Here is a 57671-nt window from a genome sequence, read left to right as displayed (position 1 = left end):
CTTTCACGAGATAAGAATAAGTTCTTTGCCAACTGCTGAGTTAATGTACTCCCCCCTTGAACCGTTCTACCTGCTTTGGCATTAACCACCATTGCACGAGCTATCGCTAGTGGAGATACGCCATCATGCTGATAAAAATCTCTGTCTTCCGTCGCTAATAATGCATCGACCATCACCTCTGGAAATTGTTCTCTACGTAAGAATAGGCGCTGCTGATCATCGTCTGCATCTAGCATCCCTAAAAATTGAGGTTCTATTTGCAAAAAGCCCATTTGTTTTTTTGCCGTACGATTTTCAATCTTCTGTAGTCCATCTGAATTAAAATAAAGCATGACATGGCGATCTGGCTCGGGGCCTTGTTGGAATTCAAATGGACGACGGATCAACTCTATTTTAGTTGATGATGAAGAGTACTCTCCTGAACGTTGGGGCTGACGAACTTTCTGGTACTTTAATAAATCCAGTTCTTTTTTAACTGTTTCCAAACTGATATTTTGCCCTGGAGCCAATGTCAGAACCCGGCTATATACTACGGTGGGCAAAGTAAATAATTGACCATCAAAGCGATTCTTAACCACGGTATCCAAATAAATCCCAGCAATAACAAGAATCGCTAATACAACAAGGCTTAGTTTAAAACCTAGTATCATTAACCCCTTCCAAAAAGAACGAGGCGACTGGGCTTTTTTCTTACTTGCCGATTTTCTTTTTGCTGGTGTTTTTTTCTTTGTCACCGTTTTTTTAGGTGCGGTTTTCACTGGTGCTTTTTTCTTTTCAGCCATGAGAGTTCTTTTCAAGTTAGAGAATTAATTAAAGTGACGCTTTGTTTTTTTCGTTGCTTGATGATTCGCAGGGTCATCCGGCCAAATATGTTTTGGGTAACGTCCTTTCATTTCTTTTTGTACATCTTTGTACGATCCTTTCCAAAAACCAGCTAAGTCACTGGTTGTTTGTAATGGCCTTTGAGCTGGGGATAATAATTCCATTACCAATTTTTTTGTTCCTTGCGCTAATAATGGCGTTTGCGCTTCACCATACACCTCTTGCATTCTTACTGAAATCTTAGGTTCCGATTGCAATTGATAATTGATCTTTGCTTTTGTGCCTGTTGGTAACAAATAATACGCTGGCAAATATTCATTAATAAGTTTCATCGCATCCCAACCCACATAGGCTTCTAATGCGTTAGTAAGGTTAATGCTCTTAAGTTGCTTATCATTTTTAATACCATTCATAAATGGCAATAACCACAGTTCTGCACTCTCAAGTAACTGCGCTTGACTCATCGCAGGAAGAGGTATCTCTGGTAACCATTCTTTACAGCACAACAAGCGAGAATGCAAAGCCTGTACTTCTTTATTCCAATCTAGGTTCTCTATTCCTTTTCGCTTGAGCATATTAAGCAATGCCAACGAAATTTTGTCAGGGTCTGGTGAACTCATTCGCTCTTTTTGCAGAATGACTCGCCCTAAATACGTACGTTTTTCAGCGATTATCCTTCCCGACTTCTCATCCCAATCCACATACTCTTTTTCTATAATTAAATGAGAAACAGCACTGAACAAAGATGATTTAGATAAGGATGCCGCAAGAAAAACATAACTGCGATTTTGACTGCCTTTTAGTAAGTCCACCACCACTAAATAATCGCTTTGTGCTATCGATTCAATTTCATCAACCTGTACACCATGGCCATTCGATAATTGAAATTGACCTAGAGTTCCTTTTGCTACCGCTAATCTATCAGGAAAACCTAATGCTAATACCTCACCAATAAAATCAATTGAAACCTGCGTTACGTCTGCCTTTACAGATAAAGTGCGAGCCAGTCGCTGAACTCTTTGTTGATACTCTGTCTGTTTTGGGTAGCGACCTTCAAGAAATAAGGAAAGATGAAAGCTAAGATCTTTTGATTGTACTGATTTAGCAGGCTCTTCTATGATTGGTAACATAAATAAGGCTGTTTGCAGATGTGAAGCTGATTGAGTGCTAGCTTGTAATAATGCAGCAGCAAGGCGAGGCTCTATATTCAATTGCTGTGATTTTTCCCCCAATATAGAAAGCTGACCTTGCTTATCAATCAAGTCTAATTGAGATAATAAAGACCGAGCTTGTTGAATATTGCCATCAGGTGGCGGGGTTAACCATTGCAGATCCAAAGGGTTGATAACTCCCCACTTTGTTAACTCCAAAACCAAAGATGAAAGATCAGAAGATTCTATCTCGGGTATTTGGACTTGGGGCTGCTGTTGATATTGAGCTTCAGTGTATAAACGAATACATACCCCGGGTTCCAATCGTCCTGCTCGTCCTTTTCTTTGCTCAGCAGATGATTGAGCTATTCGTTTTTTCTCTAGCTTAGTGATCCCTGTTTTTGCATCAAACGTTGCTTTTTGTTCATAGCCACTATCAATAACAATGCGGATCCCTTCAATAGTTAAACTGGTTTCAGCAACGTTGGTTGCGAGAACTATTTTTCGCTCGCCTTTCAATGCTGGTTTTAATGCTAATTGCTGCTTTTTTGCATCGAGCTGACCATATAAAGGCCTAATGACAATATCAGAAGAAAGATCATTTAATCTCTCTTCCAACTGTTTTATTTCACCTACTCCAGACAAAAATACCAGTATTGAACCTGTTTCATTTAATAATGTTTTGCGAATGGCTTGCTCAGTTGCCTCAACAATTCGTTGGTTTGTTTTAAGAGGGGTATAAGACGTTGTCACCGGAAACATTCGTCCATCTGACTCTACATACGCAGCTCTTGGCAATAACGTCTGTAATGCCAATTGATCTAAAGTGGCAGACATAATTAATAACTTAAGATCATCTCGTAGCGCCTCTTGCACTTCCAAGGCAAAAGCTAATGAAGTATCAGCATGAATACTTCGCTCGTGATATTCATCAAAAATCAATAATCCAACACCTGACAATTCAGGATCTGATTGGATCATTCGAGTCATCACACCTTCCGTCACAATTTCCAATCGAGTTTGAGGGCTAACTTTAGTTTCACCTTTGATTCGAAACCCAACTTGCTCACCGACTTTCTCACCTAATTGAGATGCTAAGTAACTCGCAATATTACGAGCTGCCAACCGTCTTGGCTCTAACATTATTATTTTGCCATTAATCACTTGTTCTTTTAGTAGCATTAAAGGCAGATGTGTCGACTTACCTGCGCCTGTCGATGCTTTTAAAATGAGTTGAGAATGGTTCTGTAATTTCTCAATCAGTGATGGGATCACTCTTTCAATCGGTAACTGTGACAATGGGTTCGCCCTATGGCATTATCTTGAATTAAACCATTGTACAAAAAAACAGTAGTTAAATGAAATTTGAACCTAAATTAGAATCTGGAATATTAATAAAACGCTATAAACGCTTTTTAACAGACATAGAATTACCAGATAAAAGTGAACGAACTATCCATTGCGCCAACACAGGAGCAATGACTGGTTGTGCAACGCCTGGCAATACGGTGTTTTTTTCAACATCTAGTAACCTAAAACGTAAGTACCCTAATAGTTGGGAGCTCAGCGTCACAGAAAGTAATCACATAATATGCGTTAATACTATTCGAGCAAATCAATTGGTGGTTGAAGCCATTAACAATAAAAGCATTGATGAGTTAAATGAGTACACTACACTTAAAACGGAAGTGAAATACGGCTCAGAAAATAGCCGAATTGATATCCTACTTAGTGAAGATTCACTGCCTGACTGCTATATTGAAGTAAAGAGCGTTACGTTATTGGGAGACCATGGCCAAGGATTCTTTCCTGATGCCGTCACAACCCGAGGTCAAAAACACTTACGAGAGCTGAGTGAAATAGCCCTAAATGGAAAAAAAGCAGTATTATTTTTCGCTGTTTTACATTCAGGCATTGAAAAAGTCTCAATCGCACACCATATAGACCATCAATATTATTCTTTATTATTAGATGCGATTGAAAGTGGGGTTACCGTTCTCTGCTACCAAGCAGAGATGTCATCAAAAGAGATGAAGATCGTACGCAAGCTACCTTTTTGTATTTAGCTGCTTTATTTAGCAATGCTTACATTCTTTTTAAAAAAAGTGCTACGTTCTTGCTACTGGATCTCAATTGATGAAATCAATATTTGATTGCCTCTTTTCTTTCTGTTATAGATAGCGCCCTCATTTGGCTAGTGAGAGTCAAAGACGTTTAGGAGAAGCTGTAATGCCAGAGAGCAATACAAAAAGAACGCTAGGTATTCTAGCTATCGCTGGTGTTGAACCTTACCAGGAAAAAGCAGGTGAAGAGTACATGGGCCCAGCCCAAATTGAACACTTTACGAAGATTCTAGAAGCTTGGCGCAATCAACTTAGAGAAGAAGTTGAACGCACAGTAAATCACATGAAAGACGAAGCTGCGAATTTCCCAGATCCTGTGGATCGCGCTGCTCAAGAAGAAGAATTTAGTTTAGAACTGCGTAACCGTGACCGTGAACGCCGTCTAATTAAAAAAATTGAAAAAACACTAAACAAGATTGAAGACGAAGATTTCGGATTCTGTGATTCTTGTGGTGTTGAAATCGGTATTCGTCGCTTAGAAGCGCGTCCAACCGCTGACCTTTGTATTGACTGTAAAACACTTGCAGAAATCAAAGAAAAGCAAATGGCTGGCTAATACCAATCAATATAATAAAAAGGGAGCGCAGGCTCCCTTTTTTACGTTTATACAGTGAATGTCTATGACTACTCAATACATAGGTCGCTTTGCTCCATCCCCATCTGGTCCACTGCATTTTGGTTCCCTTGTTGCAGCTTTAGGGAGCTACTTACAAGCGAAATCACAGCAAGGAAAATGGCTGGTTCGCATTGAGGATTTAGACCCACCGCGTGAGATACCTGGTGCCTCCTCTTTGATCATTCAAACCTTAGAAGATTACGGTTTTGAATGGGATGATGAGATTGTGTATCAAAGCCAACGTCACGCTATGTATCAATATCAAATTAACCAATGGATTGATAACGGTGATGCGTATTCTTGCCAGTGTACTCGAAAACAAATAAAAGAAGCTGGCGGATTTTATTTAGGCCACTGTAGATATAAACACCTTTCAGAAAATAACGCGTCTGTACGCTTAGTAATGCAGCATCCTGTTGAGTCATTTTATGATATAAAGCACGGGATGATTCAAATACCAGCACAATTGGCTCAAGAAGACTTTATTATTAAACGCAGAGATGGATTATTTGCCTATAATCTTGCAGTGGTCTTAGATGATATTGACCAAGGTGTGACTGAAGTGGTTCGTGGCGCTGATTTAATAGAGCCCACAGGACGCCAAATTTCGCTTTATCGCCAATTAGGAGTAAAAGAAGTTAGCTACCTTCACTTACCCCTTGCTGTTGATGAGCTAGGAAACAAATTATCAAAACAAAACTATGCTCCTGCAATTGATAACACAAATCCAATCCCAACCTTACTTGAAGCGTTGTGTTTTTTAGGGTTTGTCTTACCAAAGGACATAGAAACCGCCACATTGAATGAAATTTTTCAATGGGCAATCAAAAATTGGCAACTAAAACAGCTCCCAACTGGGCTCGAGATCACTACCCCATTCTCAAAACCCACAATTTAAGCTATGATGTGCGCCTATTTTTGACTGCTCACTTGAATATCGAGGTTATTATCTTTAATCAAGTTGCCCGTTTTTGCCGTAATTTACTCAAAAACAACAGTGATATTTGCTCTACAGAGGATTTGAAACTGAACGTTATCACACGCCAAGAACATAATATTTCACGTAAAGATCTTAGTGATAATGCACTAAAAGTTCTTTACCGCTTAAGTAATGCGGGATACGACGCTTATCTCGTAGGTGGAGGGGTGCGCGACATTCTTCTTGGTCAAGAGCCTAAAGACTTTGATATCGCCACTAACGCAACACCAGAGCAGATCAAAAAACTATTTCGTAATTGTCGCTTAATTGGTCGTCGATTCCGTCTCGCTCATATTCTATTTGGTAGAGATGTCATTGAAGTGGCAACCTTCCGTGGTCACCACAAAGAAGAAGAGTCCGAGAAGAAAAATATCTCAGCTCAGTCCAAAGAAGGCATGCTGCTGCGTGATAATGTTTATGGCACAGTAGAAGAAGACGCTCAACGCCGCGACTTCACCATTAATGCCATGTATTACAATATTGCCGATTATTCGATTCATGATTACGCCAATGGTATTGAAGATTTAAATAATAATCTGGTACGTTTAATTGGTGATCCTGAAACGCGTTATCGTGAAGACCCTGTTCGTATGCTTCGAGCTGTGCGTTTTGCTGCTAAGTTAGACATGGCTATTTGTGATAAAACGGTAGAGCCAATTGTAGAGTTATCTCCGCTTTTAAGAGATATTCCTGCCGCTCGACTGTTTGAAGAGTCATTAAAACTACTGCAAGCCGGTAAAGGATTAAATACTTACTATTTATTACGTGAATTGAATTTATTTCAACAATTGTTTCCAGCACTGACGCCTTTCTTAACAGAAGAAGGTAATAGCCCTACTGAGCAAATGATTGAATTAGTTCTGCACTCAACAGACAAACGTATTAATAGCGGTAAGCGTGTAAACCCAGCCTTTATGTTTGCGGCAATGCTTTGGTACCCTCTTACAGCTAAAGCACAAGAAATTCAGGATGAAAATCCAAAGTATGATCACTACGAATCCATTATGGAAGCGGCTAATATCATGCTTGATATTCAAGTTAAAAGTACCGCAATCCCTCGTCGATTAACGGCGACTATCCGTGATATTTGGCAACTTCAGCTTCGCTTACCTCGTCGAAATGGCAAGCGCGCGTTCGTACTTATCGAACAACAAAAATTCCGTGCTGCTTATGATTTCCTTGAAATGCGCGGAAAAGTAGAAGGTGGTGAAATAAAAACACTTTCGGATTGGTGGACAGAGTTCCAAGATGCACCTGCACCGCACCGTAATAATATGGTCCAAAACCTTCATGGTGGCCGCTCTACAGGGACTCGTAAGCGTCGTAGCCCATATCGTAAGAAAAAACGTGCGAATAACGATTCATGATCAAAGTAATTATTGCGATTGGGAGTAATCTTGGAGACCCCGTAGCTCAAGCTAAAGTGGCAATCAATGCATTGCATCAGCTTCCGGACTCCAACGTAACAGCCGTATCCTCACTTTACAGCAGTTCACCAATGGGCCCTCAAGATCAACCAGATTACATTAATGCGGTTGTTGAGATTGAGACCAACCTTGCTCCAATGGAATTATTGGAGCTCACTCAAAAGATTGAGCTTGAGCAAGGCCGTGTGCGTAAAGAAGAGCGCTGGGGACCAAGAACTTTAGATCTTGATATTATTTTATTTGGCGATCAAACGATCGACAATGAGCGATTAACTGTGCCTCACTATGGCATGAAAGAACGTGAATTTGTTCTTTATCCGCTCGCTGAACTTTATAATGATTTAACTTTACCTGATGGCACAACCCTCTCTCAGTTATTAAACACTGTAGATAGAAATGGTTTGTCCATTTGGGAAGATTAATCGCTTCTAGTAAGGATGTTTTATGAAAAAAATCTCTATTCATGACTTAATGAAGTGGAAGCAAGAAGGCAAAAAATTTGCCACTGTTACAGCATATGATGCTAGCTTCGCACAACTATTTGAACAGCAAGAAGTCCCTGTTCTATTAGTCGGTGATTCATTAGGTATGGTTTTACAAGGCAAGAGTGATACTTTGCCTGTAACAACTGAAGAGATCGCTTACCATACTCGTTGTGTGCGTGCAGGTAGTCCAAACAGTCTATTAATGGCTGACATGCCATTCATGAGCTACGCTACTCCTGAGCAAGCGTGTGAAAATGCAGGCAAGCTAATGCAAGCGGGCGCTAACATGGTGAAGATTGAAGGTGACGCTTGGATCGCTGAAACCATTCGTATCCTTGCTGAACGCGCAGTACCAGTTTGTGCACACCTTGGTTTAACTCCTCAATCGGTTAATATTTTTGGTGGGTTCCGCATTCAAGGCCGTGATGAAGCAAAAGCTGAACAAATGGTAAAAGACGCACTAACACTTGAAGCCGCTGGCGCTCAAATTATTCTACTAGAATGTGTTCCTGCTTCTCTTGCTGAACGCATTACAAAAGCATGTACTGTTCCTGTTATTGGTATTGGTGCAGGTAATGTTACGGATGGTCAAATCCTAGTAATGCACGACATGTTCGGTATTTCTGCTAACTATATGCCTAAATTCTCTAAAAACTTTTTAGCGGAAACCGGTGATATGCGTGAAGCGGTCACCAAGTATATTCAAGATGTTGAGCAAGGTGTCTTCCCTGCTGCTGAACATACATTTAATTAAGGAAACGTAATGGACATTTTTTCTGAAATTTCACCATTACGCGAGCAGATCAAAGCTTGGAAACGCGAAGGCAAGCGTATCGCTTTCGTTCCAACAATGGGAAACCTGCACGAAGGTCATTTAACACTGATCCGCACTGCTCGCGAGCATGCTGATATTGTTGTTGCTAGTATTTTTGTTAACCCGATGCAATTTAACAATGCAGATGATCTAACAAATTACCCAAGAACATTAGATGAAGACGTTGAAAAACTCACATCTGAAAAGGTTGATCTTGTCTTTACTCCAACGCCAGAGATCATGTACCCAGGAGGGTTAGATAAACAAACGACTGTTGATGTCCCGGTTATCTCTACCATTTTGGAAGGCGCTTCTCGCCCTGGTCACTTTAGAGGCGTATCAACGGTTGTTAATAAGCTATTCAACATTGTTCAACCTGATGTTGCTTGCTTTGGTGAGAAAGATTTCCAACAACTTGCGCTTATTCGTCAAATGGTCATTGATATGGCATTAGATATCGAGATTGTTGGTGTTGCAACAGTACGTGAAGCTGATAGCTTAGCAATGAGCTCTCGCAATAACCTGCTGACATTAAATGAGCGTCAGCGAGCGCCTGTTTTAGCTCGCACTATGCGTTGGATCAGCAGCCAAATGCGTGGTGGTCGTAATGATTATCTATCTCTAATTGAAGACGCTAGTGATCAACTACGTGCAGCAGATTTACAGCCTGATGAAATCTTCATTCGTGATGCAAGAACGCTGCAAGAGCCGACAGAAGAGACAACTCAAGCGGTTATCCTTATGGCAGCCTTCCTTGGTCAAGTCCGCTTGATTGATAACTTAGTGGTTGAACTTCATATTGCCGCAAGCGAAGAAGACACTGAAGAATAATACCAATGTAACGAATTAGATGTTCATTAATAGCATTAGTATGATTAACGACTAAACAAAAGGGCAGATGATCGCTGATCGTCTGCCCTTTTTTATTGTCCTGTCCTGACACTAATATTAGCTTCTAAGGCCAGTACCTTTAGAGATTAAGTGCAGAGCCACGGCATAAAGCACCACAATAAATGCTGTTAATACCGCAAATGCAGTACCAATACCGACATCAGATACACCTAAAAAACCATAACGAAATGCATTTACCATATAAACAATCGGATTTAATTTAGAAACCCCTTGCCAGAATTCAGGCAACAAACTAATCGAATAAAATACCCCACCTAAATACGTTAATGGCGTTAAAATAAACGTCGGAATAATACTGATATCATCAAAGGTTCTAGCAAAAACCGCATTAATCAATCCACCTAAAGAGAATACGATAGATGTCATTAATACTGTCAGTATAATCACACCAAAATGCGCAATTTGAATATCAACAAAAAACAGAGACACGCAAGTCACTAACGCACCAACCAATAAACCTCGAACAACACCACCACCAACAAAACCAGCGATAATAATGTAATTAGGTACAGGAGCGACAAGTAACTCCTCTATGTTTTTTTGGAACTTAGCACTAAAGAACGAAGAAGCTACATTCGAGTAAGAGTTAGTGATCACAGACATCATTATCAAACCTGGAACAATATATTCCATATAACTAAAGCCACTCATTTCACCAATACGTGAACCTATCAAATTACCAAAAATGATAAAATATAACGTCATGGTAATGGCAGGTGGAACCAGTGTTTGCACCCAAATACGTGTGAATCGATTTATCTCTTTAGATATAAGGCTTTTGAATGCTGTCCAATATAAGTTCATCATTATTTAGCTTCCCCTGAACGAACAATACTGACAAATAACTCTTCTAATCGATTCGCTTTATTTCGCATAGAAAGTACATTTACCCCTTGATGGTTTAATTGCTCAAAAAGGTAATTAAGCCCTTGTGATTTATCTATTTCAACCTCAATATAACCTTCTTTACTGCTTGTCATTTTAGCGCCTTCCAACTGAGGCGTAGGGCTATTTTCTGCCAAATCTAAGATAAAAGTTTCAACCTGAAGTTTATTTAATAATCGTTTCATCGATGTATTTTCGATGACTTCACCTTTATTAATAATTCCAATATTTCGACACAGCATCTCCGCTTCTTCAAGATAATGTGTAGTAAGAATAATCGTTACGCCTTGCTCATTAATTTGCTTTAAGAACTCCCACATTGAGCGGCGTAGTTCAATATCAACACCAGCTGTAGGTTCATCAAGGATCAATAACTTAGGTTCATGCATTAAGGCTCTAGCGATCATCAAACGGCGTTTCATACCACCTGATAAATTACGTGCGCGATCATGTCTCTTTTCCCACAGATCTAACTGAGTTAGGTATTTTTGTGCTCTTTCTTTTGCTAATGAACGAGAAACACCATAATAGCCTGCTTGTTGTATTACTATCTGCTGCACGGTTTCAAATGGGTTAAAATTAAACTCTTGAGGAACTAAGCCGATTTGCTGTTTAGCCTGAACAAGATGAGTATCGATATCATAACCAAACACTTTCACTCGGCCAGAGGTTTTATTAACAAGTGAACTAATTACTCCAATGGTTGTTGATTTACCGGCCCCATTAGGTCCCAATAGTGCGTAAAAATCACCTTGCTCTACGGTTAAATCCACGCCTTTGAGCGCTTCAAAACCACCGGCATATGTTTTTCGTAATTGTTCTATCTCTAATGCGTACATATGTTTATTCATCACCTAGATTAAGCATCTATTATTCAAGTTAGCTTATCGTTGAATGACGATGAATGCAAATTTGAAAACGATTAGATAATAAAAAGCCGCAGAGAAAACCACTCTACGGCTTGATTAAAAATAACTAAATTAATCACTTAGATTTCATCAGGTGAAACGTATCTAACCGCTGACTTAAGTGCCTCATAACGAAATTTAAACGTATTTTCATCAGGAACTAAATCTGTTACATGAAACTTCTCTAATTGCTCTCTGGTTTTTTCATTGGGACACAATAAATACACTTTGCAATTTGCATCTAACGCATCATTAATCGCATTCTCTAACGCTAAACCAACGGTTACATCGATCATCGGAACATCGGTTAAATCTAAAATCATCACTTCATAATCAGAAATACTGGAGTGTTGACGTGCAATCGCTTTAGAGACGCTGAAAATCATTGGCCCAGATAAATAAAAGAACAACACCTTTCCATTCGCTTTATCCAATAAACGTCTTTCGCTATCAGTGAGAGGGACATCATCTTCATCGGCATCACTAATTGCTTTTACTTGGCGAGCTTGCTCACGGCTTAAGCGTTCAATGATAATGATATTAGAAATAAAAACACCAAGACCAACGGCGACAATTAAATCGACAAATACCGTCAGTAGCATTACACCGTACATAATGGCCATGCCAGCAAAACTGACTTTATGTGCTCGCTGGATAAAGCTCCAATCAAGAATATTAAAGCCGACATAAACGGCAATACCCGCAAGAACAGCCATTGGGATCGGCTCTGTTAATCCACCCGCAACCAATACCACTAAAGCAAGCACCGCAGCCCTAAACACCCCAGATAGTGGTGAACGAGCACCTACTTGAATATTAGTAACCGTCCCCATTGTTGCACCAGCGCCAGGCAGCGCACCAAATAAGCCAGAGATCATATTTGCTAAGCCTTGGCCTCGTAACTCTTTATCTGAGTCATGCTCTTTACGTGTTAATGAATCACCAATAACAGCGGTTAATAGCGTATCAATACACCCTAATGTACCTAGCACTAAAGCATCAATGACCATGGTCATAAACATATCACTGTTAATGGTAGGAATGACAATGGAAGGCAAACCTGCGGGGATCTCTCCAATTCGACGAATAGAATCTGTATCAAAAATAATGACTGAAATAAGTGTAACAGCAACTAAAGCAACTAATTGAGCAGGAACATATTTACGATACTGTTGAGGAAAAAGGAACAAAACACCAAGCGTCAATACACCAAGAAAGAGTTCTTTAATATCTAAATGCGCCAATGTATCAGGTAAAGCTTTCAGCGTTCCTATAACACCACCCGTTGGTGCTGCATGACCAAGCAAAGGGGAAAGCTGTAAGATAATGAGAATTACGCCTATGCCTGACATAAAGCCTGAAATAACACTGTATGGCATTAAAGTGATGTATTTACCGAGTTTTAATGTCCCAAGAAGGATCTGAAATGCACCGGCCATCATCACAACGGTAAACGTCATTGCAATTCCAGTCTCAGGGTATTTAGCGACCATACTGGTTAAGACCGCGGTCATAATGACGGTCATTGGTCCCGTTGGTTCTGAGATTAATGTTGAAGAACCACCAAATAGAGAAGCAAAAAGCCCCACCATGATAGCTCCCCACAGCCCTGCTTCAGCCCCTGCTCCTGAAGCAACACCAAAGGCCAATGCCAAAGGCAGTGATATGATGGCTGTCGTTACCCCACCAAATAAATCACCTTTAAAGTTTACACTCTCAAATCGTTGCCCAAACACCGTTAGCTCCCTGTTTATAAACTCGTATGGCCATTAATTTAACAAAAGTTATTCATCTCTCATAACTATTAATTAGAACTAATGACTTCCGCTTATGTCCTATTTATCTAATTAATACTCCAGCCGCTTCTTTTAACGCCTCTACTCGTCAGATGAGTACTTTTCATGCAAGTTTTTAGCAGATTGAAATTGTAACATTGTGTATAGTAAATAGACCTGTTGACGTTTTTAACAGAAAGAAGTGTAAGGAACCCCCTTGCTTCTTATGTATTTAAGGGATGAGAGATTTAAATGCCAGAAATTAAAGAGCTTTTTGAAAATAATTCTAAATGGGCAAAATCAATTAAAGCGGGACGCCCTGAATACTTTACTCAGCTTGAAGAAGGACAGAGCCCTGGTTTTTTATGGATTGGTTGCTCTGACAGTCGAGTTCCTGCTGAACGTTTAACTGGACTTCATTCAGGCGAACTATTTGTTCACCGTAATGTAGCCAACCAAGTAATTCATACTGATTTAAATTGCCTGTCTGTTTTGCAATATGCCGTCGATGTTTTAAAAATTAAACACATCATTGTTTGTGGGCATTATGGATGTGGTGGTGTGAATGCAGCTATTGATAACCCCCCACTAGGCCTTATTAATAACTGGCTACTTCATATTAGAGATCTTTATCTAAAACACAGAACTGTATTTGGCAGTTTACCTCGTGAGAAATGGGGAGATAAGTTGTGTGAGATAAATGTCGCAGAACAAGTTTATAACGTTGGCAATTCAACCGTAATGCAAACCGCTTGGGAACGAGGACAAGACGTTCAAGTTCACGGCGTTGTTTATGGTATGGGAGATGGCGTTTTGAATGATCTGGGTGTAAAAGGCCACAGTCGAGAATCATTAGAAATATCCTACCAAGCAGCCATGTCTGTGATAACACAGACTAGTGGTGAAAAATAAAAGGGCAACAACTCCCCTTTTATTACATTAGACAATAGCCAGAGAAAACATCACCTTAACTTCTCTGGCTTTATTTTACGTTGCTATTCTCAAACGCACGAGTCGACGAAGATGGCGGATTTGGCGTTCAGTTTTTATTGCTGGAACCTCAAGATCACTGATTGTTCGACCATCAATATGCAAACCAATATCTCTTAATAGATATTCATTTCCCCAAGGGATCTCATATTGAACTTTACGAACTTTTCGTTTCCATTCACGCTCTTCTCGAGCAAGATCGGCTTTAATTAATAAAGTAGCTAAACGTAGATATAGTGAATGACGCATAATATTTCTCCAATAGATTAAGCTGAGAAATAGAGCGACTAATAGTATAAAGATAGGGAGTTCCCTTCTTAGGTAGCCGCAATATTCGCAGCCAAAGAAGGTTACGAATTAATTAATCGTTTCGATCGTTAATGGGTGTAAACGACATAGTGATGGCGCAACACATTTTGTATGAATGAATAACTGTCATGTTGACCTCCTAAAACTTAAAATTAATTCTTTAAATGGGTAAGTTGTAAAATTTATTTACGGTTAAATTGTAACCACTACAGGTTAATAATCAAGCACAAATATGCAACATAAAAAAAACAAAATAAAAACCCAATAACACTCGAACTAGATCGCCATACACTACGTAGATATATTAGATTTATAATATAACACCGAACTTTAAGCTATATTATATAAGTGATAGATATAACAATAATAAAAAAGCCGAAGGCACAAATGCATCTTCGACTTTTTATATTTAAAATAACCTAGTTACTTTAAATTACTGTAATTCAATATTGATATTACTCTTGTGGTACCACTTTACCAATATAAGGTAAATTACGGTATTTTTGAGCGTAATCAATACCGACACCAACAACAAATTCATCAGGGATTGAAAAACCAATCCAATCAACTTTTACTTCAACTTCCCGGCGAGAAGGTTTATCAAGCAACGTACAAATAGTGATTGAGTTAGGCTCACGAATAGACAATATCTCGCATACCTTACTTAACGTATTACCTGTATCAATAATATCTTCAACGAGCAGAATATCTTTGCCTTTAATGTCATCATCAAGATCTTTTAGGATGCGTACATCACGTGTACTCTCCATGCTATTGCCATAGCTTGATGCTGTCATAAAATCCACCGTCATTGGCGTATCAATTGCTCGTGCTAAATCAGCCATGAAAACAAATGAACCACGTAACAAACCAATCATCACCAGTCCTTCAGACTCTTTATAGTGTTCAGATATTTGTTGACCTAATTCTTTAACACGTTGAGCAACCTCTTTTTCAGAGATCATCACTTCTACTGTATGTTTCATACTATCTCACTTAATTCGTTGAACTTACCTAAGGCAAGATTTAGACCTCTACAGTTTACAATAAAACGGCCGTTGACGTAGATCCAATTACAAAAGTTTTTTATGTCTCTTAATATTAACCTTCCCACTTTATGAGGAAAATTCAACAAAAATAGATTTATACGGTAAATCGCTGCAACTTAAAAAAATAACCTTTAACTTCGTCATATTTTTAATTGATAAGCTGAATAATTGTTGAATATATAATCAGCCTTATGTAAAGTTATTGAGCATAATAATAATAAAACCTATATAAAATAATAATTTGTTGGCAAGGATATATTAAAATGGATACGATTCAAAAAAGGCCTAGAACAAGGCTATCCCCAGAAAAACGCAAAGAACAGCTACTAGATATAGCTATCGAGGTATTTTCACAACGTGGTATTGGCCGTGGCGGCCATGCTGATGTTGCTGAAATCGCGCAAGTATCTGTCGCTACCGTTTTCAACTATTTCCCAACGAGAGAAGATCTTGTTGATGATGTATTGAATAAAGTAGAAGAACAGTTCCATCAATTTGTGCAAAACTCCATTTCTCTTGAGCTTGATGTTCGAACAAACCTTAACGCCCTTTTAATGAACATTATTGATTCAGTTCACTCTGACAATAAATGGATTAAAGTTTGGTTTGAATGGAGCACATCAACACGCGAAGAAGTGTGGCCTTTATTCTTAAGCACTCATGTGAATAATCAAAAGATCATCCGCACAATGTTTGAGGAAGGTATTGAGCGTAACGAAGTGTGTAGCGATCATACGCCTGAAAACTTAGCTAAAATGCTGCATGGCATTTGCTACTCTGTTTTCATTCAAGCGAACCGTAGTTCTTCAATTGAAGAGCTTGAAGATACGGGTAACTGTTTCTTAAATATGCTGTGTATTTATAAATAAATTCAGGATTCAGGATTCAGGATTCAGGATTCAGGATTCAGGATTCAGGAAATGATAATAAAAAACCGCTGATTTCTCAGCGGTTTTTTTATGTCTTAACAAACGCGTTGCTAATCAGAATTATTTTTTCTTTTTAACTGCTTTTTTGTTTGGAAGGTCAGTGATTGAACCTTCAAATACTTCTGCAGCTAGACCAACAGACTCATGTAGAGTTGGGTGAGCGTGGATAGTAAGAGCGATATCTTCTGCATCACAACCCATTTCGATTGCAAGGCCGATTTCACCAAGTAGTTCACCACCGTTTGTACCAACGATAGCACCACCAATAACACGGTGAGTTTCTTTATCAAAGATAAGCTTAGTTAGACCATCAGCACAATCAGATGCGATTGCACGGCCTGATGCAGCCCATGGGAAAGTAGCAACTTCAAAGTTCAGACCTTCTTCTTTTGCTTCTTTCTCTGTTTTACCAACCCAAGCAACTTCTGGCTCAGTGTAAGCAATTGAAGGAATTACTTTAGGGTCGAAGTAGTGCTTCTTACCAGAAATAACTTCAGCAGCTACGTGACCTTCATGCACACCTTTGTGAGCAAGCATTGGTTGGCCAACAACATCACCGATTGCATGAATGTGAGCAATATTGGTGCGCATTTGCTTATCAACATTGATGAAACCGCGCTCATCAACTTCGATACCTGCTTTTTCAGCATCGATAAGTTTGCCATTTGGTACACGACCAATAGCAACAAGAACCGCATCGTAACGCTCAGCTTCTGAAGGTGCTTTTTTACCTTCCATTGAAACGTAGATACCATCTTCTTTTGCTTCAACAGCCGTTACTTTAGTCTCAAGCATTAGCTTGAACTTATCTTTAATACGTTTTGTGAACACTTTAACGATGTCTTTATCCGCAGCAGGGATAACTTGATCAAACATCTCAACCACTTCAACTTTAGAACCTAAAGAGTGGTAAACCGTACCCATTTCAAGACCGATGATACCACCGCCCATGATCAATAGTTTTTCAGGAACTTCTTTTAGTTCTAGCGCGTCAGTTGAATCCCAAATTCGTGGGTCTTCATGCGGGATGAACGGAAGTTTAATCGGACGAGAACCCGCAGCAATAATAGCGTTATCAAACGTAACTGTTGTGTTTTCTTCGCCTTCAACTTCAATCGTATTAGGGCCAGTAAACTTACCAAAACCGTTAATAACTTTAACGTCACGCATTTTAGCCATGCCGCCAAGACCGCCAGTTAACTGAGTAACTACTTTATCTTTCCAGATACGGATCTTATTAATGTCTGTTTGTGGAGCACCAAAAACAACGCCGTGATCTGCCATTGCTTTTGCTTCTTCGATAACTTTAGATACGTGAAGAAGTGCTTTTGATGGGATACAACCCACGTTCAAACATACACCACCAAGCGTGTTATAACGCTCGATTAATACTGTTTCTAGACCTAAATCCGCGCAACGGAAAGCAGCAGAGTAACCAGCAGGACCTGAACCAAGTACAACGACTTGGGCTTTAACTTGTTTGCTCATTTTGACCTCGTTATAGTCATTTCCCTAACAGGCTGACAAATGTTCTATTATTGTTTTCAGACTGCGTCTATTTTACATAGATGTTAACAGTGTGAAAGCAAGATTAAGTTAGCCTGTGAGCTAGACAACAATTCACGTTTGTATGTTCAAAGATAGGAACATTGAAATCACCGCAAATTGCTTTAATAAATTCAAATTAAGAGGTTAATCCCTTAATTTATTAAGCAATAAGGTGGCTTATTAGCCACCTTATTGTTTGTTTCAATAACCGCTAATTACAGTACTAGGCGACGAATGTCAGATAATGCACTGTTTAAGAACGTAATGAAACGAGCACCTTCTGCGCCATCAATAACACGGTGGTCATAAGATAGAGACAGTGGAAGCAGTAGGCGTGGAGCGAACTCTTTGCCATTCCATACAGGTTTAATCTCAGACTTAGACACCCCTAGGATACCTACTTCTGGTGCATTTACGATTGGTGTAAATGCTGTGCCACCGATACCACCAAGGCTTGAAATTGTGAAACAACCACCCTGCATATCAGACGCCGTTAGCTTACCCGCACGCGCTTTCTTCGAAATAGCCATAAGCTCTTCAGATAGCTCGTAAATGCCTTTTTTGTTCACGTCTTTAAATACAGGAACAACAAGACCGTTTGGCGTATCAACTGCGATACCTACGTTTACGTACTTCTTAAGAATGATGCTTTCGCCATCTTCAGATAAAGAAGAGTTAAACGATGGGAACGCTTCAAGTGCTTTCGCAACCGCTTTCATGATAAACACAAGTGGCGTGATCTTCATGCCTGTGTCGTTTTTCGCTTCGATTGCATTCTGCTCTTTACGGAATGCTTCTAGCTCAGTGATGTCTGCGTTATCCCACTGTGTAACGTGAGGGATCATTACCCAGTTACGGTGTAGGTTTGCACCAGAAATCTTCTTGATCTTAGAAAGCTTCTGAACTTCAGTTTCACCAAACTTGCTGAAATCAACTTTTGGCCATGGTAGTAGACCAAGCGCTGAACCGTCACCGCCTTTACCTGATGCCGCTGCACCAGATTCAAGACGCTTAAGTGCATCTTTAACGAAACCTTGAACATCTTCTTTAAGGATACGGTTCTTACGACCTGTACCTTTCACTTTCGCAAGGTTTACGCCAAATTCACGAGCAAGACGACGTACAACTGGAGACGCATGAGCGTAATCGTTGTTCGCTTCAAATTCGCTCGTAGTTGCAGGAGCAGAAGCCGCAGCTACTGGTGCTGGTGCTGCTTGTGCAACAGGAGCAGCCGCCGCTTGAGGTGCAGCAGGTACTGCGCCTTCAACAACAAATGTCATGATTAGAGAGCCAGTCGATACTTTATCGCCTGCAGCAATCTTAATCTCTTTAATAGTACCAGCGAACGGAGCTGGAACTTCCATTGATGCTTTGTCGCCTTCAACAGTAATTAGAGATTGCTCTTCTTCTACTGTATCGCCAACAGCAACCATGATTTCCGTTACTTCAACTTCATCACCGCCGATATCAGGCACGTTTACTTCTTTCTCAGCAGAGACTGCTGGAGCCGCTGCAACGGGTGCTGCTGCCGCTTGAGGAGCCGCAGCAGGTGCTGAACCTGCAACTTCAAAGATCATCACTAGAGAACCAGTAGATACTGAATCACCAGAAGCGATTTTGATTTCTTTAACTGTACCAGCGAATGGTGCAGGAACTTCCATTGAAGCTTTGTCGCCTTCAACAGTTAAAAGAGATTGCTCTTCTTCTACTGTATCGCCAACAGCAACCATGATTTCCGTTACTTCAACTTCATCACCGCCGATATCTGGAACGTGAACTTCTTTAAGTTCAGCAACAGATGCCGCAGCAGGAGCAGCGACTGGTGCCGCTTCAACTACTGGAGCAGCAGGTGCCGCAGCACCCTCTGCTTCAAAGATCATGATAAGAGAACCTGTTGTAACTGAATCGCCTTCAGAGATTTTGATCTCTTTAACGATACCCGCTTGAGACGCAGGAACTTCCATTGAAGCCTTATCGCCTTCAACAGTGATCAGTGACTGCTCTTCTTCAACTCGGTCACCGACCTTAACTAGAATCTCAGTTACTTCAACCTCATCTGCACCGATGTCAGGTACATTAATTTCGATTGTCATTGTTTGTTTCCTTAATTAATGGAAGTCTTATGCGTATTGCGGGTTAGTTTTTTCTGTGTCGATATTGAATTTAGCAATGGCTTCTGTAACAACAGATTTCTCAATATCACCACGTTTCACAAGTTCAGTTAGAGCAGCAACAACTACGTAGCCTGCGTTAACTTCGAAGTGACGACGTAGGTTCTCACGGCTGTCTGAACGACCAAAACCATCAGTACCAAGTACTTTGTATGATTCAGTTGGCATGAATGCACGTACTTGTTCAGCGTAGTTCTTCATGTAATCTGTCGCAGCGATTGCGGGTTCGTTACCAAGAACCGTTGTGATGTACGGTACTTTCGCTTCTGCTTCAGGGTGTAGCATGTTGTAACGCTCTACATCTTGACCGTCACGAGTTAGTTCGTTGAACGATGTTACAGAGAAGATATCAGACGCTACGCCATAGTCTTCACTTAAGATTTGTGCCGCTTTACGTACTTCGTTCATGATAGTACCAGAGCTCATTAACTGAACTTTAGCTTTAGCACCAGCGTGAGATTCAAGCTTGTAGATACCTTTACGGATGCCTTCTTCAGCGCCTTCTGGCATTGCTGGCATTGCGTAGTTTTCATTCATTACTGTTAGGTAGTAGTAAATGTTTTCTTGGTTCTCACCATACATACGACGGATACCGTCTTGCATGATTACCGCTAGCTCGTAAGCAAACGTTGGGTCATAAGAAATACAGTTAGGAACTGTGTTTGCCATGATGTGTGAGTGACCATCTTCGTGTTGTAGACCTTCACCGTTTAGCGTTGTACGACCAGCAGTAGCACCTAATAGGAAACCACGTGCTTGTTGGTCACCCGCTAACCATGCCATGTCACCAATACGTTGGAAACCGAACATTGAGTAGTAGATGTAGAATGGGATCATTGGAAGATCGTTAGTGCTGTATGATGTTGCAGCAGCAACCCAAGACGCCATTGAACCTAATTCATTGATACCTTCTTGAAGAACTTGGCCTGATGTTGCTTCTTTGTAGTAAGAAACAATGCCTTTATCTTCAGGAGTGTATGACTGACCGTGTGGGTTGTAGATACCAATCTGACGGAACAGACCTTCCATACCGAATGTACGCGCTTCATCACAGATGATAGGAACAATGTTTTTACCGATGTTCTTATTTTTCAGTAGGATATTTAACGTACGAACGTAAGCCATCGTTGTAGAGATGTCACGCTTTTGCTCACCTAGTAGAGGAGCAAATTCTTCAAGTTCAGGCACTTTAAATTCTTGAGTGAACTTAGGTAGACGCTTAGGCGTGTACCCTTGTAGTGCTTTACGACGAGCGTGTAGGTATTCGTATTCAGCAGAACCTTCTTCCAGTGTCAAGTAAGGAAGTTCAGCTACTTTCTCATCAGAAAGAACATCTTGTAGACCTAGACGATCACGTAGGTATTGTACGTGAGTCATGTCCATTTTCTTAACACCGTGTGCGATGTTTTTGCCTTCTGCAGCATCACCCATGCCGTAACCTTTAACGGTTTTAGCTAGGATTACTGTTGGTTTACCACCTGTTTCTTTTGCATTATTAAATGCAGCAAACAGTTTAGAAGAATCATGACCACCACGCTTCAATTCGAAGATTTGATCGTCAGTCATGTCAGCGACTAATGCAGCTGTTTCTGGGTACTTACCAAAGAAGTGCTCACGTACGTATGCGCCATCTTTAGATTTAAATGTTTGGTAGTCACCATCGATAGTTTCATTCATTAGTTGAAGAAGCTTACCAGTCGTGTCTTTAGCTAGTAGAGAATCCCAGTTGCTACCCCAGATAACTTTAACAACGTTCCAACCTGCGCCTTTGAATAGACCTTCAAGTTCTTGGATGATGCTACCGTTACCCATTACTGGGCCGTCTAGACGCTGTAGGTTACAGTTGATTAGGAAACATAGGTTGTCCAGTTTCTCACGTGCAGCAAAAGAAATCGCACCACGAGATTCTGGCTCATCCATCTCACCGTCACCTAGGAAAGCGTATACACGTTGAGCTGAAGTGTCTTTAAGACCACGACCATCAAGGTACTTAAGGAAACGCGCTTGATAGATAGCAGAAATTGGACCAAGACCCATAGATACCGTAGGGAACTGCCAGAACTCAGGCATTAGTTTAGGGTGTGGGTATGAAGGAATACCTTTACCATCAACTTCTTGACGGAAGTTATCCAGTTGCTCTTCAGTTAAACGGCCTTCAACGAAAGCACGAGAGTAGATACCTGGAGAGATATGACCTTGGTAATAAACTAAATCACCACCGTCCGTCTCATTTGGAGCACGGAAGAAATGGTTGAAACATACTTCGTAGAATGCAGCAGCTGATTGGTAAGATGCCATGTGGCCACCTAGATCCAAATCTTTCTTAGAAGCACGTAGAACGATCATGATAGCGTTCCAACGAATAATTGAACGGATACGACGCTCAAGAGTAACATCACCTGGGTACGCAGGTTCTTGCGTTGCAGGGATGGTATTGATGTAGTTAGTATTGATACCTGTAGCCATATCAACACCATCTAAACGAGCTTTATCAAGAACTTGCTCTAATAGATACTGGGCGCGTTCAACACCCTCTTCACGTACAACTGACTCAAGTGCTTCTAACCAATCTTGAGTTTCTAGTGCATCAACGTCATGCTTCATGTCAGACATGCGAGCTATCCTTTTATTTGTTGGTTCAAATAGGGTGACAATGAAATGGACCGAATTAATCCATATCATTACTTTGTTGAATTCGACGAAGCGAGCACTCTCTACGGCTCTCCTCTTTTGTCAATTCCAACAATGTTTCTTCAATATAAGCAAGATGTGAGTGCGACGCCAAACGAGCCTCTTCAGGCTTCCCTGACACTATCGCTTCTACAATCTCCGCTCTATGCTCTCTTACCTTTTCTACCACCGATTCACGACGATTTAATAGGGTAAAATTTTGTAATACATTTTGTTCAAGCAAAGGCTCCAGGCTACGTACCATGTGAAGTAATACCACATTGTGCGCTGATTCTGTCACCGTTATAAGATAGTTCATAACAGCGGAAGCTTCCGCTTTAATATCCCCATCTTGTTGTGCTTGTTGGATTAAATAATGTGACTCTTTAATCCGCTTAAAATCTTCGTCATTACCACGTAAAGCAGCGTAATAAGCTGAAATACCTTCCAGCGCATGGCGCGATTCGAGTAAATCAAATTGTGTTTCAGGATGCGTCGCTAATAAATCTAACAACGGCTCTGAAAAACTTTGCCATAAGCCCTTATTAACAAAAGTGCCACCACCTTGGCGACGAGTTAATAAATGCTTCGCTTCTAAACGTTGTATCGCCTCCCTAACTGAGGGGCGAGAGACATCAAACTGTTTCGCTAACTCTCTTTCTGCTGGTAATTTCTGACCTGGGGAAAGAGTTCCTTCTAAAATCAGCCGTTCAAGCTCTTGCTCGATTACATCAGACAGCTTTGGCTGACGTATCCTTTGATATGTCATCGTAGCTCGACCTAATTTAAGTTGATTACTTCTCACATTACCATGAGTCATTCGTCACTTTAAATAATTGGTATTACCAATTTAATTTGAGAGGCAATTTATCATTAAAAAAGGGAATTTGTCTAGATAAAAGTTGATTTGAATCATGGAACAGAGTTGATTTACACCTTTAATTAACATTATGAAAACATGGTATTTATAATTGGTATGACCAATTGGATTTTCACAATAAATAAAACCGCTTCAAAATTAAGAAAAAACAATAAAAAATCATACCGCTAACTCCTTCTATTTCCTTAACTTATGGTATTTATCCCAATTAAATGAAAGGCCAGGATCACTCTTTCTAAACGGGGCAATATACTGGTGACCTGTAATTCTTTTATCTCTTATCAATGGGTAAGCGCCTTGTAGCACGTTTGTTACGGCTGCCAGGTTTTCATATTGTTCTTGCGTGTATGCCGTAAAATCAGTGCCTTCTAACTCAATACCAATACTAAAATCATTACAACGTGAACGACCTGCAAATGAAGATGCCCCTGCATGCCAAGCCCTTGCATTAAATGGGACAAATTGAATGACGCTACCATCACGTCTAATTAGGCAATGAGCTGATACTCTAAACTGATGAATAACGTTAAAGAAGGGGTGTTCATTAGGATCTAACGTTCCGGTAAATAACTGCTCTATGTACGGGCCACCAAATTGCCCTGGCGGCAAACTGATATTATGGACAACCAATAATGAAATATCTTTATCATCAGGACGCTCGTCATAAAATGGTGAGACGACATGATTTGCTTCATTAAGCCAATGATCTGTTGATAAAGTGAATATCATCATTTATTCCCGTTCAAATTAAACTAATCTTTGTATCTTATGATGAAATTCTGCTCTAGCGCGAGTATTATTGTCGCCATAATCCTATTTCACACATTCAATGGACCTTACCATGATCAAAACCCATGATAGCGCCTCTCGCCTTGAGTATTTAAAACAACAGCTTCCCGCAGAAATCACTCGTGCGGTTTCTGACACATTACGTGAGGATTTAGGCGGTACATTAGAGGTAAGTACAGATATCACAGCAAGTTTAATCGCTGAAGATACGCAGTCTGTAGCAACCATCATCACTCGTGAACATGGTGTGTTTTGTGGAAAAATGTGGGCCGATGAAGTCTTTAAACAACTGGGCGGTACCGTTTCTATTGAATGGCATGTAGAAGATGGTGATAACGTAGAGCCAAACCAAACGCTTTGTACGTTAACAGGCCCAGCTCGCACACTATTAACCGGTGAGCGTAATGCAATGAACTTTATTCAAACCCTATCTGGGTGCTCAACCGTAACAGCAACCTACGCTGAAAAAATTGCACACACCAAATGTCGCCTGCTTGATACTCGTAAAACCATTCCGGGTTTACGCAGTGCATTAAAATATGCTGTCGCTTGTGGCGGTGGTTTCAATCACCGTATTGGCGTATTTGATGCCTACTTAATTAAAGAGAATCACATTATCGCGTGTGGCGGAATTGAAAAAGCCATCACAACAGCAAAAGAGCTTAACCCTGGTAAGCCAGTAGAAGTTGAAACGGAAAGTTTAGAAGAGCTGCAACAAGCGATTGATGCAGGGGCTGACATTATCATGCTCGATAACTTCACCACTGACATGATGCGTGAAGCCGTAAAAATTAACGCTGGTCGTGCCGCACTAGAAAACTCTGGTAATGTCACTTTAGATACGATTGCTGAGTTTGCAGAAACGGGGGTTGATTACATCTCTGTTGGCGCACTAACAAAACATCTTAAAGCCATGGATTTATCGATGCGCTTTAAGTAAATCGTCACATTATCAATAAACAAAAAGTCAGCAACTTGCTGGCTTTTTTTATTACACAATTTCCCTCTTATATCTTTGATATTATTCACATAATTAACAGCTTACCTAATAAGTTAAATGAATGTATTTAAATTAAGACTTGCGATCGGAAGCAAGGTTTAATTTATGACTTTTTGAAGTGAATCGTATTTGATTTTTTACGCTTACATTCATCACATTACAAACTTACTACTCACTCGAAAGCCTCTCTTTTCTTTCTATCATATCTCTATTCGTTTTACTATTTTACCCATTAAATAAAATATGAATCATCCCTGATTCATCTTGGAGAGAAATATGAAAAAGCGTCAAGGACAGAAAGGCTTTACCTTAATTGAATTAATGATTGTAGTTGCCGTCATTGGTGTGTTAACCGCTGTGGCTGTACCTCAATACCAAAACTACGTAAAAAAAGCAGAGCTTGGCGTCGGCCTAGCAAATATTGCCGCGTTAAAAACAAATATTGAAGATTATATTGCAACAGAGGGGGTGTTTCCTAATGCTAGCGAGGACGAAGAGGATTTCACTCGCCTTGGTACATTCAAGGATTTAGGTACAGGGGATATCGCTATAGCACAATCTGGTGCTGTTAGCGCTGCAGGTAGCATTACATTTAAACTAAATGACGATAACAGCGCCACAGGTAAGGCTGTGACACTAACAAGAGATGGTAATGGAAAGTGGAAATGTACAACGACTGGGGAGGCTGCCATTGCCCCTGCAAAATGTACTCCACCTGATACAGAAGAAAATGACAGCTAGATATAAATGCATACCAATCTAGCTTCAATCTTGCGTCAAGCTGAGTTAATCAGCGCGACGCAAGAAAGCAGCATCATAGAGTCAGTTCAAGCAGAAACGCACACCGTGCCTTCTGCTCTGTTAGCTCAGGGGATCTTTACGCCTGATGAACTGGTCAGTCACCTTGCTCAAATCTTTGGGCTTGAGGTGATCAATGTGACCCAATTTGATTACGCTGCCACTTGTCAAAAGTTGGGGCTTCGCGATCTCATTACTCGTTACCAAGCCCTTCCTGTCAGTTATGACAATTGCACCATTCGTCTTGCTGTTGCCGATCCCAGTATTGCGCAAATAGAAGATGATTTTCGCTTTAGCAGCGGAAAGCAAATTGAATTAATGCTTGCCGATCAAGGGCAGATCCAAGCAGCCATTCGCCGTGTCTACGGTGTAGGATTATCAGCAAGCAATAGCCAACATAAAGAGATAACTCAAGATGAGTTAGCCTCACTGGTTGATGTGTCACTTGATGAGATAAGCGCCACAGAAGATCTCAGCCAAGACGATGCCCCTGTCACTCGTTTTATTAACCAAATTTTATTAGAAGCGGTCCGAAAAGGGGTTTCAGATATTCATTTTGAGCCCTATGAAGAAAGCTACCGTGTTCGTTTTCGTTGCGATGGGATCTTAGTAGAGAACAGTTCACCCTCTTCACATTTAAGTCGCCGTCTTTCTGCTCGCTTAAAGATCATGGCTAAACTTGATATTGCAGAGCGCCGCTTACCACAAGATGGCCGTATAAAGCTCAAATTGAATAATGACATATCCATCGATATGCGTGTCTCTTCACTTCCCACGCTATGGGGAGAAAAAATTGTTTTACGTCTGCTAGATAGCAGCGCAGCAAGTTTGGATATTGATAAATTAGGCTACAGCGACAAACAAAAAGAACTTTATCTTAACGCATTAAAACGTCCTCAAGGGATGATATTAATGACGGGTCCTACAGGCAGCGGCAAAACCGTCTCTCTCTACTCTGGTTTAAACATTTTAAATACCACCGAAAAAAACATATCCACCGCTGAAGATCCGGTTGAGATTAATCTTAATGGAGTAAACCAAGTACAAGTCGCACCTAAAATCGGTTTTACTTTTGCCCATGCCTTACGCTCTTTTTTACGACAAGATCCAGACATCGTCATGGTAGGGGAAATTCGAGATCTTGAAACAGCAGAAATCGCAGTAAAAGCCGCTCAAACAGGGCACTTAGTGCTGTCTACCTTGCACACTAATTCCGCAGCAGAAACCGTCGTTCGCTTAGGCAATATGGGAATAGAAAACTTCAACCTTGCCTCTTCTCTTAGCTTAATTATCGCCCAACGCTTAGCAAGAAGACTTTGTCCTCACTGTAAAGACATTGACAACCTCAGTTCAGAAACAAGAGAAAAGTACGGCATCGATTTATTAAGCACTGTTTTTAAAGCTCGACTTGAGGGCTGTAATGAATGTACTCATGGGTACTCAGGCCGTATTGGTATTTATGAAGTTATGCCTTTCACTCGAGAACTGTCCACTGCGATCCTTAAAGGGGCAACGGTAAGACAAATAGAACAAATCGCGGTTAACCAAGGCATGGATAATCTCGCTGCCTCAGGCATAAAACGTCTTGAAGATGGCACGACAAGCTTGCAAGAGCTTACGCGTGTTCTTTACTTTTAATTCTTATGTAAGTCACTTCTCATGCTAAAACAAAAAACAAAAATAAAAACGCTGACCCTACATAATTTCCAATGGCGTGGCATTAATAACACGGGGAAAAAAGTATCAGGGAAATTACTTGCCCTTACCGAAATAGAAGTCAGGGCAAAACTCAATGAGCAAAACATTCAAATAAAGAAAATTAAAAAACGCAGAATTTCTAGCGTAGAAAAAATGAAGCACGCCGTTAAACGAAAAGACATCACTCTATTCACTCGCCAGTTAGCGACAATGCTTAGTGCGGGTGTTCCTATTGTTCAATCATTACAACTCATCGCTGAAAACAATATTAAAGCTGAAATGAAATCCATACTCAATCAAGTCTGTTTATCAATAGAGGCGGGAACTCAACTTTCAAAAGCACTCTCTACTAGCTGCTCTCATTTTGATTCTTTTTATATTGATTTAGTCGCGACAGGAGAAGAGACAGGCAGTTTATCGCACGCCTTTTCTCGTTTAGCAGAATACCGAGAAAAGAGTGAAGCATTACGAGCAAAAGTCGTCAAAGCGATGATATACCCGACCATGGTTTTTGTTATCGCGATTGCGGTTACTGTTTTAATGCTGGTGTTTGTGATTCCAGAATTTGAAGCCATTTTTAAAGGGTTTGGCGCCGTACTGCCCTGGTTTACCCAGCAAGTTGTCAATGCTTCTCATTTTTTGCAAAATTATGGTTTTTGGATTCTCTTAACCTTACTATTACTGACTGCCTCACTGCGTTTATTAAGCAAAAAATCTTATGCCTTTCGCCGGTTTCTCAATCGCCATTGTTTACAGTTCCCAATCATCGGACCGGTACTGTCTAAAGCCGCTATCGCTAAATTTAGTCGAACATTGGCCACCAGTTTTAGTTCAGGATTGCCTATTTTACATAGCCTAAAAACCACCAGTAAAACCGCTGGAAACCTTTATTATCAAGAAGCCATAAATTCAGTACAGCAGAATACCGCCGCAGGAATGCCTCTCTATTTAGCCATGCGCCACACCCAAGCCTTTCCTGAAATGGTATTACAAATGGTCATGATTGGTGAAGAATCGGGAAAATTAGACGATATGTTGAATAAAGTGGCATTTGTATATGAAGATGATGTTGATAACACCGTTGATAATTTAGGGAAAATCCTTGAGCCCTTTATTATTCTCTTCTTAGGGATAATGATCGGTGGTTTAGTTGTATCAATGTACTTGCCTATCTTTAATCTAATGAGTGTGATTGGTTAAAAAATAGGAGTAGAACCGTAAATAAAGACTCTTCACTACTTCATTTTTGGGAATTCTGATACCATCAACCCTATATACTTAATCTCATTTTGGACGTCCTTTCATGGCTGTTTTTGATTACTACCCTTGGCTTTTTCCTCTCTTTGCTACCCTGTTTGGTTTATTGATTGGTAGTTTTCTCAATGTGGTGGTTTATCGCCTCCCTATTATGATGGAGAGAGAGTGGAAAAAAGAGTGTATTGAATGCTTTCCAGACTTAACGCCACAGAATAAGCCAGAGAAAACGGAAGAAACATTTAACTTAAGTGTTCCTCGTTCTCGTTGCCCTAAATGCAATACTCCAATTAAATTTTATGACAACATCCCTGTCATTAGCTGGTTATTATTAAGGGGTAAGTGCCGTCAATGCAGTAATCCGATCAGTTTTCGTTATCCTGCAATTGAATTACTCTCAGGAGCAATGTGCTTTACGGTTTCTTATCTATTTCCTTTTTCTTACTTTGCCATTGCCGCGGTTATATTTACCTTGGTGCTTATCGCCCTAACTTTTATCGATATAGACACCATGCTACTGCCGGATCAAATCACTCTACCTTTATTATGGTCAGGTCTTTATTTAGCCTTAGTGGGTTGGAGTCCGGTAAGCTTAACCGATGCAGTAATTGGTGCGATGGCTGGTTACCTTATTTTATGGTCAATTTATTGGGGCTTTAAATTACTGACTGGCAAGGAAGGCATGGGGTATGGTGACTTTAAATTACTCGCTGCACTTGGCGCTTGGCTCGGTTGGCAGCAATTGCCTTTAGTTGTTTTACTTTCGTCTGTTGTTGGTGCGATCATTGGTATTGCAATGTTAAGTGCTCAGAAAAAAGGGCTAGATAAAGCAATTCCATTTGGCCCTTACTTAGCCATTGCTGGTTGGATTTGCTTACTGTGGGGACAACAAATTGGACAATGGTATTTCACTTCAATCTTAGGCTTTCCATTATGAGTTATGTTGTTGCTATTACCGGTGGAATTGGCAGTGGAAAAACCACTGTCGCCAATGCTTTTCAAAACAATCACGGGATTTCTATTGTTGATGCCGACATCATTGCTCGTGAAGTCGTAGAACCAAATACCAAAGGCTTAATGTCGATCACAGAGCATTTTGGGCCGTCCATTTTATTACCAAACGGACAGTTAAATCGAGCAGAGCTAAGACAGCGTATTTTTTCAAATCCAACCGAGAAAGAATGGCTGAATAATTTACTTCATCCGCTGATAAGAGAGCAAATGCAGCATCAGCTCTCATTATCAACCTCCTGCTACACCTTATTGGTTGTTCCGCTATTGGTTGAAAATCAATTGCAATATTTAGCAAATCGCGTGCTTGTTGTTGATGTTTTGGAGCAAACTCAAATTAATCGAACGGCAAATCGTGATAAAGTAAATATAGAGCAAATTAAAGCGGTTCTTGCTTCACAGGCCTCACGAGAAGAGCGATTAGCAATTGCTGATGATGTAATAAAGAATGATCACACTATTTACAATTTAGACAGTGAAATAGCTCTGCTACATAATAAATATCTGCTATTGTCTCAAGTATTTATAAATAAAGAACATTAATAACAACTATGAATGGATCGGCTATGCAAAGGTTTGAACACCCTTTAAATGAAAGGACTCGAATTTATTTACGAATTGAATCTCTATTTCGTAAGCTTGGGCATTCAGCTGATCTAACTCAGCCATTTGAGTATCAAGTTTTCTTTAGTTCTCTTTTTAATATGCTTGATATTTTGGAGCAGGTGCAAGTCAAAGCTGAACTGGGTAAAGATTTAGAAAAACTTCGTCTGCAATATCGCGCTTGGATGGATCTTGAAGGCGTTGACCAATCAGCTTTACTTTCTGTTTTAGATAAAATTAGTCAGGTTCATTATAACTTAATGCAAACGACTCGACCTGGCCACTCTTTAAGAGAAGATCGCTTTCTATCTGCATTAAAACAACGATTTTTTATTCCTGGTGGCGATTGCTGCTTTGATTTACCCGCACTTCACCATTGGTTACACCTTCCTTTAGAAGTTCGTTGCCGAAATACGCATAATTGGATGTCTCAATTACTTTCTCTCTCTGATGCGTTGTCATTATGGCTACGATTAACACGAGAAACCGCGCGTTTTGAGCCACAAATTGCACGTAATGGCTTTATGCAAAGTGAAATGGAAAATGCAAACTTACTGCGCTTAGAAATACCTATTGAACAAGGGGTTTATCCAATGATTTCTGGGCATAAGAGCCGTTTTGCGTTACGATTTATGTCTTTTGAAACCAATAAGAATTGCGAAAAAGACATTGAGTTTACGCTTGCTGTCTGTTGAGGAACCCATGTCAGAATCAAACAACATTCAACCAACTATTGTTAAATGCCCAACATGCCAAGCCGCTGTTACTTGGAACGAAGAAAGTCAATTTCGTCCTTTCTGTAGTAAAAAATGCCAAATGATTGATTTTGGTGAATGGGCTGATGAAGAAAAATCGATTCCTGGTGCTCCAGACATGTCAGATTCTGATGGTTGGTCTGAAGACCAATACTAAGATTAATTCCAATAAAAAAGCGATCATCAGGATCGCTTTTTTTATATCGACTTAAACGATATGGCTTATGATTAACTAAACAGCTCAATAACTTTATTTACTACGGGTACATTCGCTTCAGGAAAATCATAGCCTTTAAGCTCTGAAATGGATACCCATAACCCTTCTTGCCCTTCTTTTCCATAAGGCAGATCCTCAAACTGGGTCACAGTGAAAAAATCAAAGTAGAGAGATTTATCTGGGTAATCGTGATTTAGCGATTCAAATAAATCGAGTTTTGTTGAGTTAATACCAATCTCTTCATACAACTCTCTGATAAGCGCCTGCTCTGCACTTTCACCAACTTCAACCTTACCGCCAGGAAACTCCCAAAAGCCTCCTTTATGTGCTATATCTGGGCGTTTAGTAATAAAGACTTGGTTCTTTTCTGCATTTAAAATGATTGCTGCAACTATATGTAATCGTTTCATGTATAGCCTTTCCTATCTCTATATCACGCTTATAAAAAAGCCGCTAAATGATAGCGGCTTTTATTTTTCAATGAATATCAATAACAGTAAGTATTAACTAGATCTTACCGTGACATTGTTTGTATTTCTTACCAGAGCCGCATGGGCAAGGCTCATTTCGACCCACTTTTCGCTCATCTCGAACTACTGGAGTGTGGTTTTCATCTGACGATTCACCATCATCTAGTTGGTTTTCAGCATTCTGGTGTTGAAGTTGCTGGCGACGAGCTGCTGCTTCTGCTTGTTGACGACGCTGCTCTTCCATACGCTCTACATCTTCTTGTTGCTGCACGCGTACTTTACTTAAAATAGAGACAACATCATATTTTAACGTATCTAGCAGGCCTTCAAACAACTCAAACGACTCGCGCTTGTACTCTTGTTTCGGGTTTTTCTGAGCGTAACCACGTAAATGAATACCTTGGCGTAGATGATCCATCGCAGCTAAGTGCTCTTTCCATAACCCATCAAGTGTTTGTAACATAACTGCTTTTTCAAAGTTACGCAGAACCGATTCGCCTACTGACTCTTCTTTCTCTTTGTAAACTTGAATTGAAGCTTCAATGATCTTCTCACGTAAGTTATCTTCGTGAAGTTTATCATCGCTATCCAACCACTCTTGCAATGGAAGATCTAAATCAAAATCAGCACGTAGACGAGTCGTTAAACCTTCTACGTCCCACATTTCTTCAAGAGATTGAGGTGGAATATATTGACCAAATAACCCTTCAAGAACTTCTTGACGGTTATAACCGATCATTTCACTGATATCATCAACGTTCATTAACTCATCACGCAGTTCGTAAACGACTTTACGTTGATCGTTAGCAACATCATCGTATTCAAGTAATTGCTTACGGATGTCGAAGTTACGGCCTTCAACTTTACGCTGCGCGTTCTCAATTGCTTTTGTTACCCATGGATGCTCAATCGCTTCACCTTCTTCCATACCTAGCTTTTTCATCATGCTAGATACGCGATCCGATGCAAAGATACGCATTAAAGCATCTTCCATTGATAGGTAAAAACGTGAAGAACCCGCATCACCTTGACGGCCAGCACGGCCACGTAATTGGTTATCAATACGGCGAGATTCATGACGCTCTGTACCAATAATATGAAGACCGCCAGCAGCAAGAACAGCGTCATGCGCTTCTTTCCATGTAGCCTTTAATGCTTTGATTTGCTCTTCTGTTGGATCAGACAGTTTTGCAACCTCTGCCTGCCAGCTGCCACCTAAAACAATATCTGTACCACGACCAGCCATGTTAGTTGCAATAGTTACCGCACTTGATGTACCTGCATTTGCAACGATGTCTGCTTCTTTTTCATGGAATTTAGCATTAAGTACATTATGCTTAATTTTTGCTTTTTTCAGTGCATTTGAAAGCAGTTCTGATTTCTCGATTGAAACGGTACCAACAAGTACAGGTTGACCACGCTCAGAACAACCTTTGATATCTTCAATGATTGCAGCAAATTTCTCGGCTTCAGTCATGTAGACTAAATCACCCATATCATTACGTGCCATCGGACGGTTTGTTGGTATAACCACCGTATCTAGGCCGTAAATAGATTGGAATTCAAATGCTTCGGTATCAGCAGTACCTGTCATACCTGACAGTTTATCGTACAGACGGAAGAAGTTTTGGAACGTAATAGAAGCCAATGTTTGGTTTTCGTTCTGAATTTTCACCCCTTCTTTTGCTTCAACAGCTTGGTGTAAACCTTCAGACCAACGACGACCCGGCATTGTACGGCCAGTATGTTCATCTACAATGATAACTTCATCGTCTTTTACGATGTAATCAACGTCTTTTTCAAATAACACATGCGCGCGTAAAGCGGCATTAATATGATGAAGTAGGCTAATGTTTGCTGGAGAGTACAGAGTATCTTCTTGCTCCATCAAGCCTGCATCTTTTAGAAGTTGCTCAACAAATTCTTGACCATTTTCTGTTAGGTGCGTTTGTTTTCCCTTTTCATCTAGCGTGTAGTGGCCTTCACCACGATATTCTTCGCTATCTTCTTCATCTTGTTTTACAAGTTGAGGAATTAGGGTGTTGATTCGTGTATATAATTCAGAGCTATCTTCAGCAGGACCTGAAATGATAAGAGGAGTACGAGCTTCATCGATTAAGATTGAATCCACTTCATCGACTACTGCAAAATAGCGCTCACGTTGAACACGGTCTTCGGCACGGAAAGCCATATTGTCACGTAGATAATCGAAACCAAACTCGTTATTTGTGCCATATAAAATATCACATAAATACGCTTGTTTTTTCTCAGGTGGAGCCATGTTTGGTACGTTAACACCAACCGTCATTCCTAAGAATTCAAAAAGCTCACGGTTGGTTTCAGCATCACGCTTTGCAAGATAATCATTTACAGTAACAACATGAACACCTTTTCCTGTCAGTGCGTTCAAATAACAGGGTAGTGTTGCTGTTAATGTTTTACCTTCACCAGTACGCATCTCTGCGATTTGGCTATTGTTTAGCACCATGCCACCAATCATTTGAACATCAAAATGGCGCATGCCATACAAACGTTTTGATGCTTCACGAACCGTTGCAAATGCTTCTGGTAGTAAATTGTCTAATTCTTCGCCTTGCTCTAGACGTGCACGGAACTCGATTGTTTTCGCTTTTAATTCTTCGTCTTGTAATGATTCGAATTGCGGCTCAAGCTTATTAATTTGATCTACGATTTTACGTAGTTTGCGTAATGTTCGATCATTACGGCTACCGATAACTTTTGTTAGAATTTTAGAAAACATGATTCCGTTGCTTCTCTTTATCTCTTGATCATTACTGATCGGTTTATTCTGAAATGTGAATCAATCGCCTAGAGAATGTACTCTAAGAAAAATACTTCTTTATATACTTATCTTATGGGGATCAGCCCTTGATTTTTCAAGGTCTGCTCTGATTCTTGTGTTGCTAGTCATCATAAGTAATAATTAACAAAGTATAAGCGATATCGTTAAGCAATCCTAAGTTAAATCCGTAGAGTTTGATTTCAATTCTGAAAAATTCAGATCTAATTGGCATTTATGACTTTTTCTTTAATAAAACCCTATTAAATAACGCCCTTGTTGTGAGAATTCCTGATGATGCGAGACCACAGACCCCAACCTGCAAATGATTTTTTTAATAATACCCGCTTTAAAGATCTGCAAGAAAAAGCGATTATTTTATCTAAGCTGTCGCATGTACTAAAAGATGCGCTACCTAAAGGGTGTGAAGATCATTGCCGTGTGGCAAATTATCGCCAAGGATCTTTAGTGATCGAGGTATCGAGCAGCGTTTGGGCAACTCGGATTAATTATGAAAGAATCTCTATTTTATCGACTTTTCGAAAACATGGTTTACCTGGGCTTTCTAACTTAGAAGTAAAGATCAATCCTGATCTTGCTCGATCTTTTGTCAGTGAAAAACCGGCCGTTTATAAATCAGAGAAACAAGCAAAACGCGAGTTATCTGCAGCGGCGGCAAGCGCATTAGAAATGGTCGCAGAAACTGCCTCACCTAAATTAAAAAAACGTTTAGAAAGCCTAGCTGCATTAGCGAATAAGAAGTAAGAAGTAAGAAGTAAGAAGTAAGAAGTAAGAAGTAAGAATATATTAGATATAAAAAAGCCAAGCAAACTGCTTGGCTTTCTTAATTTGATGATGGTCTAGGCAAGTACCATTCCTGGCTGCATAAATGCAACTGGTGACTCTTGCTCATCTTCAATGGTTGTCCACTCCCATGCTTCTTGATCAGCAAGAACAGCACGAAGTAACTGATTATTCAGAGCATGACCTGATTTATAAGCGCTTAATTCACCCAAGATACTATGGCCACACATATATAGGTCGCCTACAGCATCTAGAACTTTATGCGTTACAAATTCATTATCAAAACGTAACCCGTCTTCATTTAGAATACGGTAATCATCTAGTACGATTGCACAATCAAAACTACCACCTAAACATAGGTTTTGTGATTGCAAGTACTCAATATCGCGCATAAACCCGAAAGTTCGAGCTCGAGAGATATCTTTGATGAACGATTGGCTTGAAAAATCAAACACTAACTTTTGGTCATCAGAATCAATCGCAGGATGATTGAAGTCAATAGTGAAATCTAAACGGAAGCCGTTATATGGACGAATTTCCGCCCACTTATCACCATCTTCAATGCGAACAGGTTTCTTAATACGAATGAATTTCTTCGCTGTATTAAGTTCTTCAATACCCGCAGATTGTAAAAGATAAACAAAAGGACTTGCACTGCCATCCATAATAGGAATTTCAGGAGCATCAACTTCAATAACAACGTTATCAATGCCCATGCCTGCTAGTGCAGCATTTAAGTGCTCAACCGTTGAGATTCTTACGCCTTCATCATTAACTAACGCTGTACATAACATAGTATCGCGTACTGACTCTGGGTCCGCAGGGAAATCTACTGGTGGATTAAGGTCGGTACGACGATAAATAACACCTGTATTTGCAGCTGCTGGACGAAGAGTAAGCGTAACTTTACGGCCTGAGTGTAAACCCACGCCTGTCATTTGTACGATACTTTTCAGTGTACGTTGTCTGATCATATGCTCATCTCAACTATAAATATGCTTGATTTCAAACCAATTCTAAGAATTGGTCTGGCATTTTAGCACACAAATTTCTATAAAACCAAATCGTTTGGTGATTAATTAGTCAGCTTGACGTCGTAGAAACGCAGGAATATCCAAATAATCTTCTTTTTGATCTGGTTTAGCTTGTGCTGCACCCGCATTTTGTACACCAGCTGCTGGTGATGTTGACGATGCAGCAGGTTTAGTCGCTTGCACATTTTGTGCCGCTTTCTCTACTGCTGGTTCAACAACTGCGGCTTTTGGCTGTACAGGTGCTTGAGCTGCAGGCTGTGCTGGTGTTGCCACTGGCTGAGCCGGTGCTGCTGCTTTATTTGTCACTAGCGTGATTTCAGGTTTTTTTTCAGTGCCTATACCTGTAGCAACAACGGTAACACGGATCTCATCAGTCATGTCAGGGTCAAGAGACGTACCAATAACTACCGTTGCGTTATCTGATGCGAATGCTTTAACTGTATTACCAACAGTTTCAAATTCATCAAGACGCATATCTAGACCAGCAGTGATGTTTACAAGAACGCCACGCGCACCAGCAAGATCGATATCTTCAAGTAATGGACTTGAAATCGCTTCTTCCGCTGCTTGCTCTGCACGGTCTTCACCCACTGCGATACCGCTACCCATCATTGCATGTCCCATTTCAGACATAACAGTACGAACATCGGCGAAATCTACGTTGATCATACCAGGGCGTGTAATTAGTTCAGCAATACCTTGAACCGCATTACGAAGAACATCATTTGCTTTTGCAAATGCTTCTAATAATGTAATACCACGACCAAGTACTTTTAACAGCTTCTCGTTTGGAATCGTAATTAATGAGTCAACGTGTTTTGATAACTCTTCAATACCTTGCTCAGCAAAAGCAAGACGCTTACGACCTTCAAAACTAAACGGTTTTGTAACAACAGCAACCGTTAGAATATTTAGCTCTTTCGCGATTTCAGCAATAATTGGTGCAGCACCTGTACCAGTACCACCACCCATACCAGCAGCGATAAATACCATATCGGCACCAGCCAGTACTTCTTTAATCGCTTCACGATCTTCTAGCGCAGCATCACGACCAACTTGCGGGTTTGCACCTGCACCTAAGCCTTTTGTGATGTCTCCACCAATTTGAATCACTGTATTTACACTAGTCTTACGAAGAGCTTGCGCATCAGTATTTACACTAATGAATTCAACACCTTCAATTGACTCACGTACCATGTGCTCGATAGCATTACCGCCACCGCCACCTACACCAACTACTTTAATTACTGCTTCGTCGGACATTTCCATCATCGGCTCAAACATTTGTTCTCTCCGTTTCTTCCTGTTCGCTTCAGGTTAAAACTCTTTTAGTATCCAATTTTTAAATTTCTTTATTACGGTAGTGAAAGATTGGTGTTTACTTGGCACATAATCTTCATCGTCATGCAATTGACTTTCTTTACCGTAATGTAAAAGTCCTACTGCTGTTGCTTGATAAGGTTCTTTTACATAATCAGTTAGGCCCGTAACCTCTAAAGGTTGACCTATCCTAATCTGAGTCTGGAAAACACGCTCAGCGCAATCTACCAAACCTTCAATCTGTGACCCACCACCAGTTAATACGATACCAGCAGCAAGGTGATGCTTTGTTCCTTCAGCGCGTAATTTATCTTGAATTGCAAGAATACGCTGGTTTACAAGGCCTAGCAGTTCAGAATACCTCGGTTCGATAACTTCCGCTAGCATTCTTCGCTGTAAACTTCTTGATGGTCGACCACCAACACTTGGAACATTGACCGTTTCATCACGATTAATGTGTTCACTTATAGCACAACCGTATTTAACTTTTAATTTTTCAGCATCGTTAAAGGGCGTACCAAAAGCATAAGCAATATCACTGGTTACTGCATTGCCCGCATAAGGAAGCACCTCAGCATGACGTAATGAACCATCAGTCCAAATGGCGATATCCATCGTCCCGGCGCCAATATCGACAACACAAACTCCAAGATCACGCTCATCTTCGGTAATAACGGCATTACTTGATGCTAATCCTGAGAATATAACATGCTCAACTTTCAAGCCACAGCGCTCTACTGCTTTTACGATGTTACGCGCCATATCATTATGGCATGTAATAAGGTGAACACTTACTTCCATTCTCATTCCCGATAATCCAATAGGATTTCGAATGCCTTTTTGCACATCAATGGAGAACTCTTGAGGTATAACATGCAAGGTGCGTTGTTCATCACCAATCTTTACTGATTTTGCTGTATGAATAACACTGTCCATGTCATCTTGGGTTACTTCTTCTTCAGAAATAGACCCCATTCCTTTCTCTATTTGGCTAGCTATATGCTTACCAGATAAAGAAATAAACACGGAGGTAATGGTACATTCAGCCATCAATTCGGCTTGATCAATCGCTCTTTGAACCGATTTGACTACCGATTCAAGATCGTTCACACCACCTTTATCCATTCCTCTTGAGGGACATGAACCAGAGCCAATAACGCTCACTTGGCCATCAGGTAAAACTTCACCAACTAACGCTGATACTTTGTTTGTACCGATATCTAAACCAACAATAATACTGCCTTCTGGCGTTTTACTCATGTCAATTCTCTTCTTTAATCTTCAACATCATCAGGCTTCCACCCAACGGCGGCACCTGTATCGTAACGAAGATCTATATAATCTATCGAATTCTTTTTATTTGTTAATTGCTTATATAGAGCAACAAAACGATTGACTCTTTCTTCTCTGGCATCACGGCCAAGCTCTAGTCGTATGCCATTATCTAAAACAACTTGCCAAGACAATCTGTCTGTCAATGCGACGCTACGAACCGTAATATTTAACGGAGCAAATTGCTTTTGTAACTGATGCCAAAAGGCAAGTACTTCTTTACTGCTCGTTTCTGGTCCAAATAAAGCAGGTTTTGGCTCTAGTAAATCGCTCATTGGCGCATGAAATACAACACCTTCAGGATTAACAATAACGCTGTTATTCCAAGTTGCTTCAGGTTGGTGCTCAACAACGAACACTTTGATCGTTTCAGGCCACTGCTTACGAACAGAAACTTGGGAGATCCAAGGCAAAGACAATAAGGCATCTTGCAATTTATTCACATCTTGGGTCATAAACGTCCCAATAGAATCCATTGAATCAATAGCTTCTCGAATATCATCTGCCGTAATGTGTTTTAATTGACCTTTAATAATCATATGAGATAAAGGCAATCTGTCTTCATCTGTCATCCAACTCACGGTTGAGATAACAAGCCATAATGAAATAATTACGACTAAAGAAAGAAAGAGCCCACCAGGAAGGTGTTTTCTTAATTTTTCTTTATCAAATGAAGTCTTCATTTTGACCGTCTTAATCATATTCTTTCACAACAGAGCCAATATATAACGTCATCTACAATAAACTAAACCAAGTTATTATACTTTAATGGTGATAAAACAAAGTTCATCTAATAAGTATAGGACTCAAAAGCCCTTTATCCCAACGCCTAATAGGATATTATTAATACAATAAGGATTCTATCTCATTATTCGTATTTTTATTAGAAGTTCTAACTAATTAAACAATAATCACCCAAACTCACGCATAGTTTCAATATTTAATTTCATTGAAGCTAATTGCTTTGCTAACTTACCGACATCTCCAGCACCTTGAGTAAGCACGAGATCACCTTCTTGGATCACATTTGCCAACACTGGAGGTAGTGCATCAATATTTGGTACAAAGATAGGATCAATTTTTCCTCGACCACGAATGGTTCGACATAATGCTCTTCCATCTGCCCCTGCGATTGGGGTTTCACCAGCAGAATACACATCAAGCATGATTAATACGTCAACATTATCCAATACATTGGCAAAATCATCATATAAATCACGAGTTCGGCTATAACGATGCGGTTGAAAAATCATAACAAGGCGCTTTTCAGCCCAGCCAGCCCGTGCTGCTTTAATGGTTACATCAACCTCTGTCGGATGGTGACCATAATCATCCACTAACATTGCCGAGCCATTACCTGTTTCAAACTCCCCAAGTTGGTCAAAACGACGCCCTGCACCTTCGAAGTTTAAAAGTGCAGATAGAATCGCTTCATCTTCTACTTCTTCTTCTGTTGCTACGGCAATAGCTGCGGTTGCATTCAACGCATTATGCTTACCTGGAATATTTAAAATAATATCTAAATCAGTGCGATCTTTTCTCTGTACCGTAAAGAAGCTCTGCTGACCGACTTGGCGATAATTAATTAAACGCACATCAGCATCTTCTGAAAAGCCATAGGTAATCACTTGACGACTGACTCGTGGTAATAACTCTCTAACCACATTATCGTCAATGCACATTACCGCTTGACCATAGAATGGTAAGTTATGAAGAAAATCAATAAACGTTTGTTTTAATACTTCAAAGTCACCACCATAAGTATCCATGTGGTCAGCTTCAATATTGGTAACAATACTTACCATAGGTTGTAAGTGTAAGAATGACGCGTCACTCTCATCCGCTTCTGCAATTAAAAATCGACTAGAACCTAAGCGTGCATTTGTACCTGCATTTTTCACCAAGCCACCATTGACAAAAGTTGGATCTAACCCCGCTTCTGAATAAATCTGCGTGGTTAATGCTGTTGTTGTCGTTTTTCCGTGTGTACCTGCAACCGCAATACCGTGACGGTAGCGCATGAGTTCAGCTAACATTTCAGCACGACGGATAACAGGGATACGATGTTCTTTTGCTGCAACAATTTCTGGATTCGTTGGCTCAATTGCAGTAGATACAACCACTACACTGGCTTTTTCTACATTACTTGCTTGATGTCCAAAAAAGATCGTCGCGCCTTTTTGAGCTAGACGAACCGTAACTGTATTCTCGGCCATATCTGAACCGCTAATATTATAGCCTTCGTTTAGAAGTACTTCAGCAATACCACTCATGCCCGCACCGCCAATACCGACAAAGTGAATGCATTCAACTCGGCGCATTTCAGGGATCATGGTTCTAATTTCAGCTAATTGCAGTTTCTGATCTTTTATCATTCTAAATCTCAATTCTTTTTATTTTGCGAGGTCTTTAATCGCGTTGGCAACACGTACATCGGCGTCAATAATCGCAGCCTTACGTGCATTACATGCCATTTCTACTAATTCTTTTCGTTCTAAACCATTCAGTGTATCAACCAAACCTTGAACTGTTAAATCTTGTTGTTCAATCATTTGCGCTGCGCCACACTGTACGAGATGATCTGCGTTTAATGCTTGTTGGCGATCTTTATGCATAAAAGGAATAAATACAGAACCAACCCCAGCTGCCGAAACTTCAGATACCGTTAATGCCCCCGAACGACAAACTAATACATCAGCCCATGCGTAAGCTGCTGCTACATCATCAATGAACTCCGTCACTTTAGCATCTGCAATACCGCTATCCTTATAAGCTTGATTTACCGTTTCTTGATTACCTTTACCTGCTTGATGCCAAATTTCAATAGCATGATTTAGCTGGGGTAACGCTTCTGGTAAGGTTGTATTTAGAATGCGAGCACCTTGACTACCCCCCATCACTAACAAACGAATAGGGCCAGATCGCTCTGCAAATCTTTCTTTTGGGTGAGGCAATTGGCACACATCTTCACGTACAGGATTTCCGACGATCTCAGCATTTGGGAATGCTCCTGGAAACGCCTGAAAAACCCGTTTTGCAATTTTAGATAACCATTGATTGGTTAATCCTGCAACGGCATTTTGTTCATGCAATACCACTGGAATGCCAGATAGCCATGCGGCAATACCACCGGGCCCACTTACATAGCCACCCATGCCAAGAACAACATCAGGCTGCCACGCTTTAATGTGTTTTTTTGCTTGAGAAACTGCACCTAAAATCTGAAAAGGCGCGGCAAGCAATTTTTTTATGCCTTGCCCACGCAACCCTTTTACTTTAATAAAGTCGATGTCAATACCATGTTTTGGTACTAAATCCGCCTCCATTCTGTCTTCTGTTCCTAGCCAACGAATTTCCCAACCTTCACTTTGAAGTTGCTTCGCTACGGCTAAACCAGGAAACACGTGCCCACCAGTACCACCAGCCATCACTAATAAACGTTTATTTTTGTTCTTCATTTTCGCTCCGTGGAGGCTCGTTTTCTAAAAAGACCCGACATTCATGATCAATTCGAATAAGCAGTGAAACCGCTATCGACATAATAATTAAACTGGAACCACCATAACTGATAAGTGGCAACGTTAACCCTTTGGTTGGAACGATACCCGCCGCTGCACCTACGTTTACCAAAGTCTGGAAAGCAAACCAAATACCAATACCAAAAGCTAAGAACCCACCAAAACGCTGGTCATGCTGCAAGCATTTACGTCCAATAAGTAACGCTTTTAGTACTAACGCAAAAATTAATACTAAAACAAGAGTAACACCTACAAACCCTAATTCTTCTGCAATAACCGCAAAAACAAAGTCAGTATGCGCTTCTGGTAAGTATTCTAGTTTCTGAATTGAGTTACCTAGACCTTCACCAAACCAACTTCCTCGACCAAAAGCCATCAGCGATTGAGTAAGTTGATAACCACTACCAAATGGATCTTGCCATGGGTCTAAAAAAGAGGTGACACGACGCATACGATAAGGTTCTGCAATGATCAGAACAATCACTAACGAAATGCCACTCATTACTAGTGCGATAAATTGCCATAACTTAGCTCCGGCAATAAATAACATACCGATAGTGGTTACAAACATTACAATGGTTGTTCCTAAATCAGGTTGCAGTAGTAAGAAAAAAGCAAGACCAATAAGAACAACTAAAGGCTTTACAAAGCCTTTAAAACTATCACGAACTTCACCGTGACGACGTACTAAGTAGCCAGAGATAAAGACAAATAAAGAAAGCTTTGCAACCTCAGCGGGTTGTAAGTTAAAAATGCCTAAAGGTAGCCAACGAGCGGCACCATTTACAGATTTACCCACCACTAAAACAGCAGCTAATAATATAAAAGAGAGCAACAATAAATAGCTGCTGTATTTTAACCAAGTATCCAATTTAATACGTAATACAACCGATGAGGCGCCAAGCGCTAAACATACAAATAGCATATGTCGCATCATGAAATGAAATGGCTGATCCGTTAAACGAGTACTAATAGGAAAAGAGGCTGAACCCACCATTACCAATCCAGTAAGCATCAAACCAAGTGCAATCCAAACCAACTGACGATCAAACATGACTTTAGGTGATGGCGTTAAACACCAGTCTTGAACTGGAGATACCCATTGTTTAATACGATCAATTATCAAAATTAACTCTCAGCTGAATACTGTTTTGCTAGCTTAGTGAAAGCATCACCTCTAGCCATGAAATTTGCGTACTGATCAAAACTTGCACACGCAGGAGAAAGCATCACCATATCGCCTGCATTTAGTGTTGGAAAAAGGAATGCTAATGCTTCATCCATAGTTTGGAATAAGCCAGAGCGTGGATCTAATGGAATAAATTGGGGACCATCTTCTCCAAAACAATACATCATTAAATCAAGCGCTTTTAATGCAGGAGAGAGATCTGAAAAATCAGCACCTTTACCAACACCACCAACCAATAGGTGCAGCTTTCCATCGATGTTTAAACCAGATAATGCGGCTAACGTACTTGCCACATTGGTCGCCTTTGAATCATTAACCCAGCGAATACCGCCATTATCAGCGACAACCTGACATCTATGTGTCAATCCATTGTAAGTTCTTAATGTATCGAGTGTAGATTTAATATTTATGCCCACGGCATCAAGTAAAGCAATAGCGACTAAGGCGTTTGCTATGTTGTGTTTTCCAACTAACCCTAATTCACTCGCTGCAATAATTGGCGCTGAGTCTTTCGCTAAATACTCGATACCCTCTTTTTCAATGCAGCCATAATCACCTTGATCAAACCCAAAACTTTTTACTGTTTTTTCAACATCAGGGTAAGTTTGTTTATCGTCACGATTAACAATACCTACATCAGCGTGATCAAAGATACGCAGCTTAGCTTGACGATAATCAGCCATGCCTTGATAGCGATCCATGTGATCTTCAGATAAGTTCAAAAATGCAGCCGCTTTCAGTTTTAATGTAGAGGTTGTTTCAAGTTGGAAGCTCGAAAGTTCAAGAACATAAAGCTCAGCATCTTGCTCTAGTAAATCAAGTGCCGCAAAGCCTATATTTCCCCCAACAGCGGTTTTCACTCCTGCTGCTTTTGCCATTTCTCCGGTGAGATCGGTCACCGTACTTTTACCATTAGAACCAGTAATCGCAATAACAGGAGCATTCACCGCCCAAGCAAATAACTCGATGTCACCAACAATTTGAATCCCTTTATCCATTGCAGGCTTTAGTTGAGGTGACGCTAAGGCGATTCCAGGATTAGTAACAATCAGATCAGCATTAATCAGCCAATCTTGTTGCCACCCTCCTGAATGCAGTTCTACATTTTTAGGCAATTGGTCATGGCCTGGTGGTGTATCACGAGTATCAATCACTTTAATTGTTAACGCTTCAGGCTGTCTCAGTAAGTGCTTAACAACAGACAAACCTGTCATGCCTAAGCCAACCACTACAACATTTTTTACACCATCAAAACCACTCATATTAACGTACCTTCAATGTCGCTAATGCAATAAGAACCAATAACATAGAAATAATCCAGAAACGCACAATAACGCGAGGCTCTGGCCAACCTTTTAATTCGTAATGGTGATGGATTGGTGCCATACGGAAGATACGCTGACCACGTAGTTTATATGAACCTACTTGAAGGATTACCGATAAGGTTTCAACAACGAATACACCACCCATGATAACCAATAGAAACTCTTGACGAACTAACACCGCAATCGTACCTAATGCACCACCAAGCGCTAACGAACCTACATCGCCCATAAATACTTGTGCTGGGTAGGTGTTAAACCATAAAAAACCAAAACCTGCACCAACGATTGCTGCACAAACGACAACCAATTCACTTGCTTGTGGGATGTGTGGAATATGTAAGTAATTCGCAAACTGTACATTACCAGTAGCCCATGCAATAAAGGCAAAACCAGCAGCAACGAATACCGTAGGCATGATAGCTAAACCATCAAGACCATCGGTTAAGTTCACCGCATTACTTGTGCCCACAATAACAAAATAAGTAAGAAGGATATAAGTAAGGCCAAGTTGAGGCATTATTTCTTTAAAGAAAGGAACTACTAACTGTGTTGCAGCCGTATCTTTACCATAAGCATATAAAGCAAAAGCGACCACTAACGCAATTGCTGATTGCCAAAAGTACTTCCAACGAGCAATCAAACCATCGGTGTTTTTACGGACAACTTTACGGTAGTCATCAACAAAACCAACGGCGCCATAGCCTAACAATACAAACATCACTGCCCATACATAAGGGTTTGTCAGATCTGCCCACAAAAACACGGTCACCGTAATCGCAGTAAGAATCATGATACCGCCCATGGTTGGTGTACCACGTTTACTGAAATGCGATTCAGGACCGTCATCACGTACAACTTGACCGATTTGTAGGTTCTGTAACCATTTAATTAATTTCGGCCCCATCCAAAGAGAAATGGTTAATGCTGTGATAATACTTAAAATGGCTCTAAAGCTTAAATATTCAAATAGGCGGAAAAATGGAAAATATTGCTCTAGAAAATTGGATAACCAAATAATCATTATTGACACTCCTTAAGAGCAGAAACCACTTCGCTCATGCGTGAACTGTTGGCACCTTTAACTAGCACGGTAACCTCATTATGTTTAATAGATTGTAATTCTTTAAGTAAGTAGGCGTTCAAATCAGAACGCGTTTCAAAATGGCGGCCATTACATAGCTCACTGATCACTTTTGTGTCATCACCAAATGTCACTACTTGCTCAAATTGATATGGGGCAGCATATTCCCCAACTTCACGATGAAGTGCAAGGCTTTCTTCACCTAGCTCTGCCATATTACCTAAAACAAGCCAACGTTGGCCTTCGAACCCACCCAGTAAATCCACTGCTGCTTTCATCGCAGGAACACTGGCATTGTAAGTATCATCAATAACCTTCAAACCAGAGCCTAACGTTTCAACGGCAACACGTCCTTTTACGCTACCCAACTGTTGTAGCCCTTGTTGAATATCATCTAGTGACACGTTAGCTTGAATAGCTAAAGCCGCAGCAGCAACTGCATTGACTACATTATGCTTGCCAATAATGCCTAAAGAAACCTGAGTACTTCCTTGAGGTGTATTGATTTGAAAGCTTGGTTCACCCATGCCATTTATTTCAATATTTGAAGCATAAAAATCGGCACTAGAGTTACTCATAGCAAAACTAACGACTTGTTTACCTTCAAATAGCGAAGACCATTTTGGTAGGCCATTGCTATCTAAATTATAAATAGCGGTTCCGTTTTCTTGTAGCCCTTCAAAAATCTCACCCTTTGCTTTCGCTACCCCTTCAATTGAACCAAACCCTTCTAAATGCGCTGCCGCGATATTATTAACCAGAGCAACATTGGGTTGAGCTAATTGAGTTGTGTATGAGATTTCATTTTGATGATTTGCACCCAATTCGATAACGGCAAAATCATTACTTGGTTGAGAGCGTAATAACGTTAACGGAACGCCGATCTCATTATTAAAGTTTCCAGCGGTTGCCAACACCTCACCAGTGCGAGTCAAAATAGAAGCGAGCATCTCTTTTACTGTGGTTTTGCCACAACTGCCTGTTAAGGCAAGCGTAAAAGTATGACAAACCTGATGTACGTGTTTCGCCATTAAGCCTAGCGCTTTTTGCGTATTAGAAACAATCACCTGAGGAAGTGTTGTGTCGACTTCTTTTGATACAAGAAGAGCTATTGCACCTTGCCCTTGAGCGACAGGAATAAAATCATGAGCATCAAAGCGTTCACCGATAAGAGCAACAAAAAGCCCTTGAGCCTCAATATGTCGGCTGTCTGTTGATACTGATGATATTTGACAATCCGTCCCAACTAAACGTCCATCACACGCTTTTGCTATTTCACTTAGTAACATCGTTATCATGCTTGTAACCCTAATAATTTTTGTGCCGTTTCACGATCCGAGTAATGAACGGTCTTATCGGCTAACACCTGATAATCTTCGTGCCCTTTACCTGCTAGTAAAATGATATCGCTTTCATTCGCTTGAGATAATGCGAACTGACAGGCTTTAAAACGGTCATGAATAACATGTGCTGATTCTGGTGTTTTTAACCCTGCTAACATGTCATTAGTAATTACACTTGGATCTTCTGAACGAGGGTTATCATCACTAAGAATGACCACATCCGCTTGTTGCTCAGCAATACTTGCCATCATTGGTCGTTTACCCGTATCTCTATCGCCACCACAGCCAAAAATACACCACAACTTACCTTCGCAGTGAACACGTAATGCTTGTAATGCCTTATCTAAAGCATCAGGTGTATGCGCGTAATCCACTACGACTTTAGCTTTATTATCAGCAGTAAACAGTTCCATTCTGCCAATAACCGCATTCAACTGAGGTGCAGTTTGAGCTAAAGCTTGGATGTCATAACCTAGAGAAAGAAGTGTTGCGAAAGCAACGAGAATATTGCTTGCGTTAAATGCCCCAATTAAAGGCACTGAAAAAGCAACATTTCCCCAATCTGAAGAAACGGAAAGTTGAATGCCTTCGGTTGAATAAACAACCGATGTCGCAAATACCTTCTTACCGGAATGAAAAGAGATATTTTCTTCATTTAAAGAAACAGCGACGGCATGAGGCATCTCTTTTAACCATTGGCAGCCCACTTGATCATCCGCATTGATGATTGAGTGTTTTGGCCTATGAGAAGTAAATAATAACTTTTTAGCTTCAGCATAATTTGCCATATCACCATGGTAATCAAGATGGTCACGGCTTAAGTTCGTAAATACGGCGGCATCAAAAGATAACGCATTAACACGCCCTTGAACTAAACCATGAGACGACACTTCTAATGCCGTCAGTTTAGCTCCGATATTTTCAAGCTCAGCCAGTGTTTGTTGGATTTCAATTGGACTACCCGTTGTATTCAAGGCAGGTTTAAGGTCCGACAATAAACCATTACCCGTAGTCCCCATCACAGCAGCTGGTCGATTTAATAAAGTCGTCCATTGCGCAATGATCTGAGAAATCGTCGTTTTACCATTAGTACCAGTAATACCGACGAGTTGCATGCTTCTCTTATTCGCTTGATAAAAAGCTCCTGCAATCGCACTTAACTTCGTATAAAGAGAATCAATATAAACAACAACAGCGTTATCAATAACCTTTACTGTACCAGTAATATTCTCTTCATCAGCGTCAGCAATAACCGCAACAGCACCTTGTTCAATTGCTGATGAAATAAATTGGCGACCATCCACTGAATGGCCTTTAATTGCTACAAATAAACAGCCAGGAGATACTTGGCGACTGTCCAATGTCATAGATGAAATTGCCACAGATTGATTTAACTCGCACCACGGCAACAGTAATTCAGATAACTGCATCATCACTTTCCTAATTCAATACATCGATATGTTTTACGGTACTTTCATCTGGCGCTACATTTAAAATTTGTAGTGCATCTTTCATTACTTGACCAAAGATCGGTGCCGCAACTTGACCAGCATAATACTCATCACCTTGCGGTTGGTTTACGATAGTGACGAGTGCGATTCGAGGGTTGCTTACTGGTGCTACACCCGCTGTCACCGTCATGTATTCATCACTGTAACCACCACGAACCGCTTTTCGTGAAGTACCTGTTTTTGCTGCAACTCGATATCCAGGAACCGCTGCTCTTGTTGCTGTGCCTCCTGGTTGAGTTACGGTTTCCATCATCTCTAATACGGCTTTCGCATGTTGACGGTTAACCACTTGCTTACCCGGAGTTGGACCGGTTGTTTTCAAAATTGAAAGCGGTCTATATTCACCATAAGCCCCTAATGTTGCATAGGCGTGTGCTAACTGAATTGGCGTAACAGAAAGACCATAGCCAAACGCTAGCGTCGCAATTTCAAAATCAGACCAACGACGACGATCAGGGAAAATACCCGTTGCCTCTCCAATTAGGTTTAAGCCTGATGGATCAGCAAGACCAACCGCCGCATACTCTGCTAATAATTCTTGTAATGGCATTCCCAACGCTAAATGCGCAACACCGATGTTACTGGATTTCTTCAAAATAGTGGTTAAATCCGCTTTACCCACTTTCGAGCTATCACGAACACGGCTGCCGCCAATACGCATGATGCCATTGCCGGTATCAATGACCGTATCTAAGTTCGCTGTTCCACCATCTAAAGCGGCTAATACTACAAAAGGTTTTACCGTTGAACCTGGCTCTAACGTATCGGTAATAACACGGTTACGCATTCTAAAGCTTTGTAACTGTTCACGATTATTCGGGTTGTAAGATGGTGCATTTACCATTGCAAGTACTTCACCCGTCTTAATATCGATCATAACAACTGAGCCAGACATTGCTCTAAAATCAGATACCGCTTGTTTAATTGCGCGATAAGCTATCGCTTGTAAACGCTGATCGATACTTAGGGTTAATGGTTTACCTTCTTGCTTCTCTTGTAGAGAAATATTTTCAACCACGCGACCATAACGGTCTTTACGTACGGTTCTACGACCTGGTTCTCCCGTTAACCAGCCATCATAACTGCGCTCTACCCCTTCCAAACCATGGCTATCAATACCTGTTACACCAATAACATGCGCACTGATCTCACCACTTGGGTAATAACGACGTGATTCTGCTTTTAAGCCGATACCCGCTAATTTTAATTTACGAATATAAGCCGCAACCGCTGGAGATATTTGACGTTGAAGATAAATAAAACGACGTTTTTTGTTCTTCTCTATCTTAGATAATAATTCTTTTCGTTTTAACCCTAAGACATCAGCAAGCGCATACCAACGCTCTACTTCAACTAAACCACCAGCTTTATAAATTGCGACAGGATCAGCCCAAACCGCATCAACAGGAACACTTACAGCAAGCTGTTCATCATTACGATCTGAAATGATGCCACGAGCAGAAGGAAGGGCTTTAACACGAATAGAACGCATATCCCCTTGCTTAATAAGGTTATCTGGCTCAATCACTTGAATATAAGCTGCGCGGGCAATTAAGATTGCTAAAGCAAGAAAAACAAAGAAAACAATAACGCCAAAGCGCCACTGAATAAGAGTCGGCGGCGCTTTGGTTATACGTTTATTATTTTTTTTTCTATTTGGTAATTTCATCGTAGTTTTATTATGACTTCTTTATCTGGCGCAGGGCGTTCCATATTCAGCTCCTCTACAGAGCGAGACTGAACTCGACTGTGCTCTGCAAGTGCACTTTCTTCTAAAATCAAATTACGCCATTCACCATCTAAAATATCTTTTTCAAGCAGTAAATTCTCTCTTTGCACTGCCATTTGACGGGTATTATGTGTTGCTAATACAACGCCTATCGCACTAATAAATATAAAGATTAATAGAATTACATGAAGACGACCTACACCCAAAAGGTCTAGGCCAATCATCTTTGTTAAGCTAGATTGTGGAGGAGTTGATTGACTCATAAACGCTCAGCAATACGTAATACAGAGCTGCGAGAGCGAACATTTACATCCACTTCGCTTTTCGTTGGTTTAATCGCTTTACCAACAGCCTTCATTTTCGCACTACCTAATGCTTTAATTTGATCTTCAGTTAGTGGCAAACCATGAGGCACTTGAGGACCTTTACTCTCTTTACGAATAAAATGCTTCACCATACGATCTTCAAGAGAGTGGAAACTGATCACCGATAAGCGTCCTTCTGGAGCAAGTACGTCTAACGCCCCTTTTAACGCAGTATCAATCTCATCCAATTCACTATTGATGTAAATTCGGAACGCTTGGAATGTACGTGTTGCTGGGTGTTTTTTCTCTTTGAAACTCTTAGGCGCAACCTCTGAGATCAATTTAGCCAATTGGCTCGTGCGTGTTAATGGTTCATTTTCTTGGTTTTCACGATAAGCAACGATGCCTTTAGCAATGCGCCATGCATGCTTGTCTTCGCCAAACTCACGGATAACCCATGTAATATCTTCAACATCAGCATCCAATAACCATTCAGATACTGGCATACCTGAGGTCGGATCCATTCGCATATCTAAAGGGCCATCTTTCATAAAACTGAAGCCACGATCGGCGTCATCTAATTGCGGTGATGACACCCCTAAATCCAACAATACACCATCAATTTTCCCAACAAGATCAAGCTCTTCAACATACTGTTTCAGGCCGGAGAAAGGTCCATGAATAATAGTAAACTTTGGATCTGTAATGGTTTTTGCTTCTGCGATTGCTTGAGGATCACGGTCAATACTGTACAAGCGGCCATTCTCACCCAGTTTTGATAAGATTTGACGGCTATGGCCTCCACGACCAAACGTACCATCGATATAGATACCATCAGGCTTGATAGCTAAGCCATCAATTGATTCATGAAGAAGAACGGATACGTGTTGGAATTGTTCAGACATAGTGAGTATTTACTACCGTGATTATGGAATAAGCGACTGAATTTTAGTTAGAAGTGTAAACTAAAAATACAGGGACGTGTGTCAAATTAGTGATAATTCTAAACCAATGTTGCAGAAAGCACAAAGCCCACCATAACACTACCGAAATAGTACTATGGTGGGCTAAGTTAGGAGCCGACATATAAGCCGGGTTCTGTCCCGCTTGCGCGGTGGTAACCATTCGTCTAGGCCTGCAATCGCTCACAGGCTCAAGCAATCTACCCGCCCCCAAACACGAGCAATGCTATGTGAGGGCCTATTTGATCTTGCTCCGGGTGGAGTTTACCTTGCAACGCACTATTACTAGACGCCCGGTGCGCTCTTACCGCACCCTTTCACCCTTACCTGTGCTTACTTCCTATCCCGAAGAATAAAGAAGATTAAGCCATCGGCGGTTTTCTCTCTGCTGCACTTGTCGTAGGCTTGCGCCCCCCAGGCGTTACCTGGCACCCTGCTCTATGGAGCCCGGACTTTCCTCCCCTCCACCAGTCTCCCGAAGGACATCAATGAAGCAGCGATTACCGAGTCAGCTCCTGAGGCGAATGATATAAGAGTCAGTAATAACTTACCACCCCTTTTTCACAATTCTCTTAATCTAAATGCTCTAAACCCCATTTATACAGTGCATTTTTCTTCACACCGTGAATTTCAGCGGCCATTGCTGCTGCTTTTTTAAGCGGAAGTTCTTTTACCAGAATAGACACTGAACGTGTTGCCTCAAATGGCAATTCATCTTTAACTTCACTTCTGAAGCCATGGATCAATAAAACCATCTCTCCACGCTTACGGTTATCGTCTTCTTTTATCCATTCAATTAGCTCACCTAATGGCGCGCCATAAATAGTTTCATAGGTTTTAGTGAGCTCACGAGCTAAAACCACTTGCCTTTCTGGCCCAAGCACCATCAGCATATCTTCTAAAGAATCCATGATACGATGAGGGGATTCATAAAAAATACACGTACGCTCTGCTTGTGCTATTTCTTCAAACTTATCGCGGCGCCCTTTACTTTTCGGAGGCAAAAAACCTTCAAAACTGAAACGGTCAGAAGGTAACCCCGCCGCTGACAGTGCCGTAATCACCGCACATGCACCAGGTAATGGCACAACATTGACGTTCGCTTGACGACAACGGTTCACTAAATGGTACCCTGGATCACTAATTAACGGCGTTCCCGCATCTGAGACAAGTGCAATAGATTGACCTTGTTGTAATTTACTGATCAACAAGTCTGCTTTATGCTGTTCGTTATGATCATGTAGCGCAAATGTTTGACTAGAAATACCAAAGTGAGACAATAACTTGCCTGTATGGCGAGTATCTTCAGCGGCAATTAAGTCAACGGATTTTAGCACTTCTAAAGCACGTTGCGTTATGTCGCCTAAATTACCGATTGGGGTAGGAACAATGTACAAAGTTGCAGTCTCTACCACAGATAAATTGTGTTCTGTCATTTGTTTACTATCTCTTCTGCGATTAATATAGGGAATATAGATAGACACCACTATAATCAAAATAATATTTTAGCTGTTCGGGTGATTCGCATCCATAGTAAAAACAGCCCTTTTAAATTAGGACCAGTATATTACCCATGGCAAATATGACCCTTAGAAAGAACAGTGTAACACGCCTGATTGCTCCTGTAGCCCTTGCTCTAACATTAGCAGCTTGTTCAAGTTCACCAAAAGCACCTGAGCGTCTTGATATTACTCAAGCGCCAGTAGAAACCAGCTCCGCTTATATTTTAAAAGCCGATCAGCAACAAGGTACTCTTCAGGCTGATTTTTTAATCATGGCTTTAAAGGCATCTGTTCAAGAACAAAACTTTGCACTTGCAACTAACCTATTAATACGACTCAAAGGCTTGCAATTATCACCAACTCAAACGGCCGAAATGCAGCTTAATCATGCAAAAATGCTAAAATCACAAAATTCATTTGATGAGGCTCTGCAAGTTCTGAATTTCGAAGCTTGGTGGGAAATTGAAGACAGCCAATGGGCTGAATACTACCAATTACGTTATGAGCTTCACCTATTTAATGGTGATAACCTCAATGCAGCAAGAGAATTAATTTCCCTCAATGCCTATACACCTGAAGATCAAAAACAACAACTTTGGTCCCAAGTGTGGACAAGTATTTCTTCATTTAACAGCACAAACCTTCAAGATATTAAATTAGATGAAAGTGAAACGACTCTTCACGGTTGGGTACAATTAGCCACTTATTTAGACACTCTAAAGCATTCACCAACACGATTACAAGAAGCCTTGAATGAATGGTTGCAAGCAAATCCAACACATCCTGCTGCGACTTATACACCACAAGAAGTGCTTGATATTCTAGCTCTCGACATTGTTCGTCCTGATAACGTTGCTTTACTATTACCTCTAAGCGGTCGCTTTGGACCACAAGCAGTACGCGTTCGTGATGGCTTTATAAATGGCATGATGGAAGATAAAGAACGTGGTGAATTTACTAAATTTAAAGTAATTGATACGGGTTCTGCTTCTATGGAAGAGATCATGGCGACGTTAACTCAAGAAGATATCCAATTTGTGGTAGGCCCTCTTCTGCGTAGCAAAATTGAAGAATTCCAATCATTAAATGAAACAAATATCGCCCAATTAGCACTAAACATTCCAACAAAAGTAAACCCTGAGGAAAACAGCTGTTACTTTACGCTTTCCCCAGAACAAGAAGCAACACAAGCTGCGATTCACTTATTTGAACAAGGACATAAACACCCCTTATTTCTTGCCCCACAAGGCACAATGGGTGAGCGTTTAAGCCAAGCCTTCAGTGATAAATGGTACCAATTAACAGCTAAGAAACCATCAATTAGCTATTTTGGTCAAAAATCGCAATTACAACAAAAAGTAAACAGTGTGTTTGGTATTGAAAGTAGCCAAGCACGTATCTATCAAATGAACGCATTAGCTGAGATGGAGTTAGAGTCACAACCTCGTAGCCGTCGTGATATTGATGCGGTTTACATCGTCGCAAAAAGCAGTGAATTAGTGCTTATAAAGCCTTTCATCGATGTTGCGATTAATCCGGGGATCACACCACCTAAGCTATATGCAAGCTCACGCAGTAACAGCGGCCATCAAACTAAGCTTGTCGAGATCCAAGGCATTGAATTTAGTGACATTCCATTACTGATAAAAGAAGACCATAAATTCAAAGCGCAATACGATGAACTATGGCCCAAAAGCAGTAATGGCGAAACACGTCTCCATGCTTTAGGTATGGATGCTTATCAACTAATCGCTGAGCTGCCACAAATGAAAGCGGTCGATAATTACCACATGCAAGGAAAAACGGGTGAACTCAGTATTAACCAACAGTGTGTTATTCAACGAGAAATAAGCTGGGCTATTCATGGAGAAGAAACAGAATAAGCGCGCTAAGGGTGAATATTATGAGTTGATGGCTCAACGTTATTTAGAACAACATCAACTCATTTTCATTCAACGCAATTTCCACTCTAAAACTGGAGAGCTCGATCTCATCATGCGAGATCGAGACGCCTTCGTGTTTGTAGAAGTAAAATATCGCACCACTTCAAATTACGGTTCTGCGCAAGAAATGGTAACATGGCAGAAACAGCGCAAATTACAACGAACCGCTCTCTTTTGGCTCATGAAAAATGGGCTCTCTATTGAACATACATCTTTTAGATTTGATGTAGTTGCTATCCACTCTCAAGGTCAGGAAATCAACTGGATCAAAAATGCAATTGTTGAAGGGTAAACAATGCTAGAAAACATTAAAGAAAGCTTTACCGAAAGCATCCAAATCCAAATCGCAGCAGCGGAAGCGCTTCCTGATCACATCATGCATGCCTCTCAAGCCATGGTGGCAACCCTATTAAATGGCAACAAAATTTTATGCTGTGGTAATGGTGGGTCTGCCTCTAACGCTCAACAGTTTGCTTCGTGTTTATTAAACCGTTTTGAAACTGAACGCCCAAGCTTACCAGCAATGGCCCTAACGGCTGATACCTCAACACTGACAGCAATTGCAAATGACTACAATTATGATGAGATTTTCTCTAAACAAGTAAGAGCCCTAGGCCAACCTGGAGACATATTGCTTGCTATCTCTACGAGTGGAAACAGTCAGGATATTCTAAAAGCAATGGAAGCTGCGGTAAGCCGTGATATGACCATCATTGCGTTAACTGGCATGGATGGTGGTGTGATGGCTGGTCTATTAGGTGAATCGGATGTAGAAATTAGAATTCCATCTCATCGTGTCGCACGCATTCAAGAAGTTCACCTTTTAACCTTGCACTGTATTTGTGACTTGGTTGACCAGGTGCTTTTCCCACAGCATTCTGAGTAATTAAAGATGAAGTTAATTAAATTAAGTGCATTGCTCCTCTCTGCTGTCTTACTTCAAGGTTGTGCCGGTTTATTCATTGCAGGAGCGGCAACCACAGCTTCAGTCGTAACAGACAATAGAACAGTGAAAGAGCAATTGACGGATAAAAATATTTCGTTAGAAGTAACAGGCTTAGCCAACAAAGCTCCTTATCAATATAATATGCGAGTCAGTGCGGTAACCTATAACGGAAAAACCCTTTTAATGGGGCAAGCCAAAAACAATCAACTTAATCAAGCCTTTGAAAAACAAATTAAAAGCTTAAATGGTGTTAATACCGTTTATAATCAAATCCGTGTTCGTCCTTTATTAACCTTTACTCAAATAAATAACGATAGCTGGATAACCACAAAAGTAAAATCTTCGCTTCTCGCAAAATCAGAGTTAAATGGAATAAAGATCAGTGTCTTCACAGAAGCTCAAGAAGTCTTTCTTGTTGGGTTTGTGACTGAAGAACAGGGAAATATTGCAGCAGAAGTCGCTCGTAACATCAAAGGAGTTAAAGAGGTAATTAAAGCCTTTGAATACGGCCAAGGTAGCACTGTAGAAAAAGAATAATATCGATATAACTAATTGATAATTAATGTCATTGTTATAACTTTTGTATCAACTCACAAAAAAACCTGCAATTTATGCAGGCTTTTTAATTGAAGCTATAGTGGAAACGCTATTTAACCACTCGTAAGCTTGGGCGACCCGTTGGACGTGGTGGCTCAGGCTTATCATCAGACGATGAATCTTCTGCTGAAGTAGATACTAGATCTTCCTCAAAGATACCCTCTTCTGAGCTTAATTCGTACGCTTCTTCTGGCTCAAACATAGTTCCAGCGCCGTTTTCACGTGCATAGATAGCTTGAATCGCATAAAACGGTAAAATTAGCGAGTGAGGACGACCACCAAAGCGAGCATTAAATGTGACCGCTTCATTACCCATTTCTAAATTACCAACAGAGTGTGGTGCTACGTTTAAAACGATCTGACCATCTTGAACAAACTCTTCTGGAACTCGC

Annotated in this window: 52 protein-coding genes and 1 other RNA gene (2 of these 53 cut by a window edge); 22 read left to right on the top strand and 31 right to left on the bottom strand. The window is 40.6% G+C overall.

Going from position 1 to position 57671, the window contains the following annotated elements:
• Window positions 1-782, bottom strand: partial view of a penicillin-binding protein 1B gene (gene mrcB, locus F8B77_RS11330; RefSeq protein WP_151655425.1) — the beginning only. Its footprint begins 1594 nt before the window's first position; the window shows 782 of its 2376 coding nt (coding positions 1-782); it begins with the start codon at window positions 780-782; the stop codon falls past the left edge of the window.
• 24 nt (window positions 783-806) lie between these two features.
• Window positions 807-3272 carry an ATP-dependent helicase HrpB gene (hrpB, locus tag F8B77_RS11325; RefSeq protein WP_151655424.1) on the bottom strand — a complete coding sequence of 822 codons (2466 nt, stop codon included), beginning with the start codon at window positions 3270-3272 and terminating at the stop codon, window positions 807-809.
• Between the two features lie 59 nt (window positions 3273-3331).
• Between hrpB and sfsA the strand changes: the two genes are divergently transcribed.
• The 7 genes from sfsA to panC all read left to right on the top strand — a co-directional run bounded on the left by sfsA (window position 3332) and on the right by panC (window position 9248).
• Window positions 3332-4039, top strand: a complete 708-nt coding sequence (gene sfsA / locus F8B77_RS11320) for a DNA/RNA nuclease SfsA (RefSeq protein ID WP_151655423.1) — start codon at window positions 3332-3334, stop codon at window positions 4037-4039.
• A gap of 163 nt (window positions 4040-4202) precedes the next feature.
• Window positions 4203-4652 carry an RNA polymerase-binding protein DksA gene (dksA, locus tag F8B77_RS11315; RefSeq protein WP_130087749.1) on the top strand — a complete coding sequence of 150 codons (450 nt, stop codon included), beginning with the start codon at window positions 4203-4205 and terminating at the stop codon, window positions 4650-4652.
• 64 nt (window positions 4653-4716) lie between these two features.
• Complete coding sequence (gluQRS, locus tag F8B77_RS11310) at window positions 4717-5610, top strand: tRNA glutamyl-Q(34) synthetase GluQRS (protein ID WP_130046430.1); 894 nt, start codon at window positions 4717-4719, stop codon at window positions 5608-5610.
• 104 nt (window positions 5611-5714) lie between these two features.
• Window positions 5715-7058 (top strand): polynucleotide adenylyltransferase PcnB, encoded by a 1344-nt coding sequence (gene pcnB, locus F8B77_RS11305; RefSeq protein ID WP_208846134.1) that lies wholly within the window; start codon window positions 5715-5717, stop codon window positions 7056-7058.
• Window positions 7055-7540 carry a 2-amino-4-hydroxy-6-hydroxymethyldihydropteridine diphosphokinase gene (gene folK / locus F8B77_RS11300; protein ID WP_130047107.1) on the top strand — a complete coding sequence of 162 codons (486 nt, stop codon included), beginning with the start codon at window positions 7055-7057 and terminating at the stop codon, window positions 7538-7540. The genes pcnB and folK overlap by 4 nt, the downstream gene beginning before the upstream one ends.
• Before the next feature lie 22 nt (window positions 7541-7562).
• Window positions 7563-8357, top strand: a complete 795-nt coding sequence (gene panB, locus F8B77_RS11295; RefSeq protein WP_130046428.1) for a 3-methyl-2-oxobutanoate hydroxymethyltransferase — start codon at window positions 7563-7565, stop codon at window positions 8355-8357.
• Window positions 8358-8366: 9 nt separating this feature from the next.
• A complete protein-coding gene (gene panC / locus F8B77_RS11290) occupies window positions 8367-9248 on the top strand; it encodes a pantoate--beta-alanine ligase (RefSeq protein WP_151655422.1) in 882 nt (293 codons plus the stop codon).
• Between the two features lie 117 nt (window positions 9249-9365).
• On the opposite strand, the gene F8B77_RS11285 is transcribed toward panC, so the two are convergent.
• The 3 genes from F8B77_RS11285 to F8B77_RS11275 all read right to left on the bottom strand — a co-directional run bounded on the left by F8B77_RS11285 (window position 9366) and on the right by F8B77_RS11275 (window position 12858).
• Window positions 9366-10136 (bottom strand): ABC transporter permease, encoded by a 771-nt coding sequence (locus tag F8B77_RS11285; RefSeq protein WP_151655421.1) that lies wholly within the window; start codon window positions 10134-10136, stop codon window positions 9366-9368.
• Window positions 10136-11053, bottom strand: a complete 918-nt coding sequence (locus tag F8B77_RS11280; protein ID WP_151655430.1) for an ABC transporter ATP-binding protein — start codon at window positions 11051-11053, stop codon at window positions 10136-10138. Before F8B77_RS11280 ends, F8B77_RS11285 begins: the two co-directional genes overlap by 1 nt.
• 149 nt (window positions 11054-11202) lie before the next feature.
• Window positions 11203-12858 (bottom strand): SulP family inorganic anion transporter, encoded by a 1656-nt coding sequence (locus F8B77_RS11275; RefSeq protein WP_151655420.1) that lies wholly within the window; start codon window positions 12856-12858, stop codon window positions 11203-11205.
• A 291-nt stretch (window positions 12859-13149) separates the two neighbouring features.
• Between F8B77_RS11275 and can the strand changes: the two genes are divergently transcribed.
• Window positions 13150-13809 carry a carbonate dehydratase gene (can, locus tag F8B77_RS11270; RefSeq protein WP_151655419.1) on the top strand — a complete coding sequence of 220 codons (660 nt, stop codon included), beginning with the start codon at window positions 13150-13152 and terminating at the stop codon, window positions 13807-13809.
• Window positions 13810-13884: 75 nt separating this feature from the next.
• Here can and F8B77_RS11265 read toward each other — a convergent pair whose 3' ends face one another.
• Window positions 13885-14136: a DUF1127 domain-containing protein gene (locus F8B77_RS11265; protein ID WP_130043993.1), complete on the bottom strand. Its 252-nt coding sequence runs from the start codon at window positions 14134-14136 to the stop codon at window positions 13885-13887.
• Between the two features lie 515 nt (window positions 14137-14651).
• Window positions 14652-15182 (bottom strand): hypoxanthine phosphoribosyltransferase, encoded by a 531-nt coding sequence (gene hpt / locus F8B77_RS11260; protein WP_130043992.1) that lies wholly within the window; start codon window positions 15180-15182, stop codon window positions 14652-14654.
• Window positions 15183-15508: 326 nt separating this feature from the next.
• Here hpt and F8B77_RS11255 point away from each other — a divergent pair, with 326 nt between their 5' ends.
• Complete coding sequence (locus F8B77_RS11255) at window positions 15509-16114, top strand: TetR/AcrR family transcriptional regulator (RefSeq protein ID WP_151655418.1); 606 nt, start codon at window positions 15509-15511, stop codon at window positions 16112-16114.
• A gap of 120 nt (window positions 16115-16234) precedes the next feature.
• On the opposite strand, the gene lpdA is transcribed toward F8B77_RS11255, so the two are convergent.
• The 5 genes from lpdA to ampD all read right to left on the bottom strand — a co-directional run bounded on the left by lpdA (window position 16235) and on the right by ampD (window position 24172).
• Window positions 16235-17662, bottom strand: a complete 1428-nt coding sequence (lpdA, locus tag F8B77_RS11250; protein ID WP_151655417.1) for a dihydrolipoyl dehydrogenase — start codon at window positions 17660-17662, stop codon at window positions 16235-16237.
• 275 nt (window positions 17663-17937) lie between these two features.
• Window positions 17938-19815, bottom strand: coding sequence for a pyruvate dehydrogenase complex dihydrolipoyllysine-residue acetyltransferase (aceF, locus tag F8B77_RS11245; RefSeq protein ID WP_151655416.1), 1878 nt, complete (start codon window positions 19813-19815; stop codon window positions 17938-17940).
• A gap of 27 nt (window positions 19816-19842) precedes the next feature.
• Window positions 19843-22506, bottom strand: a complete 2664-nt coding sequence (aceE, locus tag F8B77_RS11240; protein ID WP_151655415.1) for a pyruvate dehydrogenase (acetyl-transferring), homodimeric type — start codon at window positions 22504-22506, stop codon at window positions 19843-19845.
• A 55-nt stretch (window positions 22507-22561) separates the two neighbouring features.
• Window positions 22562-23332 (bottom strand): pyruvate dehydrogenase complex transcriptional repressor PdhR, encoded by a 771-nt coding sequence (gene pdhR / locus F8B77_RS11235; RefSeq protein WP_130047198.1) that lies wholly within the window; start codon window positions 23330-23332, stop codon window positions 22562-22564.
• Window positions 23333-23620: 288 nt separating this feature from the next.
• Window positions 23621-24172 carry a 1,6-anhydro-N-acetylmuramyl-L-alanine amidase AmpD gene (ampD, locus tag F8B77_RS11230; protein ID WP_151655429.1) on the bottom strand — a complete coding sequence of 184 codons (552 nt, stop codon included), beginning with the start codon at window positions 24170-24172 and terminating at the stop codon, window positions 23621-23623.
• A gap of 112 nt (window positions 24173-24284) precedes the next feature.
• Here ampD and nadC point away from each other — a divergent pair, with 112 nt between their 5' ends.
• The 8 genes from nadC (at window position 24285) to yacG (ending at window position 31508) form a co-directional block, all read left to right on the top strand.
• Window positions 24285-25172, top strand: coding sequence for a carboxylating nicotinate-nucleotide diphosphorylase (gene nadC, locus F8B77_RS11225; RefSeq protein ID WP_167512809.1), 888 nt, complete (start codon window positions 24285-24287; stop codon window positions 25170-25172).
• 336 nt (window positions 25173-25508) lie between these two features.
• Complete coding sequence (locus tag F8B77_RS11220) at window positions 25509-25973, top strand: pilin (RefSeq protein ID WP_151655413.1); 465 nt, start codon at window positions 25509-25511, stop codon at window positions 25971-25973.
• A 6-nt stretch (window positions 25974-25979) separates the two neighbouring features.
• Window positions 25980-27668 (top strand): type IV-A pilus assembly ATPase PilB, encoded by a 1689-nt coding sequence (gene pilB / locus F8B77_RS11215; protein ID WP_151655412.1) that lies wholly within the window; start codon window positions 25980-25982, stop codon window positions 27666-27668.
• A gap of 21 nt (window positions 27669-27689) precedes the next feature.
• Window positions 27690-28928 (top strand): type II secretion system F family protein, encoded by a 1239-nt coding sequence (locus F8B77_RS11210; RefSeq protein WP_151655411.1) that lies wholly within the window; start codon window positions 27690-27692, stop codon window positions 28926-28928.
• Window positions 28929-29031: 103 nt separating this feature from the next.
• Window positions 29032-29919, top strand: coding sequence for a prepilin peptidase (locus F8B77_RS11205; RefSeq protein WP_151655410.1), 888 nt, complete (start codon window positions 29032-29034; stop codon window positions 29917-29919).
• Window positions 29916-30536, top strand: a complete 621-nt coding sequence (gene coaE / locus F8B77_RS11200; RefSeq protein ID WP_151655409.1) for a dephospho-CoA kinase — start codon at window positions 29916-29918, stop codon at window positions 30534-30536. The genes F8B77_RS11205 and coaE overlap by 4 nt, the downstream gene beginning before the upstream one ends.
• Window positions 30537-30544: 8 nt before the next feature.
• A complete protein-coding gene (gene zapD / locus F8B77_RS11195; RefSeq protein WP_151655408.1) occupies window positions 30545-31291 on the top strand; it encodes a cell division protein ZapD in 747 nt (248 codons plus the stop codon).
• Window positions 31292-31298: 7 nt separating this feature from the next.
• The gene (gene yacG, locus F8B77_RS11190) at window positions 31299-31508 is read left to right on the top strand and encodes a DNA gyrase inhibitor YacG (protein WP_130043980.1); all 210 of its coding nucleotides are present in this window, start codon (window positions 31299-31301) and stop codon (window positions 31506-31508) included.
• Between the two features lie 71 nt (window positions 31509-31579).
• Here the strand turns inward: yacG and mutT are convergent, their stop codons facing one another.
• Complete coding sequence (gene mutT / locus F8B77_RS11185) at window positions 31580-31978, bottom strand: 8-oxo-dGTP diphosphatase MutT (RefSeq protein ID WP_151655407.1); 399 nt, start codon at window positions 31976-31978, stop codon at window positions 31580-31582.
• A gap of 97 nt (window positions 31979-32075) precedes the next feature.
• Window positions 32076-34799, bottom strand: coding sequence for a preprotein translocase subunit SecA (gene secA, locus F8B77_RS11180; protein WP_130087762.1), 2724 nt, complete (start codon window positions 34797-34799; stop codon window positions 32076-32078).
• 333 nt (window positions 34800-35132) lie between these two features.
• Between secA and F8B77_RS11175 the strand changes: the two genes are divergently transcribed.
• Window positions 35133-35603, top strand: coding sequence for a DUF721 domain-containing protein (locus F8B77_RS11175; protein WP_244298253.1), 471 nt, complete (start codon window positions 35133-35135; stop codon window positions 35601-35603).
• Window positions 35604-35698: 95 nt separating this feature from the next.
• Here F8B77_RS11175 and lpxC read toward each other — a convergent pair whose 3' ends face one another.
• The 16 genes from lpxC to rsmI form a co-directional block, all read right to left on the bottom strand.
• Window positions 35699-36616, bottom strand: coding sequence for a UDP-3-O-acyl-N-acetylglucosamine deacetylase (gene lpxC, locus F8B77_RS11170; RefSeq protein WP_130043977.1), 918 nt, complete (start codon window positions 36614-36616; stop codon window positions 35699-35701).
• 105 nt (window positions 36617-36721) lie between these two features.
• Window positions 36722-37960, bottom strand: a complete 1239-nt coding sequence (gene ftsZ / locus F8B77_RS11165) for a cell division protein FtsZ (RefSeq protein WP_151655406.1) — start codon at window positions 37958-37960, stop codon at window positions 36722-36724.
• A 33-nt stretch (window positions 37961-37993) separates the two neighbouring features.
• Complete coding sequence (ftsA, locus tag F8B77_RS11160; RefSeq protein ID WP_151655405.1) at window positions 37994-39256, bottom strand: cell division protein FtsA; 1263 nt, start codon at window positions 39254-39256, stop codon at window positions 37994-37996.
• Between the two features lie 14 nt (window positions 39257-39270).
• Window positions 39271-40011 carry a cell division protein FtsQ/DivIB gene (locus F8B77_RS11155; RefSeq protein WP_244298252.1) on the bottom strand — a complete coding sequence of 247 codons (741 nt, stop codon included), beginning with the start codon at window positions 40009-40011 and terminating at the stop codon, window positions 39271-39273.
• Between the two features lie 228 nt (window positions 40012-40239).
• The gene (gene murC / locus F8B77_RS11150) at window positions 40240-41703 is read right to left on the bottom strand and encodes a UDP-N-acetylmuramate--L-alanine ligase (RefSeq protein WP_151655403.1); all 1464 of its coding nucleotides are present in this window, start codon (window positions 41701-41703) and stop codon (window positions 40240-40242) included.
• 18 nt (window positions 41704-41721) lie between these two features.
• Window positions 41722-42786: an undecaprenyldiphospho-muramoylpentapeptide beta-N-acetylglucosaminyltransferase gene (gene murG / locus F8B77_RS11145; protein WP_151655402.1), complete on the bottom strand. Its 1065-nt coding sequence runs from the start codon at window positions 42784-42786 to the stop codon at window positions 41722-41724.
• On the bottom strand, window positions 42770-43972 hold the full coding sequence (gene ftsW / locus F8B77_RS11140) for a cell division protein FtsW (protein ID WP_151655401.1): 1203 nt from the start codon (window positions 43970-43972) through the stop codon (window positions 42770-42772). Before ftsW ends, murG begins: the two co-directional genes overlap by 17 nt.
• A 2-nt stretch (window positions 43973-43974) precedes the next feature.
• Window positions 43975-45297, bottom strand: a complete 1323-nt coding sequence (gene murD / locus F8B77_RS11135) for a UDP-N-acetylmuramoyl-L-alanine--D-glutamate ligase (RefSeq protein WP_151655400.1) — start codon at window positions 45295-45297, stop codon at window positions 43975-43977.
• Window position 45298: 1 nt separating this feature from the next.
• Window positions 45299-46381 carry a phospho-N-acetylmuramoyl-pentapeptide-transferase gene (mraY, locus tag F8B77_RS11130; protein ID WP_151655399.1) on the bottom strand — a complete coding sequence of 361 codons (1083 nt, stop codon included), beginning with the start codon at window positions 46379-46381 and terminating at the stop codon, window positions 45299-45301.
• Window positions 46381-47739, bottom strand: coding sequence for a UDP-N-acetylmuramoyl-tripeptide--D-alanyl-D-alanine ligase (locus tag F8B77_RS11125; RefSeq protein WP_151655398.1), 1359 nt, complete (start codon window positions 47737-47739; stop codon window positions 46381-46383). Before F8B77_RS11125 ends, mraY begins: the two co-directional genes overlap by 1 nt.
• On the bottom strand, window positions 47736-49217 hold the full coding sequence (gene murE / locus F8B77_RS11120; protein ID WP_151655397.1) for a UDP-N-acetylmuramoyl-L-alanyl-D-glutamate--2,6-diaminopimelate ligase: 1482 nt from the start codon (window positions 49215-49217) through the stop codon (window positions 47736-47738). Before murE ends, F8B77_RS11125 begins: the two co-directional genes overlap by 4 nt.
• A gap of 7 nt (window positions 49218-49224) precedes the next feature.
• Window positions 49225-50964 (bottom strand): penicillin-binding transpeptidase domain-containing protein, encoded by a 1740-nt coding sequence (locus F8B77_RS11115; protein WP_151655396.1) that lies wholly within the window; start codon window positions 50962-50964, stop codon window positions 49225-49227.
• On the bottom strand, window positions 50961-51287 hold the full coding sequence (ftsL, locus tag F8B77_RS11110; RefSeq protein WP_151655395.1) for a cell division protein FtsL: 327 nt from the start codon (window positions 51285-51287) through the stop codon (window positions 50961-50963). The genes F8B77_RS11115 and ftsL overlap by 4 nt, the downstream gene beginning before the upstream one ends.
• Window positions 51284-52234, bottom strand: a complete 951-nt coding sequence (rsmH, locus tag F8B77_RS11105) for a 16S rRNA (cytosine(1402)-N(4))-methyltransferase RsmH (protein WP_151655394.1) — start codon at window positions 52232-52234, stop codon at window positions 51284-51286. Before rsmH ends, ftsL begins: the two co-directional genes overlap by 4 nt.
• Before the next feature lie 166 nt (window positions 52235-52400).
• An RNA gene (gene rnpB / locus F8B77_RS11100) (RNase P RNA component class A) lies at window positions 52401-52807 on the bottom strand.
• A gap of 56 nt (window positions 52808-52863) precedes the next feature.
• Entirely contained in the window at window positions 52864-53727 is an 864-nt protein-coding gene (gene rsmI / locus F8B77_RS11095; protein ID WP_167512808.1) for a 16S rRNA (cytidine(1402)-2'-O)-methyltransferase, read from the bottom strand.
• Window positions 53728-53864: 137 nt separating this feature from the next.
• Between rsmI and F8B77_RS11090 the strand changes: the two genes are divergently transcribed.
• From F8B77_RS11090 to F8B77_RS11075, 4 genes are read left to right on the top strand one after another with little or no spacing between them, the layout of a single operon-like run.
• Window positions 53865-55676: a penicillin-binding protein activator gene (locus F8B77_RS11090; protein ID WP_151655392.1), complete on the top strand. Its 1812-nt coding sequence runs from the start codon at window positions 53865-53867 to the stop codon at window positions 55674-55676.
• Entirely contained in the window at window positions 55657-56028 is a 372-nt protein-coding gene (locus F8B77_RS11085; protein WP_151655391.1) for a YraN family protein, read from the top strand. The genes F8B77_RS11090 and F8B77_RS11085 overlap by 20 nt, the downstream gene beginning before the upstream one ends.
• A 3-nt stretch (window positions 56029-56031) precedes the next feature.
• Complete coding sequence (locus tag F8B77_RS11080) at window positions 56032-56622, top strand: phosphoheptose isomerase (RefSeq protein WP_130043960.1); 591 nt, start codon at window positions 56032-56034, stop codon at window positions 56620-56622.
• Between the two features lie 6 nt (window positions 56623-56628).
• Window positions 56629-57219, top strand: a complete 591-nt coding sequence (locus F8B77_RS11075; RefSeq protein ID WP_151655390.1) for a BON domain-containing protein — start codon at window positions 56629-56631, stop codon at window positions 57217-57219.
• Window positions 57220-57328: 109 nt separating this feature from the next.
• Here the strand turns inward: F8B77_RS11075 and sspB are convergent, their stop codons facing one another.
• A protein-coding gene (sspB, locus tag F8B77_RS11070) for a ClpXP protease specificity-enhancing factor (RefSeq protein WP_151655389.1) crosses the window boundary here: on the bottom strand, window positions 57329-57671 show its 3' portion. The gene runs 116 nt beyond the window's last position; only the last 343 of its 459 coding nucleotides appear in the window; the start codon falls outside the window, past its right edge; it ends in the stop codon at window positions 57329-57331.

The organism is Aliivibrio finisterrensis, assembly GCF_008933155.1.
In the GTDB taxonomy this organism is placed as follows: Bacteria; Pseudomonadota; Gammaproteobacteria; order Enterobacterales; family Vibrionaceae; genus Aliivibrio; species Aliivibrio finisterrensis.
Note: the sequence above shows the minus strand (reverse complement) of the source record. Positions and strands in the feature narration are given on the sequence as shown.

Bases quoted from the DNA above. Each gene is read 5' to 3' on its own strand.
- sfsA (WP_151655423.1), top strand. From the start codon at position 3,332: ATGAAATTTGAACCTAAATTAGAATCTGGAATATTAATAAAACGCTAT.
- dksA (WP_130087749.1), top strand. From the start codon at position 4,203: ATGCCAGAGAGCAATACAAAAAGAACGCTAGGTATTCTAGCTATCGCT.
- gluQRS (WP_130046430.1), top strand. From the start codon at position 4,717: ATGACTACTCAATACATAGGTCGCTTTGCTCCATCCCCATCTGGTCCA.
- folK (WP_130047107.1), top strand. From the start codon at position 7,055: ATGATCAAAGTAATTATTGCGATTGGGAGTAATCTTGGAGACCCCGTA.
- panB (WP_130046428.1), top strand. From the start codon at position 7,563: ATGAAAAAAATCTCTATTCATGACTTAATGAAGTGGAAGCAAGAAGGC.
- panC (WP_151655422.1), top strand. From the start codon at position 8,367: ATGGACATTTTTTCTGAAATTTCACCATTACGCGAGCAGATCAAAGCT.
- F8B77_RS11285 (WP_151655421.1), bottom strand. From the start codon at position 10,136: ATGATGAACTTATATTGGACAGCATTCAAAAGCCTTATATCTAAAGAG.
- F8B77_RS11280 (WP_151655430.1), bottom strand. From the start codon at position 11,053: ATGTACGCATTAGAGATAGAACAATTACGAAAAACATATGCCGGTGGT.
- can (WP_151655419.1), top strand. From the start codon at position 13,150: ATGCCAGAAATTAAAGAGCTTTTTGAAAATAATTCTAAATGGGCAAAA.
- F8B77_RS11265 (WP_130043993.1), bottom strand. From the start codon at position 14,136: ATGCGTCATTCACTATATCTACGTTTAGCTACTTTATTAATTAAAGCC.
- hpt (WP_130043992.1), bottom strand. From the start codon at position 15,182: ATGAAACATACAGTAGAAGTGATGATCTCTGAAAAAGAGGTTGCTCAA.
- F8B77_RS11255 (WP_151655418.1), top strand. From the start codon at position 15,509: ATGGATACGATTCAAAAAAGGCCTAGAACAAGGCTATCCCCAGAAAAA.
- lpdA (WP_151655417.1), bottom strand. From the start codon at position 17,662: ATGAGCAAACAAGTTAAAGCCCAAGTCGTTGTACTTGGTTCAGGTCCT.
- aceF (WP_151655416.1), bottom strand. From the start codon at position 19,815: ATGACAATCGAAATTAATGTACCTGACATCGGTGCAGATGAGGTTGAA.
- aceE (WP_151655415.1), bottom strand. From the start codon at position 22,506: ATGTCTGACATGAAGCATGACGTTGATGCACTAGAAACTCAAGATTGG.
- pdhR (WP_130047198.1), bottom strand. From the start codon at position 23,332: ATGACATATCAAAGGATACGTCAGCCAAAGCTGTCTGATGTAATCGAG.
- ampD (WP_151655429.1), bottom strand. From the start codon at position 24,172: ATGATATTCACTTTATCAACAGATCATTGGCTTAATGAAGCAAATCAT.
- nadC (WP_167512809.1), top strand. From the start codon at position 24,285: ATGATCAAAACCCATGATAGCGCCTCTCGCCTTGAGTATTTAAAACAA.
- F8B77_RS11220 (WP_151655413.1), top strand. From the start codon at position 25,509: ATGAAAAAGCGTCAAGGACAGAAAGGCTTTACCTTAATTGAATTAATG.
- pilB (WP_151655412.1), top strand. From the start codon at position 25,980: ATGCATACCAATCTAGCTTCAATCTTGCGTCAAGCTGAGTTAATCAGC.
- F8B77_RS11210 (WP_151655411.1), top strand. From the start codon at position 27,690: ATGCTAAAACAAAAAACAAAAATAAAAACGCTGACCCTACATAATTTC.
- F8B77_RS11205 (WP_151655410.1), top strand. From the start codon at position 29,032: ATGGCTGTTTTTGATTACTACCCTTGGCTTTTTCCTCTCTTTGCTACC.
- coaE (WP_151655409.1), top strand. From the start codon at position 29,916: ATGAGTTATGTTGTTGCTATTACCGGTGGAATTGGCAGTGGAAAAACC.
- zapD (WP_151655408.1), top strand. From the start codon at position 30,545: ATGAATGGATCGGCTATGCAAAGGTTTGAACACCCTTTAAATGAAAGG.
- yacG (WP_130043980.1), top strand. From the start codon at position 31,299: ATGTCAGAATCAAACAACATTCAACCAACTATTGTTAAATGCCCAACA.
- mutT (WP_151655407.1), bottom strand. From the start codon at position 31,978: ATGAAACGATTACATATAGTTGCAGCAATCATTTTAAATGCAGAAAAG.
- secA (WP_130087762.1), bottom strand. From the start codon at position 34,799: ATGTTTTCTAAAATTCTAACAAAAGTTATCGGTAGCCGTAATGATCGA.
- F8B77_RS11175 (WP_244298253.1), top strand. From the start codon at position 35,133: ATGATGCGAGACCACAGACCCCAACCTGCAAATGATTTTTTTAATAAT.
- lpxC (WP_130043977.1), bottom strand. From the start codon at position 36,616: ATGATCAGACAACGTACACTGAAAAGTATCGTACAAATGACAGGCGTG.
- ftsZ (WP_151655406.1), bottom strand. From the start codon at position 37,960: ATGTTTGAGCCGATGATGGAAATGTCCGACGAAGCAGTAATTAAAGTA.
- ftsA (WP_151655405.1), bottom strand. From the start codon at position 39,256: ATGAGTAAAACGCCAGAAGGCAGTATTATTGTTGGTTTAGATATCGGT.
- F8B77_RS11155 (WP_244298252.1), bottom strand. From the start codon at position 40,011: ATGAAGACTTCATTTGATAAAGAAAAATTAAGAAAACACCTTCCTGGT.
- murC (WP_151655403.1), bottom strand. From the start codon at position 41,703: ATGATAAAAGATCAGAAACTGCAATTAGCTGAAATTAGAACCATGATC.
- murG (WP_151655402.1), bottom strand. From the start codon at position 42,786: ATGAAGAACAAAAATAAACGTTTATTAGTGATGGCTGGTGGTACTGGT.
- murD (WP_151655400.1), bottom strand. From the start codon at position 45,297: ATGAGTGGTTTTGATGGTGTAAAAAATGTTGTAGTGGTTGGCTTAGGC.
- mraY (WP_151655399.1), bottom strand. From the start codon at position 46,381: ATGATTATTTGGTTATCCAATTTTCTAGAGCAATATTTTCCATTTTTC.
- F8B77_RS11125 (WP_151655398.1), bottom strand. From the start codon at position 47,739: ATGATAACGATGTTACTAAGTGAAATAGCAAAAGCGTGTGATGGACGT.
- murE (WP_151655397.1), bottom strand. From the start codon at position 49,217: ATGATGCAGTTATCTGAATTACTGTTGCCGTGGTGCGAGTTAAATCAA.
- F8B77_RS11115 (WP_151655396.1), bottom strand. From the start codon at position 50,964: ATGAAATTACCAAATAGAAAAAAAAATAATAAACGTATAACCAAAGCG.
- ftsL (WP_151655395.1), bottom strand. From the start codon at position 51,287: ATGAGTCAATCAACTCCTCCACAATCTAGCTTAACAAAGATGATTGGC.
- rsmH (WP_151655394.1), bottom strand. From the start codon at position 52,234: ATGTCTGAACAATTCCAACACGTATCCGTTCTTCTTCATGAATCAATT.
- rsmI (WP_167512808.1), bottom strand. From the start codon at position 53,727: ATGACAGAACACAATTTATCTGTGGTAGAGACTGCAACTTTGTACATT.
- F8B77_RS11090 (WP_151655392.1), top strand. From the start codon at position 53,865: ATGGCAAATATGACCCTTAGAAAGAACAGTGTAACACGCCTGATTGCT.
- F8B77_RS11085 (WP_151655391.1), top strand. From the start codon at position 55,657: ATGGAGAAGAAACAGAATAAGCGCGCTAAGGGTGAATATTATGAGTTG.
- F8B77_RS11080 (WP_130043960.1), top strand. From the start codon at position 56,032: ATGCTAGAAAACATTAAAGAAAGCTTTACCGAAAGCATCCAAATCCAA.
- F8B77_RS11075 (WP_151655390.1), top strand. From the start codon at position 56,629: ATGAAGTTAATTAAATTAAGTGCATTGCTCCTCTCTGCTGTCTTACTT.